Here is a 57671-nt window from a genome sequence, read left to right on the forward strand (position 1 = left end):
GGCAACGCCGGCCCTACGCGCGACTCCTGGAAGTTTGTATCGCACTACAACATGCGGCCCGTGGACGGCTACAATGGCCCGGCCACGACGGCCGAGTTCTACGACCTGTTTGAGGCGAACGACAAGCGCCGTGGTGTGGCCTACGACGTAGCGGGCGGCCCGGCCAACCCCGGCCGGCGCATCAACGTGGGCTTTCTGGTGGGCCAGCAGTACAACCTAACCACCGATGCCCCGCTTACCACGCGGGGTGGGGCGCCGCTGGTGTTCACCAGGGAAATCAACCTGTCTGAAACCGGCCCCGACCTCGAGGCCAAAGGCATCCGTCCGGTGAAATACCCGGTCGACTACGTGAGCGAGGGCAAGGGCGGCAACGGCTGCGAAAATGACCACGTGACGTTCCGGCTGGCCGATGTGCTGCTGATGAAAGCCGAAGCCATCATGCGGGGTGGTACGCCCACCAGCGCCGGCACCTACGGCAACACGGCTCTGGCCATCGTCAACACGCTGCGCACCCATCCTTCGCGGGGCGCTAGTGCCCTGGGCTCCCTCACGCTCGACGTGCTGCTGGCCGAGCGGGGCCGGGAGCTCTACGGTGAGTCGTGGCGGCGGCAGGATATGATCCGGTTTGGTAAGTTTCTGCAGGCCCGTAAAGACAAGCCCCAGAGCGACCCGAAGTATCTGCTTTATCCGATACCGAAAAACCAGGTGGATATCAACCGCAACATCACCCAGAACCCCGGGTACTAGCGGCCTTGCGCCTGATGGCCCTGAATGAGTACTGGAAAACGGTGGTATCTGCTCCTGCCGTTCGCCTGCCACCCGTTCAGTTTTGGCTGCCCGTCTTCCGTTGGTTCGGTAAGGCATAGCAGGCCGTTGGTGGCTGCCACTCGGCAGCCGCCAGCGGCCTGTTTGCGTGCGAGGCACACCCGCTGGTGCTTGGCCCGCCCCCGGGCGCCCAGATGATGCTAGGCTAACTTGCCTTCAGGGGCACGGCGCGCGTCTGCGTTGCGTGTTTTGCGGGCCGCCGTGAAGCTACCGTGGTGCCCGGCCGGCGTTTACTTATTCCTCTTTCCTCATCCTTTCCCACCCGTTATGCCCCGAAATCCGCTCCTAACACTTCCGGTAGCGCTGCTGATGCTTCTGCTGATAAAGCCGCAGCAAACCGCCGCCCAAACCCCCGCGGCACCCGCAGCCGACCCCTGGCGCGTTACGGCCACCGCCATTGACCCGCGCAGCTACTACGGCGCTACGGTGGCCAACGGCATGCTGGGCATTGTGTCGTCGGCGGAGCCGTTTCAGGTGAAGAGCGTGGTGCTGGCCGGGGCCTACGACCAGTACGGCCGGGGCCGGGTGAGCAACTTTCTCAACAGCTTCAACCTGCTGAACATGTACCTGGAGGTGGACGGCCGCCGCCTTTCGGGCCGCGACGCCACCAACTTCCGGCAGGAGTTGGACATGCGCCACGCCTCCCTCACCACCACCTTCGACTACGCCGACAAAGCCACCATCAAGTACACGTACTACGCCCTGCGCCAGCTGCCCTACACCGTGCTGCTCGATGTGTCGGTGACGGCCAAAAAAGACGTGAGCATGGCGGCAGCCAGCGTGATGGACGCGCCCGACGCCCTGCGCGACGTGCAGAACTACTACAATGAAATCGACCGGCCGCACGCTACGCTGAGCTTGCTCACGTCGTCGGCCAAGAGCAGCACGGGCAAGCTGCAGCTGTGCGCGTCCACCAGCTTTCTGTTTGGCGAGCCGCACGGGCAGGAGCCGCGCGTCATCCACGAAATGTGGGACAGCAACCAGCACCTGATGAAGTTCAGCAAGCAGCTGAAAGCCGGCCAGACCTATGCCTACGCCGTGGCGGGCTCCAGCATCACCTCGGCCCACCACCAGGACCCGCTCAACGAGGCCGAGCGCCTCACCATCTTCGCCCGCTTGGAAGGCCGCGAGCGGCTGCTGGCCTTCCACAACAAAGCCTGGGACGAGCTCTGGCAGAGCGACATTCAGATTACCGGCGACGCCCAGGCTCAGCAGGACGTACACAGTATGCTCTACCACCTCTACAGCTTCTCGCGCGCCGGTACCGACTACTCGCCCTCGCCGATGGGACTTTCGGGGCTGGGTTACAATGGCCACGTGTTCTGGGACAGTGACCTGTGGATGTTCCCAGCCCTACTGGTGCTGCACCCCGACATTGCCAAATCGTTGGTGGAATACCGGTTCCGGCGCCTCGAGGCGGCCCGGCGCAATGCCTTTGCCCACGGCTACCAGGGCGCCATGTACCCCTGGGAAAGCGCCGATACGGGCGTAGAGGAAACGCCGGTGTGGGCCCTCAGCGGCCCATTCGAGCACCACATCACCGCCGACGTGGCGTTGGCCGCCTGGCAGTACTACTGCGTGACCCAGGACAAGGCGTGGCTGCGCGAGAAAGGCTGGCCCATGTTGCAGGCCACCGCCGACTTCTGGGCAAGCCGCGTGGAGCGCAACGGCCCCGGCCACTACGATATCAAAAACGTGGTGGCAGCCGACGAATGGGCTGAAAACGTGGACAATAACGCCTTCACCAACGCCGCCGCCCGCGTAAACCTGCAAAACGCCGCCGCCGCCGCCAAGCTGCTCAACCTGCCTGCCAACCCCGACTGGCAGCTGGTGGCCCGCAACATTCCGATTCTGCAGTTTCCCGACGGCGTCACGCGGGAGCACGCCACCTACAACGGCGAGGGCATTAAGCAGGGCGACGTCAACCTGCTGGCTTACCCGCTGGGCGTCATCACGGCCCCGGCCCAGATGCGCAAAGACCTGGAATACTACGAAACCCGTGTCCCGAACGAAGGCACGCCCGCCATGACGCAGGCCATCTTCGCGCTGCTGCACGCCCGCCTCGGCAACGCCGACAAGGCCCGGCTGTTCTTCCAGGATTCCTACGTGCCCAACCTGCTGCCGCCATTCCGCGTCATCGCCGAAACCAAAGGCGGCACCAATCCTTACTTTGCCACTGGCGCCGGCGGTGTGCTGCAGGCCGTGCTCATGGGCTTCGGGGGCCTGAATATCACGCCCACCGGCATCATGCAAAGCAAAACCACGCTGCCCACCGGCTGGCAATCGGTGAAGATTACCGGCGTGGGCGGGCAAAACAAAACCTACACGACAAACCGCTGAGTCTTACGCTGGCCTCAAAAGCCGGCCCGTATCAACCGCTGAAAAGGTGCGCGTCAACTAAACTGACGTTGGCTGAAAAAGCAGAAAACCCGGAATGTCACGGCTGATATCAGCTAAGTGAATTCCGGGTTTTCTCTGTGTGTGAGCCTGTTATTGGACTCAGTACACCACCGCGAAACGCTCGGTAAAATTCTGTTTGTCAGGCCGCTATCAGTAGATAAGCGGCTGTTCATTTTTATAGGGGGGCGTCAGAGGGGGAGTCTTCTTCCAGATGGCGTAGAACCTCCACTTTATCGAAGCCCAGCTTGTCGATGACTTCCCACAGCCGCTCCACCGTCACGTCGGGCGTGCTGGGCAGATACGTGCTGATATAGCCGCGCACCCGCCACAATTCCATGATGTCCGCCGAGTCTACCGGATAGGGCCGGCAGTGCGGGTTGTCAGAATGCAACAGGACTTCCTCGGTGCGGCTGGCTATCCGCTTCCGGATACGCTTCAGCATCACAGCCTCCGACGTCACCACCACATAGATTTCGTTTGGTATCAGCAGACGCCAGTTATCCACGTAGCTGCATACTACGATGTCGTTGTGGTTGAGCGTTGGCTCCATGGAATCCCCGGACACCTCAAACGCCCGGTACTTGCCCCGCTCAAACCGGGGCAGCCGGTAGCGGGGCAGGTCGCTGACGAATACCGCCTCGGTGTGCTGCACCGTGTAGCCGGCCTGGGCGTTGACGGGCACCAGCTCCGTGTTTTCCTCTCCGTCCTTGTCCACCGTCACCACCAGCACGCCCCCGCTGTTTACCACCAGTTGCCCATCGTGGGCCACCAGCGGGGCCACCAATGGGGCTGCCAGCGTGGGGACTGGCTGCACGCTCCCCATCAACATAGGCCCTGACCCCAGCATCAGCCACGCCGGCGACACCTCCGGAAACGCCTGCAGTATCTCTACCAGAGTTGGGTAGCTGGGCGCTGAGCCCTGTAGAATTTTATACAGCCTGCTGGTGTTACTGTAGCCCAGTTTTCGGCTGGCACTATTCGCATTCAGGTTGTAATGGTCGAAGATTCCCTTGATGCGGGTTACTACATCAGTAGATTGTGCTACTGTTTCTGAAGTTCGTTCCATATTTATTTGCGTTCAGTGTAACACTTGCACTGGCAGATGTGTAGATTTGTGTATTAGCGGAAAGGTCCGCGTTGTACCAATATACACACAAAATTACAGATAACATGGAGGAAACTACAAAAGAGCCCACCAATTTGCAGTTAATTCTTCGCAAGCTGGGCCACAAGAACGGGGTGGTGGAAGAAACCATCAAGCGCCTGAAGGAGCGCGGAATCAGCATCAGCACCAGCGGTATGTACCAGGTGCTCAACGGCCGCAGTACCCGCCCCGAGCTGGTGGAAACCTTCCTGGAGGTGGCGGAAGAAGTGAAGGCCCGGCAGCAGCAGATCCAGGAGCGCGCCCGTCAACTCATTGCCGAATCCTAGCCATGCAGCTCGTTTCCCTGATTTCCGAAGCCGAGTGGAACCGGGTGCTGGGCCGTCTGGAAACACTCGAAGCCGCCGAGGCCGCCCGCGCCTCAGCCGCCACCACCAAGCCCGACCAGGTGCTGACCACCGCCCAGGCCGCCGCCTACATTGGCCTGTCCGTGTGCGCCCTGCTGCGCGCCCGACGCGCCGGTCGTATCCAGGGCGTGCGCCTCAACGAGAAGGACTGGGGTTTCCGCCAATCCGTGCTCGATGCCTACCCGCGCCGCTACCATCGTCCCACCATGTCGGTAGCCACCGCATGAGCCCGGCCGTCATTTCCCTGTTTGACCACTCCGGCCGCTTCGTGGCGCCCTGGGTGGCCGCCGGCTACGTCTGCTACTGCGTCGACGTGCAGCACCCGCCCGGCGAAACGTGGCAGGGCAACGTCTGCCTGGTCGGCGGCGACGTGCGCCGCTTCGTGCCCCCGCCCGGCCCGGTGGCCTTCGTGGCCGCCTTTCCGCCCTGCACCGACCTGAGCAACGCCGGCGCCCACCTGTTCCGGGTCAAGGGCATCCGGGCCCTGGCCGCTGCCCTCGACCTGGTAGGCGCCGCCGCCGACCTCTGCCACCGCCTGGGCGCGCCCTACTTCCTGGAAAACCCCCGGGGCCAGCTGCGCCACTACTGGCGCGAGCCCGACTACCAGTTCGACCCCTGCGAGTACGCCGGCTGGCTCGAAGACCCCCACGCCGAAGCCTACACCAAGCGCACCTGCCTCTGGACCGGCCACGGCTTCCAAATGCCCGAAAAGCGCCCCGTCTTTCCGGTGCAGGGCTCCCTGGTCGACAAGGTTTCCGGCTCGAAGAACCGCGCCAACCTGCGCAGCCTCACCCCCCGCGGCTTTTCGGCCGCCGTCTTTCACGCCCACCATCCCGCTTCCCAACCGGTATGAACCAGCAACTCGCCCCCATCGTCGGCCCCGAGGCCGCTACGTCCCTCATCCGCATCCAGAAAGCCCGCATCAAGGACTACCAGCTGCAGGCCGAATTCACCGAGCAGCGCGACGCGGAGGCCCCGGCCCGCGCCTTCACGCTCACCAGCCCGGAGCTGATTCACCCCGACCTGCACCACCGCTTCGCCCGCCTCGTCCCGCACCTGTGCCTGCTCTGCGAGCAGCTCACCGAAACCCCCGACTTCTGGCCCGACGACGAGGCCGAGGAACTGCCCGCGCACTTCGACAGCTTCAGCGTTACAGGCCTGAGCCTGGGCCGCAGCGGGGGAGGGGTCACGCTCATCGGCCAGCGCCGCCTGTCCGGCAACCGGGTGCTCAACCTCACCAGCCCCTACGTGACCTACGACGACGAAACCGGCTCCGAATACGCCTATGCCGGCCTGCTGGAAACCGCCGTGCAGGACGCCCTGACGGAAGTGGAAGCCGCCCTGCGCGGCAAGCACAGCGACGCCGGCAAGCAGCTCGAGCTGTTCGCGACGGCCAGCGGCTTCACGGCTATTGACGAGCCGTTTATTCCCCTCAGCGCGGCCCATGCATGAACTACGTACAGCACACCCGCGCCGCCCACGAGCGCCTGAGCACCCGGCCCGAGGCCCGGCCCCACCACGTCAGCCTCTACTGGGCCCTGTTCTACCAGTGGAACGCCGCCCGCTTCCCCTACGAGTTGCCCCTCAACCGGGCTGAGGTGATGACCGCCGCCCACATCGGCAACCGGGGAACCTACCTCAGCACCCTGCAGGACCTCCACGCCTGGGGCATGATTGTCTACCTCCCGAGCCACAGCGGCGGCAGCGCGGTACGGCTTCGGGTAACGGGAGAGGTTGTACCAGAAGTGGGACAACCAAAGCCCGCCGGTTGTACCAGAAATGGTACGACTGAACCTGCTGAGGTTGTACCAGAAGTGGGACAACGGTTGTACCAGAAGTGGGCCGACCAATCGGGGGAGGTTGTACCAGAAGTGGGCCAACCCTCCTTATATGGTAAAACAGGTTGTAGTGTAAACGGTGTAAACGGTGCCGCCGCCCCGCACCAAAAAAAAATTGCGGTGCTGGAAGGCGAAGGGTTTTCAGGGGCGGAACTGCTCGACGACACCGCCCCGCCCACCGGTGCAGACCCGGCCCCAACGTCAGCCCCCAAAAAGAAAGTTGCGCCAAAGAAAAAGGGGGTAAAGCAGGCCGCCATTCGCGCAGCTGCCACCTCCGACCCTGACCGCCCGGCCCGGCGGGGCCGGCAGCAGCTTCCCGAGCTACCCTTTGCCGAATCCGAGCTGGCCGACGTGGAGAAGTTCATTCAGGCCTTCGACGGTACCGACTACCAGCTGGCTGATTTACGCTTCTACCACGCCAGGATTCAGGCCTGGCGCGACCGGAAGACCGGCGAGCCGCCCCGGCGCCGCGACTGGAAAGCCTGCGCCACGCAATTCTTCCTCAACGATGCCCATGAAAACCGCCTCAAACTCGCTCCCAACGTCCAGCGCCGCCCCGATGGCACCCTCCACCAGCAACCGGCCGGAAGTGGCCTTGCTGGCACTGGCTACGTCTCCAAGTGGGATAGGTGAGCTGGCCAGAACCTCCAACCCTGCCGCCCGCCTGATGCTGGCCGAGGTGTCGGTGGGCCTCACGCCCACCCAGGCCGCGGCCGCCCCCAAGCTGTTCCAGCTGAAGCGGACGTTAGGGGAGGAGGTAGTCGTGAAGCTGCTGGTGGTCATCCTGCGCGCCTTCGTCGACAGCGTGCGCGTAGCCGACAAGCCCGACGCCGCCGACATCCTGGAGCTGGCCGACACGCTGGCCCAGACCTACACCCACGACAGCGTAAAGGACCTCATTCTGGCCCTCAAACAGGCCCGCACCACCGGCACCAGATTCTTCAACGCCCTCGACCCGGCCACCATCTACGGCCTCATCAGCCAGTATTTTGACAAGAAGGCGCAGCACCTAGAAAACGGCCACCTCGACCAAAAAACGCAGGCCATCAGCCAGGAGGCCGTCACCCTCCACCAGCTGCAGCAGGCGGCTCCCGCACTGGTGCAGTCCGTGGCCCTGATGATTCCCGCCAGCCACCCCAACGCCCAACACCTGCGCGACAAGCTCACCCTCATCAAGCAGAAATACCGCCGCGGCCTGCTGAGTATGGAACAAGCTGCTCAACAACGCCAGGAGGTGCAGCAGGCCATCCAACGCCACCCCCGGCCCGACTGGCAGCCCTCCGAAGCCGCCCGGCAGCAGATAACCCGGCGCCACCAGCAGGCCACCCGCCGCTTCGCTGAGAAGCTGGGCATCGAGAACCCGAAGTACCTCGGCGCATGAATACCATCACCTTCCGCTGCCAAAGGCATTTGCGGCCGAATGAAGGCGGAGGGCTCGTGTGCTTCGAAGTGTCTGTTCCAGATACTGCCCGGCAAAGCAGGTTGTATACTCCCGTACGTTATCAGTCTGTCAGTGGCACTATCATAGTCTGTTGGGATTTAGGTAAAATTACCAAGGGTAACCTGAATATGATTTTATACGGGTAATAATCGTACATTTGGTATTGGTAATTCTACCGAACAAGCAAAATGACCACTCGTTCTAATAAGTACAACGATATCGACAGGCTCCTCGACAGAGTACTCAGCAAGCATATGGATCTTCGAGAGCTGTTCAATGCCCGGTTAGAGTCCGAAGATCTGTCCTTCAGCGCCGCGCTGGCCTCTATCAAGGTTGAGCACCGGGCCCTGAATGGCGTACTGGATGCCACCCAGAAACGACATGATCTGCTCATGCTTTCCAGGCTGGCAGAGTTTCTGCGCATACCTCTTTCGGAGCTGGTTACGACGTTGGTCGAAAACCTTGAGGTCAGCTTCAATACCGAAGTAGAGGCAACCAAAAAGGAGGAGTTCATCCGCCGTCACTTCAACCTCCCTTACTTAAAGCAGATAGGTCTGATCGATGATCCGAAAAACCTCGAGCACGTTGAGCAGCAGCTGCTAGAGCATTTCGGCTATAACTCCATCTTCGAGTACGAGAAGGAGTCAATCGGCGTGGCCTTCAGCAGCGGCAAGCCCAAAGCCAAAACAACATTCGAAAAGCAGTTCTGGGCTGCTCGCTCCGCCAAAGTTCTCAGTGCGGTAAATAACTTCTTTCCCTACGACCGCCAGAAGCTCAAAGAATACATCCCCCAGATCCGCTGGTACTCCACCAACGTCAGAAAAGGCCTCTTTCAGGTTATCAGGGATTTGTTCAAGCTGGGCATCACCGTTATCCTGCGCCCCTATGACCCCAGGCTGTACGCTCGCGGGGCGACCTTCGATATCAACGGCAAGCCGGGTATCGTGCTGACCGACTACAGCAGATACTATCCGACCCTCTGGTTTGCGCTGCTGCATGAGCTGCATCACGTACTGTTCGACTGGCCGGAAATCCAGGACCGTTCTTACCACATTACCGGTGAGCTGGACTTGTTTTCAATGGAGGAGGCGCAGGCAGATGATTTTGCAGCTAATATGCTGCTGCAGGAAGCCAAGTTTCAGCAGGTTATTCCGCATATTGACAACCGGGTATTCGTCGATGAATTCGCCAGAGTGAATCAGATTCACCCCAGCATTATCTATATCCGCTATTGTTGGGAGCAGCAGGATCTTGACAAGGATGTATGGTCAAAATACCAGCACTTTATCCCCGGCCTGCAGGAAACCATGCCCGCTCTGCCCGGCAACCCCTGGCAGAAGCGCGCCCCGCTTAAACAGATAGCACAACAGACTGAGGAAACATATTTTAAAGGAATCTAACATGGCCAAACCGAAAGCCCCGAAGACTATCACGAAACAGCCGATAACCAAACGGCAGGACTATAACAGGGAAGAGGAGTTAGCGGAGATGTACGCCGCTTCTCAGGCACAGATAGATAGTGCCGGCCTTGATGAAACGCTCGATAAGGAAAACGAGAAGCGCTTTCTGGCGGAGTTCCGGCTGGCTAATCCAACCTTGGCCCGCTACGTTGGGGAGCTACAGCCCTATGCAGTGAAATTTCCGCTGGAGTTTTACCAGGAAATCTACCGTCTCCACGGTTGGCCCACCGACCCCGAGAATCTTCGCAGACGCCCCGGGATTGTGGGCGCCTGGACCATTGAGCTGATCTACGACCGCTTCCCCAAAGGTATGGTGAGCGAGATTCGCACCCGAAACCCGCGCACCATGAGCGGCGAACGGCTGCACAAGTATTTTCAGTTTCTCACGGAAGACGGAGCCGTTATGCTGGACCAGTTCATTCAGGAGGCTGTAACCCTGATGAGAGGTTGCTCGAGTTGGTCCCAGTTCAAAAACGTCTTCGCTCGTGAAAGCGGCAGATCCTGGCAAACCTTTCTGTTTGAGTAGCTATGAATGGCGGCCCTGCTCATAAATAGCCTGGAGCAATACTGTGACATACATGAAACGAGGTAGCCTACGCAACTCCTGATACCGTAAGCAGTCAGCCCCGACCTCACAGGCCGGGGCTGTTTCATTTTCCCTCGAAACGCAAGTTTTATAATGTCTCTCCAGACGATACGCCCAACTCCGGTCACTCCTGCGCCCCCGGATTTATCCTTATAGAGTTTTACAGCATCGTCAAGGCCTTATTCCTGCATGTGCACGTCCTGTCCTAGCTTCTGCGAAGAGTTTGCCGCCTATAGCCAAGACATGCGTTAAAAGCTGCTAGTGCAAGATTTGCCCGGTTAGCGCTGCCATAACCCTTGGTGTTGCAAAAATGGCATGCTTACTCACCTAGAAAGGTTGCTCCAGTAGTTTCAGTTAGTACCTGACCGCCTTGGACGATCTGTAAGGCGTCCTGAGTAACTACCTTATCCACGCTGTCGAGAACCTGCGCGTCTGAAACGACTAGGCCCACATTCTCATCATCTTTCTCAAAAAAGCAGATACGACTGACAACGCCTAACGCCACCTGCCACCGGCTCTGTCACGCTCATGACGCTCACACCAGCAATATGTTGTAGCTGCGGGCTGAAAACTATAGTTGTGAACAATTAGCAAGTTTGTATATTTGACCGCTATTTATAGCCAGCTTTATTGCTGGCACTGCTCCACTACTCCCCCTCTGACACCTACTGCAGCACATTGCCTCTCGTAGCCCCGGCTTCGAGTGATTTTCTATTGTCTTCAAATTGCGCCGTCATACAAGTGCCTAAGCATAATTCCATTTACATCTACCACCGAAATTATGCGGATAAGAAGCTTATTAAATTAACACAATCTCAAAATATTCATTATCTCTCTGTTACAAACTGTGGCCGAGTGCAGACATTTTACCTCTGCATATCAAACATGATAGCAGCATAATAAATCTTGAAAAGAACAACTCCTGCATTTAAACACATAATAGCTCTCCTAACTGTATGGAATACAAGATGCATTTAACAATAAAAAAACAATTATTTGATACCTTATTACTCATTGGCATAGGCATTTTGCTACCAGTCGCCGCTCTTGCTCAGGAAAGGGTTTACAGGCCTACATGGGATAATATGATGCCAGTGGCTCCATCAGCGTTTCAGTTTGCGAAGTACGCGGATGTCCCTGTAAACGAGTACACTGGCATTCCTGATATATCTGTTCCAATTCATGATTTGGTAGTGGACGATATCACTATTCCCATCAGATTACAGTATCACAGTGGTGGAATAAAAGTTAGCGAGGAAGCCAGCTGGGTCGGCCTTGGATGGGATATGCAATTTGGCAGTGTCGTGCAGATGGTCAATGACTGTGACGATTACGGGACAAGGCTTGGGAATCCCATAGAGAAGCTATTACCTGCCTATATCGGCAATCCTGTTCCTTATAGAGTTCCTCTGCGTTATCAGTATCCGTTTAGTATAGCCGGTCAGGCGTGGTCAAATCCATATCCGGTAATACAGCCCCAACCTGTTCACGCTTTTTGCCGGGTAGTTGACAATTTTGCGCCATTCCAGTCAGGTGAATTCAATACACAAGTAGACTGGGCACAAGGTGAAAGTCTGGATACCGAGCCGGATGTTTTTAAAGCTAATTTCTTTGGGCATTCGCTCAATTTTATACGTGATTTTGCCACAGGTAATATAGTAGTCCTTAATAAAAAGGGCTACTTAGTTAGGCGGAATAGTAACAATGCCTCGAATAGTGATTCTTGGGAGATAATTACTCCCAATGGAGATTTGTTTATTTTTTCTGAAAGAATAGTTAGTGAAACAAAATCATTCAGTGATGGATTTGAAGGTCCACTGTCTTGGAACTATAAAGTGTCTTCTAAAACATGGATGATATCGGAAGTGAAGACTAAAAATAAAAAATCAGTACGCTTTAGTTATAATAGAAGTCCAGTGCACGAATTGCAGCCATCTTTCTCGCAGAGATGGGTGAAGGTTGCGACGGATCCTTGTCGTGGATATTCGCCCAACTCTACTGGATATTCTATGAATTTATCTGCAACACCCAATGCTGGACTGCAAATTCCAACTGTACCTACAACGTATACTACTAAACTAGTGACCAGGCAGGATTATCTTCTAGTGTCACGAATTGATTTTCCTCAAGGTTTTGTAAATTTTGAGCTTTCCAGTCGAGATGATTTAGAGTATGGAAAAAAGCTGGATAAGATTGTCGTGAGTTCAGATTTTAATAGAAAAGAGTTTGCTTTTAACTACAGTTATTTTAACTCATCGCAGGTAGGAGGGAATGGATTCTCTGTAAATGACGTAAATGGAAATTACGAAAACCTTCGTCTCAAGCTTCTTTCATTTAAAGAAATAGGTGCTCCGGAATATGTATTTCATTATAATCAAACCTCACTTCCTAGAAAAAGATCTTTTGCGCAAGATATATGGGGTAATTATAATGGTGCTCTTTCAAATCAATCACTTATTCTGAATCCAAGTTATTTCAAAAGACCAGAAATAGGTGTGATTAATAATAATGTTTCTGCTAATCCACAAACGGCTCAGGCGTGTGTTTTGCAATCAATGCAATATCCGACAGGTGGGCATGCTTCTTTTTTTTATGAATTAAACCAGTTTGATAACTACTGGGTTCCAGATTTTGCTAATAATATTAACTCTATCACTACTGGAAATGGTCTCAGGATAAGAAAGATAGAGAGGAAAACTGCGAATATTATAGAAGCTACTGAGTATGAATATTATGGTGGTATTAGTGTTTTGCATAAAGAATTGTTTCGTGAATTGTTTATGCCTACAGCATTGGCGTCTGGAAATGGTATATCAGTTTGTGATAATTATATCAGCGAGCTCAATTCTTCCGGGTATAGTGCCGCAAATCAAATGGGGTCTATTACCGGAGTAGGGTACTCTAGAGTAGTCAAAAAGAATATAAAAGACAGTATGCACAATGGATACATAGTTACCTATTTTGCTAATAGCCCTGATATTGCATCTCAGACAGCCTCGCATCTTGCAACTTCAAGTGTGACGCTTCCCTCTATAAAGGAAATTGATTTTGAAAGTAATGGAAGTGTTGATTCTGTCTTTTACTATAATAAGAATGACGTTTTGGTAAGGAAAGTATGTAACAATTATTTTAATAGCAAGTCATCAATATTTTATGGGGCTAAAGTATTGCCTCACTCTAACTATTGGTACTATAGTACCTGGAGTGAAGGTGGATTTTGGGATTATAAATCAGAAATATTGATTGCTTTCACACCAATATTTGATATCGAAACACTGCTCTCTGGTTCAAGTGAAACAAACTATAGCGGTGGTAGTGCTTTTAATATTAAGAGGTATTTTGCGTATAACTCACTCAATTTGCAGGAAAAGATTACAACTGTAGTTTCAGGAAATGAAAGTAAAAAAGAGGAGGTGCTAATAAAGTATGCAGGTAGCTCTGATCTACCGGCGAATGCTGGGGTGATAGCTTTATTATCTGCTAATAGGGTTAATCAGATTGTTTCAATGAAAAGAAAATTTATTAATACAGTAAATTCAAGTGTTATTGAAAGAGAAGTATATAGTTACGACCGTACTTTTCAAGTTATGAATGACAAAATAGTGGAATCAACTGCTTCTGAAAAGCCAGGGGGGGTATCTACAGTAAATCCTAGAGTATATGTATATGAAAAATATGACCCTACAAACGCTAATCTGTTGCAGTATAGAATGCTCAATGATGTGCCTTCTTCGATGATTTGGAGTCGCAATGACTACATCATGTGCGCAGTGAAAAATGCAGGATATTCACAGATTGCTTATTCAAGTTTTGAGCCAAATAGCACGGGGCGATTTAAATATGACTCGCTATATTCCCATATTGTTGCAGGGGGTAGGACGGGGCGCTATTGCTATCGGCTAGATTCCTTCTGGGGAGTTAGTCGTAGTAATCTTCCCGCTGATACCTACGAGTTAACTTTTTGGGCTACTCAACGCCCTGTTATCTATGTTGGACAGGCGTACGCTAGTCCTGTAAGCGAGCAAATCGTGGCTTCGGGTGTTGGAAGCTGGAAGCAATATGTGCTCCGGCTTAATTTGCCAGCTAACAGTACGATCAATATTGATGCTGCTTCCCCCAACACACCTATTCTCTTGGACGAAGTGCGCCTATATCCTGCGCGAGCTCAGATGAGCACATTCGTTACAGAACAACTTCGGGGCATGACTTCGCAGTCCGATAAATCAGGCCGCAACATGCAATACGAATATGACGGTCTAAGCCGTCTGCTACGCGTGCGCGATGAGCAAAACCGTGTACTTACTGAGCAAGAGTATCACTACGCCCGCCCCTAAGTCGGCAGGTTGGCCTCAAATCCCTGGGCCTTTTTGTTTCCTCTCCTTGCCATCTTACGTTACGCTCGCCAGTTATGCATCTCTTTAATCACTTTGGTACACGTTTGCGGATTCTCTTTTGTGTTTTGTTGATTTGTGGCATAAACACACCGGTTTGGAGCCAAATGCCCGGTTCCGAAGGCTTAGTCCCAGACTCCACGGAACTACGCGTGTTACGGGAGTTCTATTACGCCACAGGCGGTCCGACATGGAATAATAATTACCACTGGCTGCTCGGCACCACCATGGCCGATGTTCGGTATCAGCAGTGGGAGGGTGTTACCATCACGAATGGAGATGTGACGGCATTGCGCAGCTTCAATAATTTCTTGCAAGGTACATTGCCTGCTAGCTTGGGTCTGCTCTCCCAACTCACTCTGCTCCAGATTACTAATGCTAACGGGTTACATGGTCCCTTACCTCGCGAATTAGGAAATTTACGCAAACTCCAATACTTACATATTAATACAAGTGCACTTACTGGTTCCATCCCAGCTGAATTGGGGCAACTAAGCCAACTTATCGAATTGAAGCTAACGAATAGTCGATTTTCAGGGCCTATTCCCCCTGAGCTTGGGCAACTGCAGCTACTGACACGTCTTGATTTAATGGGATGGCCTTCCAATTATAATGTACCCCGCTTAACAGGAGGTCTGCCGCCATCGCTTGGGCAGTTAACCAATCTCACGTATTTGAATGTAGCCAATCATCAAATTGCCGGACTGATTCCCAGTTCATTAATTCAGCTTACTCGGCTGCAGTACCTGCAGCTTGACCATAATCAACTTACTGGAGCCATACCCCCGGGATTAGCGCAGCTGCCACAACTCTATACTATCTTACTTTCTGACAATAACCTAACAGATGTCCCTTCATGGGTAGCGTTTTACCCGCGGCAGTTACCTAGTATTGACGTGCAGCGCAACTATTTGGACTTTGCCGTTGTAGAGCGACAGTTCTTTTCTGCTAATACGCCCTTGGCTCAATACAAGTACTCCCCACAGAAGACGCTGCCGGGAGTGGATACCGTGGAGTTTGTGGTGGGAGATACACTCAAGCTGAGTGGAACAATTGGTGGGGAGCATAATCAATACCAGTGGGAGCGACGTATCGATACTACCTGGACAGCTGTGGTTGGTGCCACCTCGGCTGTAAGGCATATAGCTGCTGCATCAGCTGCTGAGGAGGGCCTGTACCGCACCCGCGTAACCAGTGGCTGGATTGATTATCGGGCAAACCCCAATATTCCAGTGATGTGGCTATACTCCAAAACAGTGTATGCCAAAGCCAAAGTACCCTGTGCACCGCTCACGCTCACAGCTTCGCCCAACGTAAGTATCCCCACCGGCGACGCGGTAGTGCTGCGTGCCTACCCAGGCCAGGATGGCGCCATACTTCAATGGAGCCCAGCCACCGGACTGAGCACCACCACGGGTGCGGTCGTGACCGCAGCCCCCACCGTAACAACCACCTATACCGTAACGGCCACCACCACCGGCGCCTGCCCGGCCACCACCCAGGCTACCGTGCGGGTAACCGTGACGCCGCCGCTGGCGCTGAGCAATCCGCCGGTGGACGGCTGCGTGCCGACTCTCATTAATACACCGCCTACCCCCCGGCCCCCCGGCGCGGCAGATGCCGTAAACTACGTGCGCACCTACACGGCCCGGGCCGCCTACACCAACCCGGCCCGCCTGCGGGCGGCTGTCGTGGACTCGGTGCAGGTGAAAACGGAGTACCTCGATGGGCTGGGACGCCCGGTGCAAACCGTGCTGCGGCAGGAGTCGCCCGACCGGCACGACCTCGTGCAGCCCATAGTCTACGACGAGCTGGGCCGCCAGCACCGGCAGTACCTGCCGTATGTAGCCAGTGCTGCGCCCGACCCTGTCGGGTACTACCCCCGGGCGCTGACCGAGCAATACGCCTTCTACCGGGAAACGCCGATTGGCCCAGGCTTTGCCACCGACCGTATCGCCCGCACAGGCGTGCCGTTCAGCGAGACGGTGTTCGAGGCTTCCCCCCTCAACCGGGTTATAGAGCAGGCGGCCCCCGGCGAAACCTGGCGCCTTGGCGCGGACCACACGGTCACGCAGGAGCAACGGCCCAACACGGCCGCCGACGGTATTCCACGTTACGAGCCCGGGTATGATATTCCCACGGCGCTAACCTACCAAGGAGCATACCCAGCCGGCGAATTATGGGTAACAGAAAGCCGCGACGAGCGGGGCTTCCGCACCCAGGAATTCAAAGACAAGCAAGGCCAAGTAGTAGCCAAACGGGTGGAGTGTCCGCCCCCCACGCAGAACACGCCCGGGCAAGCCACGCCTACGTGGCTGACGACACTCTATGTCTATGATGACTTTGGGCGTCTGCGCACGGTGGTGCCACCCAAGGCCTTCGTGCGCTTGCCGGCCGCCAACTGGGAAGTGACTGGTACGGTGGAGAACCTGCTGTTTCGCTACCGCTACGACGAGCGCGGCCGGGTAGTCGGCAAGAACGTACCGGGCCAGACCGGCGAAACCCAACTGGTGTATGACCAACTGGACCGGCCGGTAATGAGCCAGGACCCGGAGCAGCGTCGCCGCCGCGAGTGGGCCTGGACCAAGTACGATGCGTTGGGCCGGGTGGTAATGACGGGTCTAACGATCCGCAATGTGAGTCAGGTCACAGCCCAGACCGAGGCCAACAACTGGTTAACGCCTGGTACGGCGCAGTACACGGCGCAGAATCGGCTGTATGAGCAGCGCACGGCAAACGCCACATACTCCATGCGCATTACTTCGCAGCAGGCGTATCCGCCCATGAGCACCCGCGGCTACTCGGCCGGCCCCATCCTGACGGCCACCTACTATGACGACTACGACTACGACCAGAACGGCCAGCCCGACGTGGCCTTCGACACCCAATACAACGCGCAGTTTGCCAGCGGCCAGGCGCCCGTAGCCGACCTGCGCACTACCGGTATGCCTACCCGCACCAAGACGCGGGTACTGGGCGTGCCCGCCACCGACCCGAATGCGTGGCTGACGGTAACCACTTTTTACGACGAAAAAGCCCGTCCCGTGCAGGTTCGCAGCACCAACGCCCGCGGCGGCGAAGATGTGGTGACCACCCAACTGGACTTTGCCGGCAAAGTCATCAAGAGCTATGCCACGCATACAGTCCCCAGCCTGTCAGTGGCGCTGGCGGTGGCCGAGAACTTCACCTACGACCATGCGGGCCGCTTGAAGAAAGCGCAGCAACAGCTGCCGGGCGAAGCCCAGCCCGCCCTCATTGCTGAGCCCCGCTACAACGAGTTGGGCCAGTTGGTGACCAAAACGCTGGCCCCCGGCACGCCCCTGGAGCAGCGCGTGGACTTCGCCTACAACATCCGCGGCTGGCTCACCCACATCAACGACCCGGCCCTGTCCGACCCCTCGGACTTATGGGGCATGCAGCTTAGCTACGACTGCGGCTTCCAGGTGCCCCAGTACACGGGCAACATCGCCGGCCAGAAGTGGCGCAGCAAAAGCGACGGCATAGAGCGGGCCTACGGCTACCTCTACGATGGCGCCAGCCGCCTGCTCAGCGGCGACTTCGTGGCCCGCAACGCCGCCACCCAGGCCTGGACCGCCGAGCGCCAGCGCTATGGTCTCTCCGGTATGCGCTATGACGAGAACGGCAACATCCTGGGCCTGCAGCGCCGCGGCCTGCTGGCCCAAGCCACCCGCACTGCCCCTGCGCAGTTCGGCGCTACGGACAACCTGAGCTACACTTACACCGGCAACCGCCTGACCCGCGTCGACGATGCCGTCACCACTAACGCGCTGCCCCGCCCGGCCGGTTACAACGGCGCGCCTACCTCACTGGCCGGCGACTTCCAGGAAGAAGGCGTACGCCAGGCCGGCGAGTACCGCTACGACGACAATGGCAACCTGACGTCCGATGCCAACAAGCGCATCACGGCCATCGTCTACAACCACCTGAACCTGCCCCGCCGCATCGTCTTCGGCACCGGCGCCGACAGCATCGTGTTCCGCTATACGGCCGCCGGCCAGAAGGTGCTCAAGCGCGTCTACCAGACGGGCAAGCCGCTGGTGCAGACCGACTACCTGGGGGCCTACCAGTACGAAGCCGACAGCCTGCGCTTCTTCCCCCACGCTGAAGGCCGCGTGCTGCGCCGCGTACAGTTCGACGCGGCGGGCCAACCCATCGTCAGCTACCGCAGAGAGTACAGCCTCAAAGACCACCTGGGCAACCTGCGCGTGGCCTACAAGCTCGGCGACCCGGCCCGGTTCCGGGCCACAATGGAGCTGGCCGACTCGGCCCGCGAAGAACGTCAGTTTGAGTACGTGCGCCAGACACGTCACGCCACGGCCGTGGCCCGCTCAGGCCAGCACGTAGCCCGTCTCAACGCCGCTACCGGCCAGCCGCTGGGCCCACTCAAAATCGTGTCCGTGCAGAAAGGCGATACAGTAACCTTCACCGCGCCGGGCCTGTATCAACAGACCGTACGCAATATCAGTTTCGGCTTCTCGTTGCCCGGTTTCGTGGCCAGCTTGCTGCTACAGCCTGCTCCGGCACCAGTCGTGGGGCCGGATGGGCGGCCCAAACCGCGGGCCTTGCCTTTCTTGGGCGTCGGCTTGGGGCTGGTGCCGGCCCTGAACCAGAGCGGGCGCATCCCGAAAGGTTATGCGCGGCTGCTGGTCTACAACCAAGACTCGGTGCTGGTTGACTCGTATACCCAGCAGCTTAGCGCGGCGGCACTCAATAACTATGAGCAACTGCGTCTGCGGGTCATTGCGCCCAGCGCGGGCTACGTGACGGCCTACGTGGGCAACGAAAGTGACGTGGACGTGTTCTTTGATGAGGTGCAGCTCGACTATGGGCCGGCGCTGCTGGTGCAAGAGAATCAGTATGACCCGTTCGGGTTAAACCTAGCCGGAATCGAAAAGCAAGGACAACCCAATCATCAATTCCAGTACAATGGCAAAGAGAAGCAGGAGGAATTAGGGCTAAACTGGACGGATTACGGAGCTAGGATGTATGATGCGCAACTGGGAAGGTGGCATGCGGTGGACCCAATGGCGGAAAAATATCCAGACATATCACCCTATGCTTATGTAGCGAATAATCCAGTTAACTTCGTCGATCCAGATGGTAAACAAATTGATCCTGGTAGTCAAAAAGACTGGGATAAGCAGAAGCAAGCCACTATCGATCGGAGAGATAAGTTGCAGAATAAGATAGATAAGTTAACAGAAAAAGCTGAAGAGAAAGGATGGAGTGCTGATAAGCTAGCAGGTAAAATGGGCAATTTAGGTGACAGGGTATCAAGTTTGAATGGAAGTATTGCCAATTTGGGTGTTTTAGAAAAGAGTACTCAAGTGTATAGTCTTCGAACTGGTGCAGCAGAATTGGGTGGTAATTCTTATGATTCTAAGACTGGAAACATTGTGATAAGTTTTAAAACAACTGCAAACTTCATTCACGAAATCACCCATGCTGGTCAGTATGAAGCAAGCAATATTGCTTTTAGCTCTAGCGGAGCCACACTTGGTCAAGATGTATCCGATGAAGTAGCAGCATACAAAGCACAATTTGCGTACGACCCATCTTCCGTATCCGGACTATCTTCTACGGTAGTAGCAAATTCTTTTGCAGCAATTACATCCTCTTGGGTGCAGGGCATACGATTATCAAATGGAAGTCTTCCTTACGCTCCAGGAGGTTCATCTAATACAGGATTAGTTCCTGTAAATATTAATTCAACGCGAGATATCTTAATCCAAGCATATCCACATGCTGCAGAATCATTTAAGGGATTACCAGCAAATTATACCCTAAAATCAATTCCCGGAATCCGTTACAAAAAATAATACTGGAAGTATGAGAAGGCCACTGTGTATTTTAACAATGATTTTGATCTCCTGTAATGGCTTTAGAAGTTTGCCAGCAGAGTATATCAAAAATGGGAAAGACTATGAGTGTAGTTTAACAGTCAAGAAGGATAGCACTTTTGCTTTGGTTATTGAATCAATCGATTCCCGTTCAGGATGCGAAGGAAAATGGAAATTAAATGGTGATACTTTACTACTGCATTGTGATGACGCCCCCTTTCCTGCTCAAATTGCAAGCGGTTATATGTCTGAAAGAGAAATGAAACTTATTATATTAAATGAATCCAAACTGAAGTTTGGGCAAATAATTTTAAAGAGAATTAAAGAATAAATAAAAAGCCCCGGAATACGGGGCTTTTTATTTATTCTTTAATTCCTCATCCACCAAGCCCAGTTTTTGGAGTATTTAACCATTGGCCTCACTAGCCAACCGATTAGGCCATGCACGATCTGAAATCATCCCTCAATTGATCAATGACGTCCTCCCACAAAACCGGACCGCTGTAAAGTAGAGAAATCAGGCACTTGTTGTATCTTAAAGTCAAGAGACACGTGCCATGAAAAAGACGAAATTCACCGAGGCCCAGATCGTGTTTGCCTTGCGTAAGGCCGACACCGGCGTGGCCGTTGCAAAGGGGGGGGCGGAAGATGGGCATCAGCGAGGCGACCTACTACAATTGGAAGAAGAAATACGGCGGGATAGGGGTACCTGAGTTGCGCCGATTGAAGCAGTTGGGAGAAGAGAATTTGCACCTCAAGCAACTGGTGGCCGACCTGAGCCTGGACAAGCAGATGCTGCAGGACGTACTGAAAAAAAAGTTCTGAAGCCCGTGCAGCGTCGACACACGGCTCACCACCTGATCAACGCCTACCGCATCTCGACTCGTCGGGCCTGCCAGGTCGTATCGCTGCAGCGTACACTCGAGCTGGTACTACCGACCGCACGGGCGGGACGACACAGTGCTGCGCCGGCGGTTGCGGGAGCTAGCCCAGATACGGGTGCGCTACGGCTGCCAGTGCCTGTTCACATTGCTGCGACGGGAAGACTGGCCGGACAATCATAAGCGCGTGCATCGGCTCTACTGCCTGGAAGGGCTGCATTTACGCAGCAAACGTCCCAAGCGCAGCCGGGCCGCGGCGCACCGGCTGGAACGGGTCAAATTGCAGCGGCCGCACCAGAGCTGGAGCATGGATTTTGTGGCTGATCAGCTCTTCGATGGGCGCAAGATTCGCGCCTTAACGATAGTCAATAACTTTAGTCGCCAGTGCCTGGCCATTCACGTGGGGCAGTCGCTGAAAGGCGAGGATGTAGTGTCCGTGATGAGCCGCCTGCAGCAAATGGTAGGTGTCGTACCCGAGCGCATCCAGGTCGATAACGGCAGCGAGTTTATCAGTAAAGCGCTGGATAAATAGGCCTATGAGCAGCGGGTCACGCTGGACTTCTCGCGACCCGGCAAACCGACGGACAACCCGTATATTGAGTCGTTCAACGGTAGTTTTCGGGACGAGTGCCTGAACGTACACTGGTTCTTGTCACTAACCGATGCGCAGGAGAAAATCGAGCAGTGGCGGCAGGAGTATAACAGCTTCCGACCACACAGCTCGTTGCAGAATTTAACGCCCGATGAGGTCATGGCGGCAACCACTACTGTCGAGCTTCAGAACGCCTGATTCTCTACTGCGGGCCGGTCCAGCAATTGGGAGGAGGTCAATTGCTTGAAGTCTACTCACGTACTAATTTGAGTATTTAGAGCACTTCTCAGGTTAGAGAGTGTTTGGGAATTAGGTGAGGCGATTTAAGCACATGGTGATGTTGGCCAGTAGGAGCCAGCAGGTATGACTGGCGGGGGTATATTCATAGTCCACGGCCAGTCTGCGGAAGCAGGCCAGCCAGGCAAAGGTGCGTTCCACGACCCAGCGTTTGGCGACGGGCACAAAGCCGCGCTGGGTGGGTGGGCGGCTGGCCACCTGATGCTGTAGCCCGAGGCCGTGCAGGTGGTGGGCAAAGCGGCCCCGGTAGGCCGCGTCGGTCAGTACCGATTGTACCCGGGCCGCCCACCAAGGCCGATGGGGCAGTAAGCCCAGGGCTCCACGGCTGTCGTGGCCGTTGGCTGCATGTACGTGCGCGGCCCAGATGCGCCCACCCGCATCGGTGAGAATCTGTCGTTTGCGCCCGTTGACATGCTTGCCCCCATCCAGGCCCCGGTGCTCGAAAATGCGGGGTGCCAGTTTCACGCTCTGGCTGTCCACGCAGACCAGCGAGGGCAGGGCTTCCCGTCCATCGTGGAGCCGATCCAGCGCATTGAGCATCGTATTCAGGCGGGCCCAGAGGCCCGTTTGCTGCCAGCGGTAGAAATAGTAATAGACCCCGTCCAGGCCGGAAACTCGGCCGGTAAGGCCCGCCACTGGCCGCCCGTGCGGCAGATATAGAGCAAGGCATTGACCACTTGGCGCAAACACAGCCGGCGGCGCCGTTGCACGGGCAGCAAGCAGGCCATAACTTGCCACTGCGAGTCAGTAAGGGGTTGATAGCCGTCAACCATAAGCAGACCGGAGCCTAGGAACTCCGCCTGCAACTTACTGGCTCGTTTTTATTTATGCACTAACACAATTCCCAAACACGCTCTTAGAGTAAAGCCGCATCCCCGCGCTCCACGATTTCCCGCACCTCTGCCGCAGTACGCCCATCCGCCGGCTCCGGCTCCACGGCCACCGACGCCACCGCCGCTGCCACCGAGCCGGCCAGCACCAAGTAGCCGCCCAGCGCCACCACGGCCGCCGGCAGCGCCACCGGCGCCGTGGCAATGACGCCGCCCACCGCCGCCAGCGCGGCCCCGATGGTGCGTACCTTTCGAAAGAACCGGGGCGTGGGCAGCGTAACCCGGTCCAATACTGTGAGTTTCTTGTCCATGTGAGTAGATGTTAGTTGCTCGTTGTCAGTTATTAGTACCGGTCGGGAAGGCAGCCACTGACAACGGACAACTACCCCCTGACAACTTATTTCTGCTCCAGCCGCGCCAGAATCCGGTCGGCCCATTTGTTCCGCGAGTCCTGCTCCTTGCTGGCTTCGGTGAGCACCTTGGTGCGTTCCTCCACCAGGGCCATGGTCTTGTCGATGTTGGCCAGCCGCTCGGTCAGCTTGAGCACTAGGTCGGTCATCTCCTTGCGCAGCTCGGCCCGCTGCTGCAGGCTCTCCACCCGCACCTGCTCAGCCTGCAGCTTCATTTCCTCGCGCAGCTTGGCTTCCCTCGATACCGCCGACACATGATAGTCGTCCACCTTCAGGGCCAGGGCCGACTGCTGCTGCTCCTGTTTCTGACACGCCACCTTCAGCTCCTCCACCGCCCGCCAGTTCTTCACGAAGTACAGCACCACCGCCGCCACGGCCCCCACTATCGACGTCACCACGCCCCAGTGCTCCAGAATCGGGCTATCCACGTCCATCACCTCCTTTCCCTGCCGGAGCTGCCGGCAGTAGTACCTCGAAGTGCGGCCGGTCCCGCATCTTCCAGTCGCCACCCCACACCACCAGCGCATCGGCATACTTCATCAGCCGGGCGAACTTGGAGAGCAGCAGCCCCGACCACGACACCGACCCATCCGCCAGCAGAAACGCCACATCCAGCGCCGGGGTAGGAGGGCCCAGGTTATGCTTCGACTCGCCTCCGCGCTTGTAAGTCACAATGAGCCCCGGCCGCGTGCGACCCTGCGCGAATAGCTCATTCTGTCGTTCGGGAGTGCGGTAGCATTCCGTAATGATGGGCCGCCCCGCCAGCCGCAGCACCGGGTCGCCCAGCCAACGGGCAAGCGCCTGGGTGTAGGACGCCGCCAGGTGCGGCACGGCTTGGGCCAGTCGTTGGGCCTGCGCGGTGGCTTGGTTCGGACTCAGCGCCGGAGGCAGCCGGGTAGGAGTGGGTATGGCGGCAGACATGTTGTAGTTTGATGTAATTAACGTAAGTAAAGTTGCATAATTTACACTACAATGGAATAGCGGGTTGCGTTGTTCGGAATCTTTTGATTATTGCACTTTGCTGGGCGCTGCCTTCGGCCCGGGCTGTCCAGGGCTCCGCTTCGCTCCGGTGCTGCGCACCCGGCCGGGGCTCTGATACCCGACGACACCAGCAGCGGCAACCGTAGCCGCCGCTACGGCCCCGCCCGGCCCTTCCCATCCCTAGCGCATCCTCCCGTTTCCGGCTGATTCAGCTGCTCCGATTGTCGTTCCACGCTCCGGCCCGCCTCCCGCACTCCTGCGTCACTTGGTCGGCCGGCCTCCGCTACCGAAGCCCCCGCCCGGCCCGCCTCCCGCGTTCCTGCGTCACTTGGTCGGCCGGCCTCCACCCACCCACCAGCTGCTGATTCTATGGCTACTGCAGGCCGTGCCACGCTGCGGCCCAGGGCCCGAAAAAGGCCCCCGGCCTCCGCTACCACCCCCACGGCCCGCCTCCCTCCGGTCGGCCAGCCTACCGCCCCACACACGCCCCGACGCCCGCCCACCGCACCGGCCCAGGCTGCCAATTCGCAACCGAAGGTCAGCGCAGCTAAGGTCGCCGGCTCCCGCTGGTCGCCACCTCCCAAGCGGGCATCCTGGCCGCCTCCCACCCGCCCAGTACCAGGCACTGAAGCCTGCAGCAACTATCTGAGGCCTGATGCAACTCCCCGGACGACAGGCATTGCCTCAGGCTCACAGAAGCCCGCCGCGTTAGGCTTCGCGCTCTGGCTGACACGTCGCACGGCGGCTTTCATGCCCAGCCTCCCGCTGGTCGGCCGGTCATCCACCTCGGCCCCACAGCTACAGCGGCTTGCGGCGGCGCCAGCTGCTGAGTGATTCAGGGCCTCATAAGGTGCCCTTCGGGCGGTGTTTCTCCGGGGGCGGCCCCCCGGACCCCCTGGCATTTAGCGGTAGTGGGGGCGGCCGCCCCCGCCAGGGGCCGCTACAGCGTCAGGCGTGCCCCTGGGCGCACGTTCCGGCAGCAGGCGCGGCGGTTGGGCGGGTTAGCGGCTGGCGTGGCGTGGCGGGGCTGTTTTCGCGCCGCCGGCACAGGCTGCCACCAGCCGGCCCGGTGGGGCAGGCCTCACAGCCCCAGCCCGCCGCCGGGTGCGGGCGCCGCCACCCACTCCAGCACCTTGCCCAGCCGGGCGGCCCGGCGGGCCGCGTCCAGCGTGCCGCGGCTCACCCCGTCCCAGCACACCAGCACCAGGTCGGCCGCGGCCACTATCCGCCCGTTGCGCACCAGTGGCGCGGCCCGGCCGTGGGCGGCATAGTCCGGCCGGTACTCGGTCAGCGGCACCAGGTTGCGCATGGCCCAGCGGGCCGCCAGCTCATCCACCCCGGCCGCCCCGCCGCTCACTACCCCGGCCAGCTCGCCGGCTCCGTGCAGCTCGTCCAGGCGGGCCAGCAGTTCGGGGCATTGCGCCAGGGTACGGCTACCCACCACGGCCACCATTTTTTGTTCTTTTCTCATACTGCAGTATACGTAAATCGTGTGTAGTTTGGTGTGTAGTGTGGATAACTTTTGTTGTAGTATAGTGTATGTAGTGTGTAGAAAAGTTAGTATATTAGGGTAGTAGTTCGGGAGAGGCCCGAGCACCCGCGCACACGGCAGGCAGGGCCCGGCCCGCCAGGAGCGCACCTCACGGCTAACACCTACAGCCATGCTTACCTCCTTACAGTTCGCGCAGCTTGCCGCTGCCGCGTGGGCGGGTCCCGCCCCCATCGTGCAGGCTTCCATCAGCACCTGCCAGCCCTTTACCGGCCACCTCGCCACCTACTACACGGTTACCTACACCGTGGGCGGGGCCATGTTCCACGCGCCGCTGTGCGGGTTGTGTCCCTTTCAGGCCGTGGCCGCCGCTGCCGCTGCCGGGGTGCCGGTCAGCCGCTACCACGCCCAGCACGTCATCAGCCGCACCGCCGCCGCCTTGTGCGGGGTGCAGTTGCTCCGCCCCGGCTTCGCCTGCCGGGCCCGCCGCCACCGCGTAGCCCACCGCCTCCATGCGTAGCCCGGCCACCGCCGTAGCGCCCGCCCCGGTCGGGGCGGGCAGCTACACCCGCCGCCGCTGCTACCCTGAGCGCGAGATGTCGGTGAGTTTGTTCGGCGGCCTGCGCGAGGTGTCGGCGGCCGTGGCCTACTACGTGCAGTGGGTGTCGGATGAGTTCTACAGCTACAAAGGCACGGCGCCCCATGTGCAGCTGCGCGGGGTGTATTGCCTGCGCACCGGGCGCCCGCTATACGTGGGGGCCCGCCAGGAGCAGGCCCTGCGCGAGCAGCTGGAGGACTTACTGGGCCGGGAGGGCCGCCGGCTATGAGCCGCGCCACCCACCCGCAGCAGGCGGGCCGCTGGTATGCGGCCTGCCTCTACGCCGCCGGCCCCGGCTGGGCCGTGGTGCGCGACGTGGCCCGGCCGGGCACGGTGCCCGGCGGCCCCGGCCTCTACCAGATGCAGGCCGGCCCCGGCCGCTACATCACGCAGGAGGCCGCCACGGCCGCCGCCGAGGCGCTGAACCTGCCCCCGGAGCCCAGCCGCTGGGATGATATGCACCCCGCCGACTGGGACGAATACGAGGACGACGACGAGTACCCCCGCACCCCTGGGATCTGAAATAAGTCATCCACCAGCCCGCGCCCGCTCACGGCGGCGCGGGCCCCACTACCTCACCTCATGCCCGCTACCGCTACCACGTACCAGCCTCATCTGCTCGACCCGCACAGCGCCGAGCCCCAACCCATCCACCCCGCCAACGGCCGCAGCTTCAAGCTGGCCGAACTCTACCGGCTGCTTGATTGCCAGACGGTGGACGTGGTGCGCCTCACCGACGAGTTGATTCTCATCATCGACGACGAAGGCAAGTTTCGGAACCCCTGCTACCTGAACCTGCTGGCTACCTACCTCTGGTACCAGTACCAGCCCGAAGCCCGCGGCCAGGACAGCATCGTCGGCCGCGCCATCCTCTGCCACGACAAGCAGTTCCGCTAGACCCGCACCCTTACCAAGTATCCACGGCGAAGGGGCCGGCCGCCGACTGGCCCCACCTTTTACTTCTTCCTACTATGGCAACCGCCACCAAAACCCCAAAATCCGCTGCCGCTGCTCCCGTTACGCCTGCCGCGTCGGCCGCAGCCCTCACGCCCAGCCGGGCCTACCTGACGGCCACCGTGGACGAGGCCACGGGCGAAGTCACCGAAACCAGCCGCTTCCGCTACCTGCCCGGCCACCCCAAGCAGATTCGCGCCGACCTGAAAGCCGGCGTGTTCAACGTGGGCGGCGACAAGGTGCTGGGCAAGTCCATCAGCTTCATTCCCATGGCCCTGCGCATTTTCTCGGATAACATTCTGAACATGGGCCGCAAGGTGTGGGCCGAGCTGTTTTTCGTGGATGACACCGGGGCCGTGTGCGCCGTGCTGTTCCACGGCTACAGCGTCGAAAACCTGCAGAAGCTCAACGCCAGCCTGTTCTACGACGACCTGAAGCTCACCGACGTGCTGCTCACCGTCACCCCGCAGAAGAAGCAGACCGAGAAGGACGGCAAGCCCGCTACCTATTTCATTGCTGAGTTCAGCTACACCGCCGCCGACCCGGCCCAGGTGCAGGCCCTGCAGGAGTTTGCCGAAGATTTTGACCTCTACCGCGAAGAAACCCTGACCGGCACCGAGGAGCGCCGCATCACGCAGGGTTACCGCCTGCCGGCCCGCTACACCGAGCCCCAGCCCGCCCAGCTCGCCGCCGCCCAGCCCGTCGAAGCTGCCTAAGCCCGCCGGCCCCTGCCTAACAGGGCAGGGGCCACCCGGCCGCCCTCACTACTCAATACTAACTACTAACTCTATGCCCACCTCCCTCGAAATCCCGCAGCTGGTGATTCACCAGCCCGCCCGCGACGAAGCCGAAGCCGCCCGGCTCGCCGCCCTGTCCCGCCTCGTCGAGGCCGCTGAGCCCTTGCCCGACCTGCGCGACCTTGCCCCGGCCGTGCGCGAGCTGTTCCCGGCCCCAGCCTACGAAGTGGGCTGCGGCGGCGCCCACGTCTGGCTCCACCGCCAGGGCGAAAGCCAACGTCTGGCCTTCATCAGCTGAAAGCAAAACGCATCAGAACGACAACCAATCCTCCAAGTACCTAAGCCCCCAACCGCCATGTTCCATACTGTTACCGCCCATCCCGGCCTCACGCAGGCCCAGCACCGCGCCCTTCCGTTCGTCAGTAATACCGACCTGAGCAACCTCAAAAACGAGGCTCTGGGTCTCACCCGCACCGGCAACCCGCAGGCCCTCACGTTCGGCGTCGCCTTCCACGAGGCCGTATTGGAGCCGCACCGCTACCACGCCCCGCAGTGCCTGCCCCCGGCCCAGCTGCGCCTGCTCGATAATCTGGCCGCCGCCGTGCGCCGCCAGCGCTACTGCCGCGACCTGTTATATAGAGGCACCGCCGAGCTGACCCACACCGCCACCCACACCGAAACCGGCCTTACCGTCAAGATTCGCCCCGACCTGCTCGTGGTAACGCCCCGCCTCGGCCGCCGGGTGCTGGTCGACTTCAAAACCACCAGCTGCCGCGACTACGCCCAGTTCGTGGCTACCATCGAGCAGTACGACTATGACCGCCAGGCCGCCTTCTACACCGATGTGCTGCAGGCCGACCGCTTCCTGATAGTGGGCGTGCAGAAGAAAGCCCCGCACGACATCTGGCTGGTGGAATTGTCAGCCGACGCCGACACGATGGCGCAGGGCCGCAAGAAGTACCGCCGGCTGTTGCAACTCTACGCCGAGCAGCAGCCGGCAGCGGTTGAGGCCTGCTTTCCATAGCCCGGCCGATGCTCCGGCCCATAAGAAAACCCCGACCGTAACCGGCCGGGGTTTTCTGTGCAGGTGCGCCAGGGCAGGCGCTAGGGCGTTGGGCCCTGCTATCCGTTACGGAAACGTCATGCCCCCTTCAAAGGGGTTGCCGCTGGGCGGTGGCCCGGGCTTAAATCCCGAATCCATGGGGATAGCGGGCCCGCCGATGTCCGACGTCTGGCCGCCGCCCACCGGCATCGACTGCACGCCGCCGAACGTCACCGTTTCCCCGAATACCGCCTCATTCGGCAGCAGGTCGCCGCCGTTGCCGTTGGCCGTGGGGTTCAGCAGCTGCACTTCCTCGCCGGGCGCGCTTTGCCCCAGCAGCGTACCCAGCTGCCCGCTGAAATCCGCCACGCGTACATCGTGCGCCAGCAGCGTTTCCGTGCTGATGTCCACGCCATAGAGCGCATTGATCCGGTTGATGCGGGTGCGGGCGTCCAGCGTGCCGGCCACCGCCGCCATCAGCTGTTGAGCGGCCTTGCGCAGGCGCGCATCAAAGCGGGCCCGCAGCCGCAGCGCGTCCTTCGTGCGCTTGTCGGCTTGTTTCTGATAGGCAGTCTTTGCCATCTTATTTCAGTCTGAGTTGAAAAAATACAAGAATCCGGCCCAGGTGACCGGCGCGGGTTTCCGGTAGGTTTCTCCTAGCTTCCTCCTAGCCTTCTCCCGGTGGCCTCATCCGGCCTAAACACAAAACCGCCCCGACCGGAAGCCGGCCGGGGCAGTCCTGCCGCTACGCTACCTGCGCCTGCGCCGTGGTCGAGGCGTCTGAGCCGTCGGCGCGGTAGGCGAAGGCCAGGGCCATCAGGTCAGCGGGCGCCACGCCCTGCAGCGCTACGTCCTCGATGTCCAGGCTACCGTCGCCGCGAGTGGCGTCCTCGTCCGAGGCGGCCACCACCCGGCCGGTAACTTTGTTCACCACCACGGCCTTCACGCCATCCGTTTCCAGGGCCGTGTTGCCGTTGCTGTTGTCGGCAAAGCTGACCGTCACCTTGCCCGTAGCCGCGTCGAGCACCGCGCCCACGCCGGCCAGCGGCTCCACCGACCCGCCCGACAGCACTAGCTTCGAGTAATCGATGCTGGCCACGTTCTGCGCGTCGGCCTGGGTGTTGACGAAGTTTAGCTGCACGAAGCGGTTATAGGCCGACTTGCCGCCCTGCGCGAGCAGGCCCATCTGGGCCGCGCCCGCGAACTTGCGGAACAGGTCGGCCAGCAGCTTGAAGCGGCTGCGCGTGTTCTGCTGCGCGGGCGTGTTGCTGCTGTTGCTGGCAATCTTCTGCCGGATCTGGTTGTCGCCCGTGCCGCCCGAGAAAGTCAGGTTGCCCAGGCTGCCTTTAATGTTGCCCAACGGGCTGTAAATGCGTGCCATCGTGTAAGGGAAAAAAGGTGAGAGAAAAGAAGTTGGCTGACTATTCGCGCGGCCACCCGGAGCAGCCAACCCAGGCCCGCGCTTTTTCTTGCTTGTTGTAGGCGCGCCACACGCCCGGCCGCACGGCCGTAGCCGTACCACACCGCCACAGGCCCCGGTACTTGTGCTGGGCGGTTTGTTGCAGCACTGCCCAGCGCGGCGTAGTCCGGTCCGGTTCATAGGCCCAGCCCCAGCCCCGCGCCACCAGCAGGCTATCCACCCGCAGCCACCGCCGACGGCCCCCGGCCATCAGCACCGATACCCGCAGCCCGGCCAACGTGCGCCCGTACCGGTCGGCCGGGCCCCGGTCCACTTCCAGCAGCCGGCCCCGCAGCAGCCCCGCCACTGAATCCGCCGCCGCCCGCCCGAAGGGCTGGCCCAGCTCCGGCGCGTCCACTGCGCGCAACCGTACCCGAACCAGCCCGGCCGGCAGCAGTACCTCGTAGGTGTCGCCATCCAGTACCCGGCGCACGCTGCCATACTCCGGGCCCGTGCCCCTTCGTGGGGCCGCCGTTGGCGCAGGCGTCACAAACAACGGTAGCGCCGAAGCCCGCACCACCTGAGCATAACCCCAGTGGCTGTTGATTGTGTATAAAAGTGTAATAAAGTGGCGAATCATCGCCTGAAAGTAATGTATTTTACACAAATGTATATATTATATCAACTTTAGTGTGCAGTGCTGGCATGTCAGCAACGCAGTGTTTTCAGTGATGCCACGTCTTTTGCTGTTTCTGCTGCTGCTGCCCCTCTGCCCGACGACACCGCCCACCCCGACGATAACGGCCGCCGAGGCGGCACAGCGGCCAGGTGAGTGGGGAGTAGGTAACACGTCCCCAGGCCCGCGTGGCCCGCGTATTTCAGGCCCGCAGCGGCTACGTGTTGCTCCCCTCAGCCCGCCCCGCCCTCACTGCCCGCCCGAAGTGGTGGTGGCACCTGATGTAGGGCCCAATCCAGCCCGCCACCTACGCAAACGGCCCGCCGGGTGGGCGGGCCGCGTAGTGCAGGTGAAAGGGACTGTTCAGGTGGAAGGGGCTGTTCAGGCCGCCGAGGGCTCCACGGCGCAAATCTGGCTGTCCAGGGCCCCGGCGTTGTCCGTCGCCCCCTGACCCTCCCAGATGCGCCGCATAGTGTGGTGCTGGAAGTCTTCCACAATCTTGGCGTAGATGAGCGTGGTCTGGATTTTCTTGTGCCCCAGCACCTTTTGCAGCACCTCCACCGGCATGCCGCGCAGCAGGCTTTGCGTAGCGAACGTATGCCGGGCCGTGTGCATGGTCACCAGCTCACACTTGGGCACCGCCGCCCGCACGATGCCCCCGTCCCCCGTACTTACCAGGTCCGCCGCCGCCGTCAGGCCGGCCAGCTTCGCTACCCGTTTCAGGTACTTGTTCATCACCTGGTTCGGGTGTACCGGCAGCAGCCGCAACCGCTCCGGGTCGGCGTACTTGTCCAGAATGGCCGCAGCCGCCGCCGTCAGGTAGATGCTCACGCCGGCCCGCGTCTTGCTCTGCACCAGCCGCAGCACCCGCCCGCCGCTCCACTCCTGCACGTTGCCCGCATGCAGGGCCACCACGTCGGAGTAGCGCAGGCCCGTGTAGCAGCAAAACAGAAACACGTCCCGCGTGGCCACCAGATTGGCCGGCAGCATCGCGGCGCCCAGCGCCTGCAGGTCCGCCGCCGACAGGTACAGCTTCGGCGAGTCGGCCGGCTTCGCCACTAGCTTCCGCAGCTCGATGCCCACCGCCACGCCCCGCTCGTCGCGCAGAAACCGCAGGAAGGACTTCAGGTCTTTGACCGCCGTGTAGAGCGTATTCGGCGCCAGCTTCCGCACTTCCCGCAGGTAGCCCAGCAGCGCGTCGTGCTGCGCCAGGTTGTAGGATGCCGGGTCCAGTAGTTGCCCGCTCCACTGCTCGTAGCCCGTAAACCAGTTGCGGGCCACCACATGCTGCCGCAGCGTTTCCCCCGAGTACCCCCGCGCCCGCATCGACTGCCGGTATTCCTCGTACCACACCGCCACCGGCCGCGTTCGGGCTTCATTGGCCGGCTCGCGCTCCGGCCGGAGCGCCGCTTTCAGCCCCGCCACCGTGGGTGCCTGTCCGGCTGCCCGCACCCCGCGCCACCATTTCAGCACGTTGCCCGCCATCAGCTGCAGCAGGTCATTGGCTTCCTCGGCCAGCGGGTAAGAGCGTCTGAATTCCTGTCGGTCTGCGTTCCAGTCGGCTGGCTTGCATTTCTCACCAGTGGAACATTTCAGGCGGGCCCCGTCGAAGTAACAGAGCAGATGCACCGGGCATCTTCCCGCTTTGTCTTTCTTGTCGGTGCGAAGCGTGAATTGGGTAACCATAAAAAGGGGGCGTAACAGGGGGCGAGCTTCCCGCCCCCAAGTGGAAGATTCGCGCCCAGAGTTACCGATACCCCCAGACGCAAAAAACCCGGAAACCCACTTTCGCAGCGCGAGAAGCAAGTTTCCGGGCGTTCCGGGATAGAATATGTGAGCCTGTTATTGGACTCGAACCAACGACCTGCTCATTACGAATGAGCTGCTCTACCAACTGAGCTAAACAGGCATTTCCGAGGCGGCGTATCCGTCAGGGGCAGCAAAGATAGAAAGCCAGCGGAGACCTACGCAACACTTGGCCGCATTTTTTGTGCGGGCGGCAGGCGACAGCCATCGGCCGCGCCGGCCTAGTAGGGGATGGCGGAGAAGGCCGCGCCGCATTTCCCACCTTTCCGGCATCTTTGTGGTTCCTATGAAAGCACTCCGCAAACTTCTGGTCCGCACGCTTGGCTTCGAGCGCTACATTCGTTTCGTGAGCGGCGTGTACCTGCGGCTGGTGGGCGCGGGCTGGGGCCGGCAGAAATACCCGGAGCTGTTTTTTCTGCAGCAACTCATCAAGCCCGGCTTTGTGTGCCTCGATATCGGCGCGAATCTGGGCTACTACTCGGTGGCGCTGTCGAGGCTGGTGGGGCCCGATGGGCAGGTGCTGGCCGTGGAGCCGATTCCGGATTTTCAGGCCATCTGGCAGGATAACGTGAAGCTCAGCGGCCTCGACAACCTCACGCTGCTGCCCTACGCGCTGGGCAGCGAGAATACCACCGTGCAGATGGGCACGCCCGAGCGCAACGGCCTGCTGCACCACGGCATGACCAAAGTAGCGGCCAGCAATCCTCACGAGCACTACGCCCGCACCTACGAGGTGCCCATGCGCGTGCCCGACGACCTGCTGGCCCACCTGCCGCGCCTCGACTTTGTGAAGTGCGACGTGGAAGGCTTCGAGCACGTGGTGTTTGCCAACATGCAGGCCACGCTGCGCCGCTTCCGGCCCCTCATCCAGACCGAGCTCAACGGCCTCGACAACCGCCGGGCCGTGGTGGCTACCCTGGCCGAGTTGGGCTATAAACCCTTTGTGCTGTCGGCGCGTTCTGAGTTGGTGCCGTGCACCGAAACCCAGCTCAACAGCGCCGTCACGGCCGATTTCTACTTTCAACCCGCCTGATTTCCGGCTTTTTCCATGTTCATCAAGATCCTGCTAATTTTTCTGGTTCTGGCGCTGGTGCTGCGCTTCGTGTTGCCGCTGCTGATGCGGCATCTGCTGGTCGGCTTCCTGCAGAAGCAGGCCCGCCGCCACGGCCAGCAGCTCGGGGGCGCGCCCTTCGGCGGTGCCGCCCCGCCGCCATCGCCCGGCCGCGATGCTCCCGGCCAGGTGCACATCGACTATGTGCCGCCCACGCCCCGCCGTACCAAAGACAAGCCCACTGAGTTCAAAGGCGGTGAGTACGTGGATTTCGAGGAAGTGAAGTAGCTATAGTCGGCGGATCTGCACTGTCGGCGAAGCCGCAGAACATTATGCGCAGCAAGCGGCGTTACTCCTTGCTCTCACCAAACGCCAAAGTCCCTCACAAAGAAGCCCCCCGGCAGCAGGTTGATAACCTGACGTCGGAGGGCTTCTTTGTGAAGGGCCTTGGCGTTTGGCTTAGGAAAGATTGTGTCGCTTCGCTTGCAATGACAATCAGAACCCAACGCCCACCCGCAGGCCGGTGCCCACGCGCTGGCTTGACTGCAGGCCGGTGTAAAAGTCCACGCGGACTACTTTGAAAACGTGTTCCAGGCCCACGCCCAGCTCCACGTAGTGGCCCACCTGCGCGGTGGTCAGGTAGTTGAGCGAAACCACTTCCTGCCACTTCAGCTGGCGCAGCAGCGGGATTTTGTTGAGGAAAAAGCCGTTGAAGTGGTGGTTGAAGTGCGCTTCCAGAAACGATTTCCGGGTGCTGAAGCGGTAGTAGTCGAGCAACTGAAACTGGCTGAAGTCGGCGGCCAGGGCGGTGCGGTTGCCGCTGAAGTGGCGGTAGTCCATGAACGAAAGCTGCGGCTGGCCCACGAAGCCGCCGGCTGCCACCCGGTAGTTGCTCGTGCCCAGCAGGCCCAGCCCGATGGTTTGCCGTATGCCGGCTTCCAGCAGCGTGTAGCGCACATCGGAGCCCAGCACCCCGCCGATACCCTGCCGCCAGATGCCCGTAAACGTCGGCGCCTTTGAACTCAGATTGACCTTGCCATTCGGGCGGGTAATGTAGCGCTGGCCGGGCTGGAACGTGGCGGCCATCACGAAGCGGAGGGCCTGGTTGCGGCCGAAGCTGGTGCCGCCGGGCAGTTCCTCGGCCACCGGATCGTTGGGCGTGAAGGCCACGCCGGGCCGGTCGCGCCACAGGTCGATGGTGGTGTTTTCCAGCTCCCGGCGCTCGTAGTAGCTCAGGGTGCCTTCCAGCGTCAGGCCGTTCAGCACCTCGGTCTGGTAGCTCAGGCGGGCGCCGTCGCGGCGGTAGAGCTTGGCGTAGTTGCGGTTGTTGAGCAGCGTGTAAATGGAGTTGATGAGCGGCGTAAGCTGCGAGTTGGGGTCGAAGTTCTCGATGGTGCGGCCCACCTGCCCGCTGAGCTGGGACACGCGCACAGGATGCAGCTGCCAGACCGCCGACACGCTTGGGCTGAGCAGCTTGCTGCTGAAGCCATAGCGCAGGGCCGGCGTGATAGAGTGAAACCGCCGGTCGTCGGTGCGCTGCCGGAACGTAACCTGCGGGTTCAGCACGGTGCCTTCCACCGTGTTGTAGAGCACAAGGTTATAGGCCGGCGGCACACTCCACGAGGTTTTGCGGAAGCTGTTGTTGTGAAAGTAGCCCGTGAGCAGATTGCCGGGGCTGAACTCGTTGCGCACCCGGTCTAGGGAGTCCTGGTAGGGGCGGGAGTTGCGCACCACTTCGGTGCTGTCCTTCACGGTGTAGTCTTTCTGCTCTTCCTCAGTGAGTGGAATCGGGCGGATGCTGTCCCAGTAGCTGGAATCCCGCTCGTTCGCGTCTTTTTCCACCAGCATCACCTCGCCGCGCTTCAGCTTCCCGATGCTCAGGTTGGTGGTGTCGCGCTCGGCCAGCTTGGCTTGGCGGCGCACCTGGCGGCTCAGGCCACTGAGCTGCGGCTTCTGGCGCCGGATATCGGCGGCGGTTTCGCGCGTAACGGGGGCATCGGCGGGCTCGGGCGTGGCGGGCAGGGCCGTGGCAACCGGGCGGTTGGGGTAGGTGGGCTGCACCCGGTAGTTGCTGAGCACGGCCGTCAGATAGCCGTTGCCTTTAAAGCCGAGGGCCGTGAAACCCACCGTAATCTTCTGCGACTGTATCACCCACACATCCGACGGGCCGGGCGCGGGCGCAAACAGCTGCTCGATGTGAAAATTGTCGACGTAGTCCAGCTGAGCGTTTTTATCGAGGTCCAGCGACACGGAATGGATGCGCCAGGTGCCATCCACGATGTAGATGTGGCCCGAGGAAAACACGGGGTCGGTGCGGCGGCGCGGCGTCACGCGGATTTTGTGCACCAGCACGCCGCCCTGCTGGCTGCTGCCTTCCAGCTCGTACTTATAGAACAGCATAGCCCCATCGGCCACCGGCGACACGAAGCCGCGCTCCGAGAAGCCGCTTTTCAGCACGTTGTCGTAGAAGTTGAGGCCCGCGCCGCGGCCGGCCCGGTTGAAGCTGATGCCTTTGGCGTCGCCGCTCACGCGCGAGGAAATCATGCGTTCCTGCACCACGTTGGGCTGCCGGAAGCTCAGCTCCGACACCGACTCGGACAGGTAGAAAATACCCGGCTTGATATCGGGCCCGATCTTGACGAGGCCCAGAATCTTGCCCGGCACCTCCACAAAGCGCGCCAGGGCTTTGATGTAGGCGCGGGCCTTGAAGGCGGCCACCTCGCGACGGTGGTAGCGGCGCCACTGCTGGGCCTGCTGAATGATGGCGTAGGCAGGGTCGCGGTCGGAGGCGCGCACCACCACTTCGCGCAGCTTGTAGCTTTCGGGCTCCAGGGTCACGTTGAGGGTGAGGGCCGTGTCGCCGCCGGCCACCCGCACGCTTTCGATGCGCGGCTTGTAGCCTACGTACTGAAACACCAGCTCGTACTGGCCGGCCGGCAAACGCAGCTGGTAGCTGCCCTGCTCGTTGGTGGCGGTGCTGGTAGTGGTGGTGCGCACGGCCACGTTGGCGAAGGCCAGGCCGGCGCCGGCAGCATCCGCCACACGGCCCCGGACTACGCCGCCGTGGGCAGCACCGGCAAACAATAACAGGAATAGAAACAGGTAGAAACGCGGCATGGAGCAGGATGGAATGGATGGCTCCAAGATAGAGAGAATAGGCAGGCAATAGGTTGTGCGAACCCGCAAACGGGGGGCGTTTTCGACCAAGCCAGGGGTCTTTTCGACCAAAGTTCCGGACGGCCGCTACTACGCGGCTACTTCTTCTACTACCGGAGCGGGCTGCCGGGCCTGCCGGTAAGAGTAGGCCGCGTTCAGGGCCACGCCCAGCAGCACCAGCGCCATACCCAGGTAAGAGGGCAGCCCGAAGGTTTCGCCGAAAAACGTGTAGCCCAGCCCCAGCGCGTAGAGCACGCCCAAGTAGTCGAGGCTGCTGATGCTGGCCAGTGGCGCGGCCTGGTAGGCCTTGGTTTTGTAGACCTGGGAAAGCTGGGTGAAAATGCCCGTCAGCAGCAGCAGGCCCCAATCTTGCCAGCCCAGCGGCGTGGTCCAGTGTAGCAGGCAGTAGGCAGCGCTGAAGGGCACCACCACCAGCTGCGAGTATAGCACAATCACGAGCGGATGCTCGCGCCCGCCCATGCGCCGGATGGCGTTGTAAGACAAACCCGAAAACACGGCCGACGCCACGCCCAGGGCCAGATACAGCGGCGTGATGCGCGTATCGACACCCTTCACCAGCAGCACGCCCCCAAACGAGAGCAGGAAAAACACCCACTGCCAGGGCCGCACCTTCTCCTTCACCAGAAAGATGCCCAGCACCGAGGTGAAGATGGGTGCCAGGTACTGAATGGTGACGGCCGAGGCCAGCGGCATGGTCTGGAGCGTGTAGAAGTACAGCACCAGCGCCAGCGCCCCCGTAGTGCCCCTCGACACTAGGTGCCAGCGGCTGCGGGGCTGGCCCCAGGGCGCCACCGCGGCCTGCCGCAATGCCACGTAGCTGAATAGCAGGGAAAGCGTGGAGCGGAAAAAAATGATTTCCAGCGGCGGCAGGTGGGCCAGCAGCTTCACGCACACATTGAGCAGCGCAAAGGCCAGCGTGCTGAGCAGCATGTAGCGGGCACCAGACGAAAGCATAGAAGAAACAGTTGGAAACAGAGGCCGCGGCCGGGCGGGCCACCCGATGCAAACTCCGGATCGGCGGCGCGGGTTTGCAGGCGGCGCGGCCGCCCCACCCAAACCCGCGCCGCCCCGAACGATTCGGGCGGCGCGGGTGTCGTAAGTTGCCGGCCCGTTGGGCGGGTTTGTGCCCTTTGCCAGTTGCTATGAACTCCTTCGAGAAGAAAAAGAAATTCTACACCCCCGCCGAAGCCCTGCAGAAGATTGCCGCCTTCTGCGCCTACCAGGAGCGCAACCAGAAAGAGGTGGAAAGCAAGCTGCGCGAATACGGCCTCAACGAAGACGAAGCCGGCGAAATCATCATCCGCCTGAGCCGCGAAAAGCTGCTCGATGAAGAGCGTTTTGCCAAGGCCTACGTGCGCGGCCACTACCGCACCAAGAAATGGGGCCGCCGCCGCATTGTGCAGGAGCTGAAGCAAAAAGGCATTTCCGACTACTGCATCAAGGCCGGCCTCAAGGAAATCGACGGTGATGAGTACTACCAGAACCTGGTGGACGTGCTGGAAAAAAAGGACCGCCAGGAAAAGGAGCGCAACCCGCGCCTGCGCCGCCAGAAAATCCAGCTCTTCCTCACGGCCAAAGGCTTCGAGCAGGACCTGATAAAAATGGCGTTGGATGACTTGGGCAAAGCCCCCGAAGAGGACGACGACGAATAGGAACGGCCAAAAAAGACCGTCATGCAGAGCGGAGCGAAGCATCTCGCCAGTGTAGTAATTCTACCACACTGGCGAGATGCTTCGCTCCGCTCTGCATGACGGTCCTAAGTATCGTTCTGTGCTACCGTTGCGCCGGCCGCAGCGGATTTTGCATCTGGCGGGTGAGCACCACGCGGCGGCCGGTCATGGTTTCGAGCATGGGACGCATGATCTGCTGGGCGTTCTGCTCGGTTTGGGCCAGGATGCCCGATTGCAGGGCGGCGCGGCGCACGTTGGCTTCGGCGTACTTGTAGCCGGCATCCACCAGTTCGGCATCCTGGAAGAAGCCGTTTTCGACGCTGAACACGCGGCTCTGGCTGTGGTCGACCTGCCAGGTGCACAGCTCGGCGGCGGGCAGTGCCACCCGCACCACCGAGTCGCCCTCGAACACCACGTCCTGGGCGCGCACCTTGCGCAGATCCAGGCAGCCGATGGCGTTGCCGGCCACAATGAGGGCCACTTTGGCGTCGGGCAGGAAGCGGTAGGTGCTCTTTTTGTACTCCACCACGTCTTTGAACTGGTAGCGCACCAACTCCAGCCGGCCCAGGCTTTCCACCTTTTGTAGCACCGTGTTGTGCGTCACCGTAACGCGGGGCGTGGGGTTGAGCGGGTTTTCCAGCTCGCTGATGGCGGGGCCGATTTTCGTCCAGAGAAACCAGCCCAGCCCCAGCAGAAACAGTAGCGGCAACAAACGGCGAATCAGGAGGGGCAGCGACATGCAATGCAGAAATTAGAGGAACAGTAGCCGCCGTATACGCGAAACCCGCAAGTTGCGCCGCCCCCTATGTCCCGGCCGGCCACCACGCGCTGCGGGCTCCGAACCGCTGCCGGAAACCGGCCCAGCCCTGCAGGCCGCCGGTATGCACCGCCACTACCGTGCTGCCCGGCCGGAAATAGCCCTGCCGCAGCAAATCGAAGACGCCGAACAGCAGCTTGCCGGTGTAGATGGGGTCCAGGAGCACGCCGTGGCGGGCCTCAAACTCTTGGATAAAGTGCAGCAGTTCCGGCGAGAAGCGGGCGTAGCCGCCTAGGTGGTAGTCGGTGCGCAGGTCGTAGGTGGGGAAGATGCGGCCGGTGGCGGCCAGCGTGAGGGCGTCTATTTCACCGCGCAGAAAGCCGCCGTTTTTCAGGGCCGCGACGCCCACAGCCTGCTGGTGCGGGGCTAGGCCTGTGAGCAGCCCGGCCAGCGTGCTGCCCGTGCCGCAGGCCACGGCCAGGTAGTCGAAGTCAGTTTGTGCCTGCAACTCCGTCACCAATTCGGCGCAGCCGGGCAGGGCCAGCGCGTTGGAGCCGCCCTCTGGCACCACGTAGGCCGGGCCGGTTTCCCGGAGTACTTCGTCCAGAAATTCCGGCTCGGCTTTGCGGCGGTAAGCTTCGCGGCTGAGGTAGCGCAGGGCCATGCCATCGGCGGCGGCGCGGGCCAGGGTGGGGTTGAGGGGCGCGGTTTCCTCGCCCCGAATCAGGCCGATGGTGCGCAGGCCGGTGAGGCGGCCGGCGGCGGCCACGGCGGCAATGTGGTTGGAAAAGGCCCCGCCGAAAGTCAGGAGCGTGTGGTGGCCCTGTCGCTGGGCTTCCTGCAGGTTGTATTTCAGCTTGCGCCACTTGTTGCCGGGTAGCTCCGGGTGCGCGAGGTCGTCGCGCAGGAGCAGCAGCCGGATGTTCTGGCGGGCGGCGGTGGGTTCGGCAAGCAGTTCAAGCAGCATCAGAGGCAAAAAAGCAGCCCACGAAAAAGCCCCACCGACTGCGGCAGGGCTTTTCAGGTCAGGTAGGAAAATCGTTACACAAAAGCCGCTTCGTTCTGGTCGGCTGGCTGACGCACGGTGTACACCACCAAACCCAGCAGCACCACAATCAGCAGCACCGACGACACCAGCGACACGGTGTTACCGATGGCGTATTCGGTAGGCTCAAACTTGAACTCGATGGTGTGGGTGCCGGCCGGCACGGGCATGGCGCGCAGCACGTAGTTGGCCCGCACGTGAGGCACCAGCTTGCCGTCGAGGTAGGCGTTCCAGCCGTCGGCGTAGTAGATTTCCGAGAACACCGCAAAGGCATCGGCGGTGGCCGTGGCGCGGTATTTCAGGGCGTCGGGCGAGTAGTCGGTGAGGGTGATGGTGGAGCCGGGCGCGCTGAAGCTGGTTTTGGCGAGCGGGAACTTGGCTACGTCCACCACGGCGGCGGTAGCCACGCTCAGGTTGCTGAGGGCCGCAATTTCCTGGTCGGGCGTCTGCACCTTCTGGATTTCGTTGATAAACCACGCGTTGCCCAGCGCGCCGGGGTTGCGCTGCACCTGCTCAGGCTGGCCGGGCTGGCCCTGCTGGCCGGGCTGGGCCGGCAGAATCACGTAGCGCGTGTTCAGCATGCTCAGCACCTGGGTGTTGTTCTGCGAAATCTGCCGGTCAATCAAATCCTGGTAGCGGCGCAGCTTGGCGCCGTGGTAGCCCCCGATGCTCTTGTGGAAGTACGAGGTGTTGGCTTCGTTGAAGGGATTGGCCGTGTTCAGCACCCGGTAGCTCTTGTCCTTATCCTGCAGAATCTGCTGGTCGGCGGCCGTGGGTACGAACTGCTGGGCGATGGTTTCGCGCTGGAAGTTGTTGTCGTTGAGGTAGCGCTTATCCACGCCCCACAGGTCTACCAGCGTCAGCAAGCCCACCAGCGCCGCCGCCATCCCGGCCGACACCTTGCGCTGCAGGTAAAACCACAGCGCCCCAAAAGCCAGGGCAATGAAGATGATGGAGCGGAACACGTCGGAGCGCAGCAGTGAGGCGCGGTCCTGGCGCAGCGCGTCCAGCGGGAAGCCCTGCTGCTGCAGCTGCGCATCAATCGGCGACGAGAAATCGGCTCCCATTCCAATCAGCAACGCCAACACGCAAATGCCTGCCGTAATACCGCCGGCTAGCAGCAGCTTGCGCTTGAGGTCGGCAGTTTCGGGCGCGTCAGTGGTGGTTTTGCCAGCTAGTGCAGCTAGGCTGGGGTGGGTGCTAGCCCCAGCCACCGGCAGGCCGGCAGCACGGCTCCGCAGTACGCGGGCCAGCGCCAGTACGGCCAGTAGCGGCATGGCCAGCTGCGCAATCACCAGGGCCATGCTCACCGAGCGGAACTTGTTGTAGCCCGGGAAGTAGTCGAACATCAGGTAGTTGAACGTCTCGAAGTTCTTGCCCCAGGCCAGCACGATGGACAGAATGGTACCCACGAGCAGCCACAGGCGCGTGCGGCGGTCGGCCACAAACAAGCCCAGCACAAACAGGAAGCACACGATGGCGCCCACGTACACCGGCCCGCTGGTCACGGGCTGGTCGCCCCAGTAGGTGGGCATGGCCTTGAGGTACTCCGACAGCTGCCCGGTGGGCACGCCTAGCCCGGTCAGGGCCTGGCCGGTGGCCGAATCATCAGAAAGCTTGGTTTGGGAGGCGCCGCCGTAGAAGTTGGGCACCAGCAGCGTGATGGTTTCGCCCACGCCGTAGCTCCATCCGAAGGCGTAGTCCCGGTCGAGGCCGGAGCCGCCGGCACCGTCGTCGCCGGCTGGCGCGGCAGCGGGCTGGCCGGGCGCGGTGGGCGGGGGCGTCGTCAGTTCTGACTTGCCACGGATGCTGAATTTGCCATATTCGATAGTGGTGTAGAGGCGGCCGAAGCTCACGCCCACGGCCAGCAGCGCGGCCACGCCCAGCAGGGCCGTACGGCTCAGGAAGTCGGGCAGGCGCTTTTCGCGGGCGGCGTACACCAGCTCCACCACCCCAAACACCAGCACCAGCAGCAGCAGGTAGTAGGTGATTTGCAAGTGGTTGGCGCGGATGTTCATAGCCAGACCCACCGCAAACAGGCCGGTGCCCAGCCACTTATTGCGCCGGAACGCCACCAGCAGCCCCGCCAGCACCACCGGCGCGTAGGCCAAAGCCAGGCTCTTGGTGTTGTGGCCGGCGGCCAGAATCACGAGGTTGTAGCTGGTGAAGCCCAGAGCAATGGCGCCCACGCCGCTCACCACCGGCGAGAGGCCCAGTGCCACAAACAGCACGTAGCCGCACACCAGCGCCAGAAACAGGTTGGCCACCACCGCCGGCAGCCCCAGCGTGAAAATCTTCTGCAGGTAGATGCTCAAATCGCCGGGGAAGCGCGTGCTGATCAGGTAAGTCGGCATCCCCGAGAACATGGAGTTGGTCCAGAGGGCCTCCTTGCCGGTGGCTTCGCGGTAGAGCTGCGCCTCGTGGGCGCCGCCGTTGAACTGCACGATGTCGTGCTGGCTGAGCGTCTTGCCATCGAACACGATGGGGGAGAAGTAGAGCACGGCCAACGCCAGAAACACCAGCACCGCCGCCAGGTGGGGCAGCACCCGCCGCCACAGCGGCACCGCAACAGGCGCCACGGCCGGCGCAGAGAAAACAGTCGTCATTCAGGAAGAAAGTAGGGGCGAAAACTGCCCGAAGGTAACAAGGAAACCCGACGGGAACCTCACCCCCTAGCCCCCTCTCCAAAAGAGAGGGGGGACTAGCTTTTAGCACTAGAGCTAGTTCCCCTCCTTGGAAAGGAGGTGTTAGGGGTGGTTGATGATACAGGAACGATGCTACTACTAGTTCTCCTCTCCTTTTTCAGAGACGGGCTAGGGGTGAGGCGACTACAGCTAGTTCCCCCTTTCTTCCCGAGAAGGAGCAAGGGAGGGCTCCCGCTTCGCGGGCCAGTTGTACAGTACCACCGATGCTAGAATCACGCCGTAGGCCACGCCCTGCACCGCCGTGGCGGCCTCGCCGAAATACCAGAACGCCAGCGCGAAGCTCACAATCGGGTTCAGGTACATCAGGATGCCCACCGTGCCCGAGGGCAGCACGTTGAGGGCGTACAGGTTCAGAAACAGCGGCAGCACCGTGAACACCACGCTCAGCAGGGCCGCCACCAGCAGCAGGTGCGTGTCGTGCAGGCCGGCCAGCGGCTGGGCGCCCAGCAGCGGGGCCAGCGGCAAGATCAGGGCGGCCGCTAAGGCCAGTTGCACCGTCAGCAGTACCAGACGGTCATAGCCCTGCAGGCGGCGCTGCGTGATGAGGTAGAAAGCGTATGTGAAGGCCACGATCAGGCTCATGCCCACCGTGCGCAGGTCGCCGGCGCCCAGCAGCGCGCAGCTCAGGGCGCTCAGCGCAATGGCGGCCCACTGGTTCGGCCGCAGCTTTTCGCGCAGCAGCACAAAGCCCAGCAGCGCCGTCAGGATGGGGCAGATGAGGTAGGCAAACGAGCCGGCCTGCACGCTCACCTGGTTCACCACGTAGATAAACAGCAGCCAGTTGGAGGTCAGCAGCACGCCGCCCAGCCCAGTGCTGACAGCCACCGCGCGGCGCTCCGCCACCGGGGCCGCCTGCCACTGCTGCCACACCGTTTGCACCGCCGCCCGCCGCCCCAATCCATGAATGAGCAGCAGCACCAGTAAGGAAATCAGGATGCGGAAAAACAGAATCTGCCCGCTGGCGTAGCCGTGCAGCCACCGCAGCGGAATCGGGAAGAAGCCCCAGATGAGAAAGGCGGCCAGCGCGGCCAGGTGATGACGGGAAAGTTTCAAAGCGAACCGGAAAAGCAAAACAAGCCGCAAAGGTACGGCCACTACCGTTCGGCGCCGCGCCTGTTAGTCAGATAGGTGCCAAATCAACTACCAGCTCTCTGCGCCGCTTCATCACCTCATCACCCCCCACCGTACCTTTGCCCCATCATGCTCGATTTCTCTGCCGACCTGCCCGCCCTCACCAGTGGCACCCTACTGCTGACCCCGCCCGCCCCTGCGCCCGTCCAGACCCTGCTGCTGGATAGCCGCCGCGTGGGGCAGGCCGGTGGCAGCGTGTTTTTTGCGCTGCGCGGGCCCCAGCACAACGGCCACCGCTACCTTCCCGAGCTCTACCAGCAGGGCGTGCGCCTATTTGTGGTCGACAGCGAAGCCGACATTCCCGGCGGGCTGCTGGCCTACCCCGGCAGCGGCTTTCTGCTGGTGCCGCAGGTGCTGGACGCGCTGCAGGTAGTGGCTGCTGCCCACCGCCGCCAGTTCCGGCTGCCCGTGCTGGGTATCACCGGCTCCAACGGCAAAACCATCGTGAAGGAGTGGCTGGCGCAGCTGCTGGCCCCCGAGGAGCGCATCTGCAAAAGCCCGCGCTCTTACAACTCGCAGGTGGGCGTGCCGCTGAGCGTGTGGGAGCTGAACGCCCGCCACACGCTGGGCATCTTCGAGGCCGGCATTTCCGAGCCCGGCGAAATGGCGCGGCTGGCAGCCGTTATTCAGCCCACGCTGGGTTTGTTCACCAACTTGGGCACCGCCCACGACGCCGGCTTTGCCTCTCATCAGGAGAAAGTGGAAGAGAAGATGCAGCTGTTCCGGGACGTGGATACGCTGTTCTACTGCCTCGACCACCAACTGATTCACGAAGCCGCCCAGCGCCACCTGCCCGCGCACCGCACCTTCACCTGGAGCCGCCAGCACCCGCACCTGGCCCACGTGGCCGTGACGGTGGCCGAGGCCAGCGCCGACCGCACCGTGGTGCGCGTAACGCTGGCCCGCCCCGTGCCACAGGAGCACACCTTCACACTGCCCTTCGCCGACGAGCCCAGCGTGGAAAACGCCCTGCACGCGCTGTCGGTGCTGCTGTGGCAGCAGGTGCCCGCCGCCGAAATCCAGCACCGCCTCGATAGGCTGCAGCCCGTGGCCATGCGCCTGGAGATGAAGCAGGCCCTGAACGACTGCTACGTCCTCGACGACACCTACAACAACGACCTAGCCGGCCTCGCCCTGGCCCTCGACGCCCTCACGCGCCAGCTCCAGCGCGGCCGCCGCACGCTCATCCTCTCCGACGTACTCGAATCCGGCCTCGCCGGCCCCGACCTCTACGCCCGCGTGGCCGCTTTGCTGCGCACTCACGGCGTGGCGCGCCTTGTCGGCATCGGCCCCGAAATCCGCCTGCACCAAGGCGCTTTCGATGGGGTAGAGGCTGTGTTCTACGATACCACCGAGGACTTTCTGCGCCACTTCCAGCCCGACACCTTCCGCCGCGAAACCATCCTGGTGAAGGGCGCGCGCCGCTTTGGCTTCGAGCGGATTGTGGCGGCGTTTCAGCAGAAAATCCACGGCACGGTGCTGGAAGTCAACCTCGATGCGCTGGCCCACAACCTCAACTTCTACCGCCGCCGCCTGCAGCCCGGCACCCGCCTCATGGTGATGGTGAAGGCCTTTGCCTATGGCAGCGGCTCCTCCGAAGTCGCCAACCTGCTGCAGTTTCACCGCGCCGACTACCTGGCCGTGGCCTACACCGACGAGGGCGTGGACTTGCGCCAGCACGGCATCAGCCTGCCCATCATGGTGATGAATCCCTCGCCGGATGCCTTCCAGAAGCTGCGCCAATACCAGCTGGAGCCCGAAATCTACTCCTTCGAGCGCCTGCACGACTACCTGCGTGCCGCCCAAGAGCAGCTGCTGCCGCCCATCCACCTCAAGCTCGATACCGGCATGCGCCGCCTCGGCTTCGCCGAAACCGACTTGCCCGAGCTGACCCGGCTGCTGCGCGAAAACGCTGCCCATCTGCGCGTGGCCAGCGCCCTCACCCACTTGGCCGGTGCCGATGAAGAGCAGCATAACGACTTCTCGCGGCAGCAGCTGGCCGCCTTCCACCGCATGACGCCGGTGCTGGAAGCCGTGCTCGGCTACCCCATCCTGAAGCACGCGCTCAACTCGGCCGGCATCCTGCGCTTCCCGGCCGCCCACGCCGATATGGTGCGCCTCGGTATCGGGCTGTACGGGGTGGAAGCCAGCGGCCAGGAGCCCGATGCCCTGCAGCCCGTGAGCACGCTGCGTACCACCGTGTCGCAGGTGAAAACGCTGCCGCCCGGCGAAACCGTGGGCTACGGCCGCCGCGGCCAGGCCGCCGACTTTGAGCGGCGCATTGCCACGCTGGCTATCGGCTACGCCGACGGCTACGACCGGCGCTTCGGCAACGGCGCGGGCGAGGTGGTTATCCGGGGCCAGCGCGCGCCCATCATCGGCAACGTGTGCATGGATATGTGCATGGTCGACGTCACGCACATCAGCGGCGCCCAGGCCGGCGACGCGGCCGAAATCTTCGGCCCCAGCCTGCCGCTGCCCGAGCTGGCGGCCCGCATTGGTACTATTCCCTACGAGCTGCTGACCAACGTGAGCGAGCGGGTGAAGCGCGTGTTTGTGGCCGAATAAGCGGCTGCGGCCCGGTGTAACCTTATCCGGGAAAAATTTGGATAATGATAATATAATCAATTGCGCGGCCTGTGTATCTTGCAACCTAGCCAGGCAGGCAGTGTCCTGTATAGTAGTGAATTGATTTTCACTAAAACCTGATTCCGTGTTCTTATTTTGCTGTTGCCTTCTATGATGATTTCTACTTTTGCGCGTCTGACCCGCTACTGGCTCTGCTTGGTGTTGCTTTGGAGTATGGCCGGATCTGCGGCTGCCTCCGCGCCGCTCGCACTCGATGGCCTCTGGAAAGGCCCCATCAAAATGCCCGGCGGCGAGTTGGAGGTGGTGTTTCGGCTGGTGAGCCTCACTGGCGGCGAATACTTTGCCACCCTCGATGTGCCGCAGCAGCGCGTGAGCCGCATGGCCGTGCAGGTACAGGTGCACGGCGACACCGTAATTCTGGCCGCCGAAGAAGCCGGCAGCCGGTTTATCGGCCGGCTGGCGGCGGGCGGCAAGCAGGTAACCGGTACCTGGTACCAGCCCGGCCACGAATCGGCCCTGACGCTGAACTTCTCCCCGGCCACCATCAACACCGCTCCCAAGGCGCGCCTCACGCCGCCCTACCGCGAGGAGGAAGTAGCTTATACCAATGAGCAGATGAACCTGCGGCTGGGCGGCATGCTCACCGTACCGGCCGGCGAAGGCCCGTTTCCGGCCGTAGTGCTGGTATCGGACGCCGGCGCCCACGACCGGGACGGCACCACCGGCGACTATCGCCCCATGGGCGTGCTGGCCGACTATCTCACGCGCCGCGGCATTGCCGTGCTGCGCTTCGACGACCGGGGTGTGGGAGCCTCTGCGGGTGACTTTTCCACTACCATTGCCAGCGAGCTGGTCGGCGACGTACAGGCCGGCCTGAAGCTCCTGCGGCACACGGCCAAAATCGACACCACGCACATCGGCGTCATCGGGCACGGGGAGGGCGGCAACGTTGCCCTGCTGTCGGCCAGCCAGCCCGCGCCGCCGGCGTTCGTTGTGACGTTGGCCGCGTACGGGCTGCCCGGCAACCAGCTGGTGCTGGAGCAGCAGCGGACGGTGCTGAAAGCCATTGGCGTGCAGGAGTTCGACGTTATGGCGTTCAGCAAGCAGCAGCAGGCGCTGCAGGACGTGGTGCTGCGCACGCCCGACGTAAAACAGGCCCAGGCCACGCTGGTGAAAATGATGCGGGCCTATGACTCGACGCTGGATACACTCACCGCGAAAAACCGCGCCATCGACCTCACGTCTTTCCGCTACAGCAACCTGCTCCGGTTCAACCCCGGCATCCTGCTCAACAAGGTGAAGTGCCCGGTGTTGCTGCTCAACGGCACTGCCGACCTAGAAGTACAGGCTGACACTAACCTGGACGCGCTGAGCCTGGCCATGGAAAAAAACACGCACGTAACCCGCAAAAAGCTGCCCGGAGTCAACCACCAGTTTCAGGCCGACCCGGCCAACTGGGCTCTGGTGAACGGCCAGCGCCAGGAAACTTTCTCACCCGTAGCCCTCGAAGCCGTGCGCAGCTGGATAGTCAGCCACGCCAAATAACCCAACTCCTGCTGCCGGGAGCAGCGCAGGCTGGTTCAGCCCCATTGCCGGAGGGCCTTACTCTCTACCTTTCATAGCCCGCCCTGGCGGATGCAGCTTCCTGCATCCACCAGGGCGGGCTATTGCTTGAAGCACGCGTGAGCACGGGCAAGGGCACGGCCGGTAGCGCAACGCACATACTCTATCAGCACACCAGAATCAGAAGTGCAGAAATCGGCTGTTATGGAGTATGATTATATATAATTCGTATATAAGTATTTATGCCATAAGTGAAATATTATACTCATTTAATCAATATATCAGGCAGAATTGATATATTTGTTTTCTCAATTCGGGAATTGTTTTCTGTCGCTCAATATGCCCGTTTGTGTCTATTGCGCTAAGCTGGCGCACTTGGTTCTCGTTGGTGCCGAAAAGCTACACTAGGTGCCTGTAACCCGCCAAATACAGGATATGGCACTTCGCTACTTCTTATCTGTCGGAACACCCGGTTCGTCGCTTTCTGAAGGCCATTGGGCTTGATTATTAACATGCGGCCCAATGAACTTCTACTTTTGACACAACGGCGGTAGTCAACTGCGTTTTCAATAACCGATTTCTTATCTTTCTCTTTTCTGTTGCCCATGCTAGTAGGTGCAACCTCCACGCACGTCATCTTTTGCCTGGGTAGCATGGGCTGCCAACCCGCAGCTGATTCACTCAGGTAAAAATTTGGTTTTTCAGTAGTTATCTATTTTGATTCTCGCCCAGCGCTCCATGAAAACTTCTGTTTGCCTACGATTCCTGCGTGGGTGCCTGGCCCTGCTGCTCTGCGTAGCAGCCAGCTCGGCAGTAGCCGCTCCCAGCCTCGACGGCTTCTGGAAAGGGCCCCTGAAAATGCCGGGCGGTGAGCTGGAAGTCATCTTTCGGCTGGTCAGCCTCACCGATGGCTCGTACTTTGCCACCCTGGACGTGCCGCTGCAGAAAGTAAGCCGCATGGCTGTGAAAGTGGATGTGCGCGGCGATACAGTGATTTTCGCGGCTGAGGAAGCTGGCAGCCGGTTCGTCGGGCGAGTGGCCTCGGGGGGCAAGCAGGTGGAAGGCACGTGGCAGCAGCCCGGCTTTCAGGTACCCCTGACGCTATCCTACGCCGCGCCGGCCATCAGCACCGCCCCTAAAGCCCGCCTGACGCCGCCCTACCGCGAAGAGGAAGTTGCCTATTCCAATGTGGCCGTTAATCTGCGGCTGGGCGGTATGCTGACCGTGCCTGCCGGGCCGGGCCCGTTTCCGGCCGTGGTGTTGGTGTCGGATGCCGGCCCGCACAACCGCGACGCCACGGTAGGGGAGTATCACCTGCTGGGCGCCCTGGCCGACTACCTCACCCGCCGTGGCATTGTTGTGCTGCGCTTCGACGACCGGGGTGTGGGTAGTTCCACCGGCGACTTCGCTCAGGCTACCACTGCGGCCCTGGTGAGCGACGTGCAGGCAGGCCTGAACTATCTGCGCACCCGCCCCGAAGTCAACCTGTCGCAGATTGGGGTGATTGGGCACGGCGAAGGCGCCAACGTGGCGCTGCTGGCCGCTACGCAGCCGCTGCCCCCGGCCTTTGTGGTGTCGTTGGCGGGCTACGGGGTGCCCGGTACCACACTGGCCCTGCAGCAGCAGGCGGCGCTGCTCCGCTCCCTGGGCACGGAAACCGCTCAGATTGAGGCCGCCACCAAGCGCCAGCAGTCCATGCTGGAAATCATCAGCCAGACGCCCGACGAGTCGCAGGCGCGGGCCATTGTGGCCAACATGCTCCGCCAGAACAATGCGGCAATTGACGCCGAAGCCGCCCAGGCCAGTGCGGCAGAGCTTACCTCGTTTCGGTACCGGTATTTTCTGGGCTTCAATCCCCTGGAGCGCCTGGCTGAGGTGAAATGCCCGGTGCTGCTGCTCAATGGTACCGCCGACCTCTACGTGGCGGCCGATGCCAATATGGGGGCGCTGGCCAAAGCCCTGAAAGCCAACCGCGACGTGACCAGCAAAAAGCTGCCGGGCGTAAACCACCTGTTTCAGCCCGACCCGGCCGAGTGGCCCATCGTCAACGGCCAGCCGCGCGAAACCTTCTCGCCCGTGGCCCAAGAAACCATCCGCGCCTGGATTGTAGCGCACACGGCGGCCAAGTAGCGCCGGCGGAAACGGGAAGTTTGGTACCTTCCGCCCCGGAACTCACTAACTACCCCTACGCTCCCTTTTCTGATGAAAAAGACCTTACTGTCTGCTCTGGCAGCTACCGCCCTGCTGGCCTCTTCCTGCAGCGACCTGAAAAAGCCGGAAGAGAAAGACCAGCTTTCGGAAGCTACGGCCGATACTGCCGTAGTAGCCAGCAATGGCACCACCGTAGCCGATGCCGCCGCTGGCGCCGCCAATGCCGTGGACTCTGCCTGGGACATGACTAAGGCCCAGCTGGCCAACGAAACCTACGAAGAAATCGACCTGCCCGAGGTAACCGTACGCGGCAACGAGAAATACAGCGTGTACGGCCTTGAAGAGAAAGTGCTGTTCGACACCGACAAGGCCGACATCAAGCCCAGCGCCACGCGGGCCCTGTCGGAAATTGCCGCTTCCATCGGCCGCCGCTATGGCAAGAGCCAGGTGCGCGTGCTGGGCTTTGCCGACTCGCGCGGCGACAAAAGCTACAACAAGGAGCTGAGCGCCAAGCGCGCTGAAGCCGTGAAGAAGTGGCTGGCCATGAACGGCGGCATGGGCGACGCCCGTGTCAGCATCGAGCCCATGGGCGAAGCCGCTCCGGTAGCTTCCAACGCCACCGCCGAAGGCCGCCAGGAGAACCGCCGCGTAGAAATTGCCGTCATCAAGTAAATCGCTGATTTGCGCTGATTTGCGCTGATTGAGGTGATGTCGCTGATTTCTTGACGCTTCACTCTCGACGTTCAGCCACAAAAAGAAAGGCCGCTTCATCCGAAGCGGCCTTTCTTTTTATTGATTTTCTGCTGACAGCAGTGCGTCAAGAAATCAGCGACATCACCTCAATCAGCGTAAATCAGCGATTAGTCTTTGATCTGGTCTACTTCGGCCTTGATCATGGCGTTGTAGCGCTGACCGTTGCTGGAGAGCGTGAGCAGGCTCCAGCCTTTGCCCATGGTGTAGCTCCAGGTGCGGCTCTCCTTAAACTCGAAGGTAGGACGCATGATCTGGCCGTAGGGCGTGTAGGTGTCCATGAAGTTGGTGGTGTAGAACTTGTCGCCGCTCACAATCCACTCCATCGCCACGAAGAAGCCCTCTTTCGGCGCCTCGATGTTGTACTGGTTCAGGTCAACGGTGTACCAGGCGCCGCCTTTCGGGGCCGATACTACTACGTTTTCGGTGAGCAGGTCGGTGTTGGGCGAGTTGTAGTTGCCGTCGGCCTTGTAGAGGCGCACGCGGAACGGCTCGCGGGGGAAGCCGTTTTCGCCGATGTAGAACGACACCGAGCGGACGTTGCCGAGGGTCTTGCCCTTGTCGTTTTTCACGAAGAAAGCATACTGGCTGCCGGGCATACCCTGGATCATGCCTTCACCGGGCGTGCTCGACTTCGAGCCCAGCGCCAGATCTTTCACCTTGCCGCCCTTTACCGTTACGTTGCTCAGCTCGATAACGCGCTTAGGCACCTCAATAATCAGGTCGGTTTGGGACACGCCGCGCTTCACGGCCACGGCCATGCGCTTGTAGCCAAGCGCCAGCACGATGATGGAGTCCTGGGCATTTTTCTCAGGCGTTGCCATCTGAAAAAAGCCATACTCGTTGGTCAGGGCGCCGGTTTGCTCTTCCTTCAGGCCGATGGAGGCAAACGGGATGGGCTCCTTGGTTTTGGAGTCGACGATCCGGCCCGACAAACGGTTCTCCTGGGCCATGCCCAGCGCCGGGAACAACAGCAAAAGGGTAAAAAATGCGAGTAAGCGTTGCAGCATGGTTAGGCAGAATAGTGTTGTATGCCAAAATTAAAATGATAATACCAATTCCCATCATGCCGTCTTTAAATATTCCTAAAGATGCAATTGCGAGAAGGAATAGTGCTAGCCAGATGCAAGCCGCTTTATTTCAGGGCCATAGTGCCGGCCCAGACGGAAGCCCCAAACAGGGGGGATATAAGCTGTTGTTGGCCGAAACATAAATGGGTAGTACCTTTGTTTAAAGCAAGTCTAAATAACTCCGCTCCTATGTCTGCTTCCCACGCGCCTGTTTCTCCTGTTTCCGCCCCGCCTCGCCGGAGCGTGAAAGACTTGCGGCTGGGTGAAAGCGGCACCATCTGCTGCCTCCAGGACCCCGAAATGGCGCTCAAGCTGCTGGAAATGGGCTGCATCCCGGGCACGCAGGTGCGTCTCAACAGCCGGGCCCCGCTGGGCTGCCCAATCACGCTGGTAGTAGGTGAGGCGGCAGATTATACTTTGTCGCTGCGCGTGAGTGAGGCGGCGACCATTCTGCTCAAAGAATAGCCCAGCGTATGCGTAGTGCCGGAATCCGAACCGCCCCCAACGGGCAGGCTGCCTCGGCGGCTGCGCTGGAAACGGCTGCCGCGCACCTGCCCGGCCAAACCCGCCTGACCCGAATTGCCCTCATTGGCAACCCCAACTCCGGCAAAACGTCGCTGTTCAACCAGCTGACCGGGCTCAACCAGAAAGTAGGCAACTTCCCCGGCGTGACCGTGGACCGCAAGACCGGCATCAGCCAGCTGACGCCGCAGCACCGCGCCGAAATCATCGACCTGCCCGGCACCTACTCGCTCTATCCCAAGAGCCTCGACGAAAAGGTGATTACCGATCTGCTCTACGATCAGACGTCGGGGCAGTACCCGGATTTCGTGATTGTGACGGCCGACGCAAGCAACCTGCGCCGCAACCTGCTGCTGTTCACGCAACTCGCTGACCTGGGCCTACCGGCCGTGCTGGCTTTGAACATGATGGACGTGGCCGAGCAGCACGGCATCAGTATTGATCTGACGGAGCTGCAGCGGGAGCTGGGCGTGCCGGTTATTCCGATGAACGCCCGCAAGGGCATTGGAGTAGCGGCCCTCAAGATTGTGATGGCGCAGCAGCTAGATGCCCCGGCCGTGTCGTTCTACGAGCCCGAGCCGGAGCTGCTGCCTATGATCCGGCAGATCCGTTACTACTTCAACCTGCACAACGACTACCTGGCGCTACACTACGCCCACCAGGGGCGCCACATCAGCTTCCTCACGCCCGACCAGCGCGCCTACGTGGCCGAGCTGGTGGCGAAATACGAGTTTGAGCCCACGGCGCGGCAGGCGCAGGAAACCATTGCCCGCTACGCCCGCATCAACGAGCTGCTGCTGAATGCCGTGTCGGTGACGCGCACGGAGCGGGCCGAGCCGTACAGCAACCGGATTGATCGGGTGCTCACGCACCGCGTGTGGGGCTACCTGATTTTCATGCTGGTGCTGTTTCTGCTGTTTCAGGCGGTGTTTGCCTGGGCCAGCTACCCCATGGAGCTGATTGACGAGGGCGTGGCCTGGATCAACGGTCTTATCCAATCCAACTTCGACGGCCCGCTTATCAGCTTGCTTACGGAGGGCGTGCTGGCCGGGCTGGGCGGCGTGCTGATCTTCATTCCGCAGATTGCGCTGCTGTTTGCCTTCATTGCGGTGCTGGAAGAAACCGGCTACATGGCCCGCGTTACGTTCATGATGGACCGCATCATGCGCAAGTTTGGGCTCAACGGCAAAAGCGTGGTGCCCTTGATTTCGGGCATGGCCTGCGCGGTGCCGGCCATCATGAGCGCGCGCACCATCGAAAACCGCAAAGACCGGCTGATCACCATCTTCGTGACGCCACTCATGAGCTGCTCGGCCCGCATTCCGGTGTACACGGTGCTGATTGGGCTGGTGGTGCCCGACCAGCCGGTGCTAGGCATCTTCAACCTGCGCGGCGTGGCCCTGATGAGTCTGTACCTGCTGGGCTTCGTGTCGGCGGTGGGCTCGGCGTGGCTGATGAAACTGTTTATGCGCACCACCGAACGCAGCTACTTCATCATGGAGTTTCCGGTGTACCGCTGGCCGCGCTGGAAAAACGTGGGCCTGACCATCGTGGAGAAGGTGAAAGCCTTTGTGTTTCAGGCCGGCAAGGTGATTATGGCCATTTCGGTGATTCTGTGGGTGCTGGCCTCCTACGGGCCGGGCAAGTCCATGGAGCAGGCCGAAGCGCAGGCGCGTGCGGCTGCGCAAACGCAGAACTTAGCGCCCGCCGAAACCGAAAGCAGGGTGGCGTCGCAGAAGCTGGAAAGCTCCTACGCCGGTCACTTTGGCCACTTCATCGAGCCCGCCATCCGGCCGCTGGGTTTCGACTGGAAAATCGGTATTTCGCTGCTTACGTCCTTTGCCGCCCGGGAGGTGTTTGTGGGCACCATGAGCACCATCTACAGCGTGGGGCAGGATGCCAACGAGCTGACCGTGCAGCAGAAGCTGGCCGCCGAAAAAGACCTGAACGGGCAACCGTTTTTCACGCCAGCCCGCTCGGCCTCACTGCTGGTGTTCTACGTGTTTGCCATGCAGTGCATGAGCACGCTGGCCGCCACCTACCGCGAAACCAAAGGCTGGATGTGGCCGCTGCTGCAGCTGTTCTACATGACCGGCCTGGCCTACGCCGCGTCGCTGCTGGTGTATCAGGTACTGAAGTAGCAGCACAACGCTCCCGCTCAGTGCGGCTAGGATGTAACGCGAAGTTCCACTTCGCGACGCGTGGAGGCAGCCGGGTTTTTCCAGCTGTGTAGTCCGGGCGCGTCGCGAAGTGGAACTTCGCGTTACATCTCAGGGGCGTTACGTCCCAATCAGGAACACGGCGGGCTGCTTGTGGATTTCGGGCAGGCCGGCTTTGCGCCAGCCAGCTATGGTGTCGGTGCGGACGTATTCGTTGGGGGCGGTGAGGCTGGCGGCAATGCACAGGCGGGTACTGCCGCTGAGCTGGCTAAGCAGGTCGTCGAGCAGCTGCATGTTGCGGTAGGGCGTTTCGATGAACAGCTGGGTTTGGTGCTGGGCCTGCGCCAGGCGCTCCAGCTGCTTGATGGCCGCCGCCCGCCGGGCCCGCTCGATGGGCAGGTAGCCGTGAAACGTGAAGCTCTGCCCGTTCATCCCTGAGGCCATAAGCGCCAGTAACAGGCTGCTGGGCCCCACCAGCGGCACCACCCGAATCCCGAGCTGATGCGCCGCGCGGGCCAGTTCGGCACCGGGGTCAGCAATGCCGGGGCAGCCGGCTTCCGAAATCACGCCCGCATCCTGGCCGGCGCGCACGGGCTGCAGCGCCGCCTGAATCTGGGCCTCGGTGCTGTCTTTGTCGATGACGCTTACCTGCAGCTCCTCGATGATGTGCTGCGGGGCCACGCTCTTAATAAAGCGCCGCGCCGTCCGGGCGTTTTCCACCAGAAAGCAGCGCAGCGCCGCCACCTGCGTGGCCACCTGCGGCGGTAGCACCTGCGCGGCCGTGTCGTCGGCCAGAATGGTGGGAATAAGGTACAGCGTGCCGGTTTTCAAGGGCGTGTGGTAGTTAAATGGTTAAATTGTTGGGTGGTTGAATGGCTAAATGGTTGAATTGCCGAATGGGTATGAACAACCATTCAGCAATTCAACCATTTAGGCACCAATGAAAGCGGCTACCAGCCCGAATACTTCTTCCGGCTTTTCGGCGTGCACCCAGTGGCCGGCGTCCAGCACGGTTTCCACCTGCGAGTTCGGAAACAGGGCCGGGATGCCGTGCAGCTTGTCGTCGGGGGAAATGTAGTCGGACTTGCCGCCGCGGATGAACAGCGCGGGTTTCAGGAAGGGCTGCGGCGCGCTGATTTCGGCCCCAATGGCGGCCATGTGCTGCGTGAGGGCCGGCAGGTTTTGCCGCCAGGCAAAGGCGTTGTCTTCCTGACGGTAGAGGTTTTTGAGCAGAAACTGGCGCACGTCGGGCCAGCGAATGTGCTGAGCCAGGGCCTCATCGGCCTGCTGGCGGTTTTCTAGGCTAGCCAGCGGCACGGCATTCAGGCCCGCCACGATGTCGTCCTGGTGGGCCATGTCGGAGAGGCGCGGGGCAATGTCGACCACGATAAGCCGGGCCAGGCGGTCGGGGTGGTCGAGGGCGAAGCGCATGGCCACTTTACCACCCATGCTGTGGCCCATCAGGGTAGTATCAGGGCCGAGGCCGAGGTGGTCGAACAGCGCCGACACGTCCTGGCTCATCAGGTCGTAGCTGTGCTCGGGGCTATGAAACGAGCGGCCGTGGTTGCGCAGGTCCACGCTGATGACGCGGTGGCCGGCGTCGGCCCAGCGGCGGGCCAGCGTCTGCCAGTTGTCGAGGGTGCCAAACAGGCCGTGGAGAATAACCAGCGGCGTACCCTGGCCTTGTTCGCGGAAATGAAGCAGCATAGCGGAAACGGTAGGAGTCCGCAAAGGTCGGGAGTGGGCGCCACATGTGCGCGGCGGCGGCTAGGCGGCCGGGCGGGCCGGCAGCCGGATCTGCACCAGCGTGCCCTGGCCCAAGGTACTTTCGACGGTGAGCGTGCCATGCAGGCGCTCCACAAACGCCCGGCACAGCGGCAGCCCAAGGCCCGTGCCCGAGCGGGAGTTGTTGGAGGCCGATACCATCATGGGCGAGCTGGCACTGTCGCGCAGCAGGGCGTCGAGCTGCTCGGCGGGCATCCCGCGGCCGGAGTCGGCCACGCTGAGCAGCACATTGTGGTCGGGGGTGGCGGCTGCATCCAGCTGAATGTGGCCGCCGCTGGGCGTGAACTTCAGGGCGTTGCCCACCAGATTGCGCAGGATGGTGCGCGTCATGTTCAGATCCGACCACACCTGCAGGCCAGGTACCTCCGAGGCCGTTAGGCGGATCTGCTTGGCCTCGGCTGTGGTGCGGTACAGCTCCTCGATTTCGGCAAACAACTCATCCACCGAAAGCCATTCGGGCTGGCTGACCAGCTCGCCGGTCTGGCTGACGGCCCAGCTCAGCAGGTTGTCGAGCAGGCTGTTGAGGCTGTTGGCCGACTGCCG

At 60.7% G+C, this 57671-nt stretch carries 50 protein-coding genes, 1 tRNA gene and 2 pseudogenes (2 of these 53 only partly in view); 31 read left to right on the top strand and 22 right to left on the bottom strand.

The features are described 5' to 3' along the window. Together O9Z63_RS19160 and O9Z63_RS19165 are read left to right on the top strand one after the other, a co-directional pair. Nucleotides 1-747, top strand: the 3' end of a protein-coding gene (locus O9Z63_RS19160; protein ID WP_270127007.1) for a RagB/SusD family nutrient uptake outer membrane protein. The gene continues 819 nt to the left of window position 1, outside the view; 747 of the gene's 1566 nt are visible here — the last part of the coding sequence; the start codon falls outside the window, past its left edge; it ends in the stop codon at nt 745-747. Between the two features lie 387 nt (nt 748-1134). After that, complete coding sequence (locus O9Z63_RS19165; RefSeq protein WP_270127008.1) at nt 1135-3165, top strand: glycoside hydrolase family 65 protein; 2031 nt, start codon at nt 1135-1137, stop codon at nt 3163-3165. Between the two features lie 235 nt (nt 3166-3400). Here O9Z63_RS19165 and O9Z63_RS19170 read toward each other — a convergent pair whose 3' ends face one another. Then, a complete protein-coding gene (locus O9Z63_RS19170; RefSeq protein WP_270127009.1) occupies nt 3401-4039 on the bottom strand; it encodes a S24 family peptidase in 639 nt (212 codons plus the stop codon). Nucleotides 4040-4425: 386 nt separating this feature from the next. Between O9Z63_RS19170 and O9Z63_RS19175 the strand changes: the two genes are divergently transcribed. The 13 genes and pseudogenes from O9Z63_RS19175 (at nt 4426) to O9Z63_RS19230 (ending at nt 21982) form a co-directional block, all read left to right on the top strand. After that, nucleotides 4426-4656, top strand: coding sequence for a hypothetical protein (locus O9Z63_RS19175; protein WP_270127011.1), 231 nt, complete (start codon nt 4426-4428; stop codon nt 4654-4656). A 2-nt stretch (nt 4657-4658) separates the two neighbouring features. After that, entirely contained in the window at nt 4659-4961 is a 303-nt protein-coding gene (locus O9Z63_RS19180) for a MerR family transcriptional regulator (RefSeq protein ID WP_270127013.1), read from the top strand. Then, nucleotides 4958-5587 (top strand): hypothetical protein, encoded by a 630-nt coding sequence (locus tag O9Z63_RS19185; RefSeq protein WP_270127015.1) that lies wholly within the window; start codon nt 4958-4960, stop codon nt 5585-5587. Before O9Z63_RS19180 ends, O9Z63_RS19185 begins: the two co-directional genes overlap by 4 nt. Then, nucleotides 5584-6186, top strand: coding sequence for a hypothetical protein (locus O9Z63_RS19190; RefSeq protein WP_270127017.1), 603 nt, complete (start codon nt 5584-5586; stop codon nt 6184-6186). Before O9Z63_RS19185 ends, O9Z63_RS19190 begins: the two co-directional genes overlap by 4 nt. Continuing rightward, nucleotides 6183-7205 (top strand): hypothetical protein, encoded by a 1023-nt coding sequence (locus O9Z63_RS19195; RefSeq protein WP_270127018.1) that lies wholly within the window; start codon nt 6183-6185, stop codon nt 7203-7205. Before O9Z63_RS19190 ends, O9Z63_RS19195 begins: the two co-directional genes overlap by 4 nt. Then, nucleotides 7132-7953, top strand: coding sequence for a hypothetical protein (locus tag O9Z63_RS19200; RefSeq protein WP_270127019.1), 822 nt, complete (start codon nt 7132-7134; stop codon nt 7951-7953). The genes O9Z63_RS19195 and O9Z63_RS19200 overlap by 74 nt, the downstream gene beginning before the upstream one ends. A 248-nt stretch (nt 7954-8201) precedes the next feature. Continuing rightward, nucleotides 8202-9413, top strand: a complete 1212-nt coding sequence (locus O9Z63_RS19205) for an ImmA/IrrE family metallo-endopeptidase (protein WP_270127021.1) — start codon at nt 8202-8204, stop codon at nt 9411-9413. Between the two features lies 1 nt (nt 9414). Then, the gene (locus tag O9Z63_RS19210) at nt 9415-9999 is read left to right on the top strand and encodes a P63C domain-containing protein (RefSeq protein WP_270127023.1); all 585 of its coding nucleotides are present in this window, start codon (nt 9415-9417) and stop codon (nt 9997-9999) included. A 1016-nt stretch (nt 10000-11015) separates the two neighbouring features. Next, nucleotides 11016-14393 carry a hypothetical protein gene (locus tag O9Z63_RS19215; RefSeq protein WP_270127024.1) on the top strand — a complete coding sequence of 1126 codons (3378 nt, stop codon included), beginning with the start codon at nt 11016-11018 and terminating at the stop codon, nt 14391-14393. Between the two features lie 284 nt (nt 14394-14677). Next, nucleotides 14678-15301 (top strand): annotated as a pseudogene (locus O9Z63_RS21245) (hypothetical protein); the annotation flags it as partial. Between the two features lie 384 nt (nt 15302-15685). After that, nucleotides 15686-20290 (top strand): DUF6443 domain-containing protein, encoded by a 4605-nt coding sequence (locus tag O9Z63_RS19220; protein ID WP_270127025.1) that lies wholly within the window; start codon nt 15686-15688, stop codon nt 20288-20290. A gap of 37 nt (nt 20291-20327) precedes the next feature. Next, nucleotides 20328-20642, top strand: a complete 315-nt coding sequence (locus O9Z63_RS19225; RefSeq protein WP_270127026.1) for a hypothetical protein — start codon at nt 20328-20330, stop codon at nt 20640-20642. A gap of 226 nt (nt 20643-20868) precedes the next feature. Next, nucleotides 20869-21982: pseudogene (locus tag O9Z63_RS19230) on the top strand (IS3 family transposase). Nucleotides 21983-22093: 111 nt separating this feature from the next. Here O9Z63_RS19230 and O9Z63_RS19235 read toward each other — a convergent pair. The 6 genes from O9Z63_RS19235 to O9Z63_RS19255 form a co-directional block, all read right to left on the bottom strand. After that, nucleotides 22094-22717, bottom strand: a complete 624-nt coding sequence (locus tag O9Z63_RS19235) for an IS5 family transposase (protein ID WP_270127027.1) — start codon at nt 22715-22717, stop codon at nt 22094-22096. Beyond that, nucleotides 22627-22854: a transposase gene (locus tag O9Z63_RS21210; protein ID WP_408613553.1), complete on the bottom strand. Its 228-nt coding sequence runs from the start codon at nt 22852-22854 to the stop codon at nt 22627-22629. The genes O9Z63_RS19235 and O9Z63_RS21210 overlap by 91 nt, the downstream gene beginning before the upstream one ends. Before the next feature lie 83 nt (nt 22855-22937). Then, nucleotides 22938-23222: a hypothetical protein gene (locus O9Z63_RS19240; RefSeq protein ID WP_270127028.1), complete on the bottom strand. Its 285-nt coding sequence runs from the start codon at nt 23220-23222 to the stop codon at nt 22938-22940. 86 nt (nt 23223-23308) lie between these two features. Beyond that, nucleotides 23309-23755, bottom strand: coding sequence for a hypothetical protein (locus tag O9Z63_RS19245; RefSeq protein WP_270129292.1), 447 nt, complete (start codon nt 23753-23755; stop codon nt 23309-23311). Further along, on the bottom strand, nt 23742-24242 hold the full coding sequence (locus tag O9Z63_RS19250; RefSeq protein ID WP_270127029.1) for a M15 family metallopeptidase: 501 nt from the start codon (nt 24240-24242) through the stop codon (nt 23742-23744). Before O9Z63_RS19250 ends, O9Z63_RS19245 begins: the two co-directional genes overlap by 14 nt. Nucleotides 24243-25383: 1141 nt before the next feature. Continuing rightward, nucleotides 25384-25773 (bottom strand): SLOG family protein, encoded by a 390-nt coding sequence (locus O9Z63_RS19255; protein ID WP_270127030.1) that lies wholly within the window; start codon nt 25771-25773, stop codon nt 25384-25386. 190 nt (nt 25774-25963) lie between these two features. Here O9Z63_RS19255 and O9Z63_RS19260 point away from each other — a divergent pair, with 190 nt between their 5' ends. The 7 genes from O9Z63_RS19260 to O9Z63_RS19290 all read left to right on the top strand — a co-directional run bounded on the left by O9Z63_RS19260 (nt 25964) and on the right by O9Z63_RS19290 (nt 29104). Next, entirely contained in the window at nt 25964-26311 is a 348-nt protein-coding gene (locus O9Z63_RS19260; protein WP_270127031.1) for a hypothetical protein, read from the top strand. Continuing rightward, entirely contained in the window at nt 26304-26618 is a 315-nt protein-coding gene (locus O9Z63_RS19265) for a hypothetical protein (RefSeq protein ID WP_270127032.1), read from the top strand. The genes O9Z63_RS19260 and O9Z63_RS19265 overlap by 8 nt, the downstream gene beginning before the upstream one ends. Beyond that, nucleotides 26615-26911 (top strand): hypothetical protein, encoded by a 297-nt coding sequence (locus O9Z63_RS19270; protein WP_270127034.1) that lies wholly within the window; start codon nt 26615-26617, stop codon nt 26909-26911. The genes O9Z63_RS19265 and O9Z63_RS19270 overlap by 4 nt, the downstream gene beginning before the upstream one ends. Before the next feature lie 60 nt (nt 26912-26971). After that, nucleotides 26972-27286, top strand: a complete 315-nt coding sequence (locus O9Z63_RS19275) for a DUF3846 domain-containing protein (protein ID WP_044017664.1) — start codon at nt 26972-26974, stop codon at nt 27284-27286. Nucleotides 27287-27360: 74 nt separating this feature from the next. Then, nucleotides 27361-28059 (top strand): hypothetical protein, encoded by a 699-nt coding sequence (locus O9Z63_RS19280; protein WP_270127036.1) that lies wholly within the window; start codon nt 27361-27363, stop codon nt 28057-28059. Between the two features lie 73 nt (nt 28060-28132). Next, the gene (locus tag O9Z63_RS19285; RefSeq protein WP_270127038.1) at nt 28133-28378 is read left to right on the top strand and encodes a hypothetical protein; all 246 of its coding nucleotides are present in this window, start codon (nt 28133-28135) and stop codon (nt 28376-28378) included. Between the two features lie 57 nt (nt 28379-28435). Further along, a complete protein-coding gene (locus O9Z63_RS19290) occupies nt 28436-29104 on the top strand; it encodes a PD-(D/E)XK nuclease-like domain-containing protein (RefSeq protein WP_270127039.1) in 669 nt (222 codons plus the stop codon). Between the two features lie 105 nt (nt 29105-29209). Here the strand turns inward: O9Z63_RS19290 and O9Z63_RS19295 are convergent, their stop codons facing one another. The 5 genes from O9Z63_RS19295 to O9Z63_RS19315 all read right to left on the bottom strand — a co-directional run bounded on the left by O9Z63_RS19295 (nt 29210) and on the right by O9Z63_RS19315 (nt 33106). Continuing rightward, nucleotides 29210-29704, bottom strand: a complete 495-nt coding sequence (locus O9Z63_RS19295; protein ID WP_270127041.1) for a hypothetical protein — start codon at nt 29702-29704, stop codon at nt 29210-29212. Nucleotides 29705-29867: 163 nt separating this feature from the next. After that, nucleotides 29868-30503, bottom strand: a complete 636-nt coding sequence (locus tag O9Z63_RS19300) for a DUF6266 family protein (RefSeq protein WP_270127042.1) — start codon at nt 30501-30503, stop codon at nt 29868-29870. A 40-nt stretch (nt 30504-30543) separates the two neighbouring features. Then, complete coding sequence (locus tag O9Z63_RS19305) at nt 30544-31014, bottom strand: thermonuclease family protein (protein WP_270127043.1); 471 nt, start codon at nt 31012-31014, stop codon at nt 30544-30546. Nucleotides 31015-31578: 564 nt separating this feature from the next. Further along, nucleotides 31579-32883 carry a site-specific integrase gene (locus O9Z63_RS19310; protein WP_270127044.1) on the bottom strand — a complete coding sequence of 435 codons (1305 nt, stop codon included), beginning with the start codon at nt 32881-32883 and terminating at the stop codon, nt 31579-31581. 150 nt (nt 32884-33033) lie between these two features. Continuing rightward, a tRNA-Thr gene (locus O9Z63_RS19315) sits at nt 33034-33106 on the bottom strand. A gap of 183 nt (nt 33107-33289) precedes the next feature. Between O9Z63_RS19315 and O9Z63_RS19320 the strand changes: the two genes are divergently transcribed. Beyond that, nucleotides 33290-34036, top strand: a complete 747-nt coding sequence (locus O9Z63_RS19320) for an FkbM family methyltransferase (protein ID WP_270127045.1) — start codon at nt 33290-33292, stop codon at nt 34034-34036. Nucleotides 34037-34051: 15 nt separating this feature from the next. After that, nucleotides 34052-34342 carry a DUF4834 family protein gene (locus O9Z63_RS19325; RefSeq protein ID WP_270127046.1) on the top strand — a complete coding sequence of 97 codons (291 nt, stop codon included), beginning with the start codon at nt 34052-34054 and terminating at the stop codon, nt 34340-34342. 207 nt (nt 34343-34549) lie between these two features. Here the strand turns inward: O9Z63_RS19325 and O9Z63_RS19330 are convergent, their stop codons facing one another. Both O9Z63_RS19330 and O9Z63_RS19335 read right to left on the bottom strand, forming a co-directional pair. Continuing rightward, a complete protein-coding gene (locus O9Z63_RS19330) occupies nt 34550-37171 on the bottom strand; it encodes a DUF5686 and carboxypeptidase regulatory-like domain-containing protein (protein ID WP_270127047.1) in 2622 nt (873 codons plus the stop codon). A 129-nt stretch (nt 37172-37300) separates the two neighbouring features. Then, on the bottom strand, nt 37301-38185 hold the full coding sequence (locus tag O9Z63_RS19335) for a DMT family transporter (protein ID WP_270127049.1): 885 nt from the start codon (nt 38183-38185) through the stop codon (nt 37301-37303). A gap of 188 nt (nt 38186-38373) precedes the next feature. Here O9Z63_RS19335 and O9Z63_RS19340 point away from each other — a divergent pair, with 188 nt between their 5' ends. Further along, nucleotides 38374-38883, top strand: a complete 510-nt coding sequence (locus O9Z63_RS19340; protein ID WP_270127050.1) for a regulatory protein RecX — start codon at nt 38374-38376, stop codon at nt 38881-38883. A 121-nt stretch (nt 38884-39004) separates the two neighbouring features. Here the strand turns inward: O9Z63_RS19340 and O9Z63_RS19345 are convergent, their stop codons facing one another. The 4 genes from O9Z63_RS19345 to O9Z63_RS19360 form a co-directional block, all read right to left on the bottom strand. After that, nucleotides 39005-39640, bottom strand: a complete 636-nt coding sequence (locus tag O9Z63_RS19345; protein ID WP_270127051.1) for a DUF4230 domain-containing protein — start codon at nt 39638-39640, stop codon at nt 39005-39007. Nucleotides 39641-39704: 64 nt separating this feature from the next. Then, nucleotides 39705-40625, bottom strand: coding sequence for a 1-aminocyclopropane-1-carboxylate deaminase/D-cysteine desulfhydrase (locus O9Z63_RS19350; RefSeq protein ID WP_270127052.1), 921 nt, complete (start codon nt 40623-40625; stop codon nt 39705-39707). Between the two features lie 74 nt (nt 40626-40699). Next, nucleotides 40700-43309: a YfhO family protein gene (locus tag O9Z63_RS19355; RefSeq protein ID WP_270127053.1), complete on the bottom strand. Its 2610-nt coding sequence runs from the start codon at nt 43307-43309 to the stop codon at nt 40700-40702. A 228-nt stretch (nt 43310-43537) separates the two neighbouring features. Further along, nucleotides 43538-44461, bottom strand: coding sequence for an EamA family transporter (locus tag O9Z63_RS19360; protein WP_270127054.1), 924 nt, complete (start codon nt 44459-44461; stop codon nt 43538-43540). Nucleotides 44462-44608: 147 nt separating this feature from the next. Between O9Z63_RS19360 and O9Z63_RS19365 the strand changes: the two genes are divergently transcribed. From O9Z63_RS19365 to O9Z63_RS19380, 4 genes are all read left to right on the top strand, one after another. Further along, nucleotides 44609-47107: a bifunctional UDP-N-acetylmuramoyl-tripeptide:D-alanyl-D-alanine ligase/alanine racemase gene (locus O9Z63_RS19365; RefSeq protein WP_270127056.1), complete on the top strand. Its 2499-nt coding sequence runs from the start codon at nt 44609-44611 to the stop codon at nt 47105-47107. A 171-nt stretch (nt 47108-47278) separates the two neighbouring features. Continuing rightward, on the top strand, nt 47279-48673 hold the full coding sequence (locus tag O9Z63_RS19370) for an alpha/beta hydrolase family protein (protein ID WP_270127057.1): 1395 nt from the start codon (nt 47279-47281) through the stop codon (nt 48671-48673). A 756-nt stretch (nt 48674-49429) separates the two neighbouring features. Continuing rightward, nucleotides 49430-50821, top strand: a complete 1392-nt coding sequence (locus O9Z63_RS19375; RefSeq protein ID WP_270127058.1) for an alpha/beta hydrolase family protein — start codon at nt 49430-49432, stop codon at nt 50819-50821. Nucleotides 50822-50893: 72 nt separating this feature from the next. Then, on the top strand, nt 50894-51514 hold the full coding sequence (locus O9Z63_RS19380; RefSeq protein ID WP_270127059.1) for an OmpA family protein: 621 nt from the start codon (nt 50894-50896) through the stop codon (nt 51512-51514). A gap of 188 nt (nt 51515-51702) precedes the next feature. On the opposite strand, the gene O9Z63_RS19385 is transcribed toward O9Z63_RS19380, so the two are convergent. Further along, nucleotides 51703-52569 carry a carboxypeptidase-like regulatory domain-containing protein gene (locus tag O9Z63_RS19385; RefSeq protein ID WP_270127060.1) on the bottom strand — a complete coding sequence of 289 codons (867 nt, stop codon included), beginning with the start codon at nt 52567-52569 and terminating at the stop codon, nt 51703-51705. Nucleotides 52570-52851: 282 nt separating this feature from the next. Between O9Z63_RS19385 and O9Z63_RS19390 the strand changes: the two genes are divergently transcribed. Both O9Z63_RS19390 and feoB read left to right on the top strand, forming a co-directional pair. Beyond that, nucleotides 52852-53127 (top strand): FeoA family protein, encoded by a 276-nt coding sequence (locus O9Z63_RS19390; RefSeq protein WP_270127062.1) that lies wholly within the window; start codon nt 52852-52854, stop codon nt 53125-53127. Nucleotides 53128-53135: 8 nt separating this feature from the next. Continuing rightward, on the top strand, nt 53136-55325 hold the full coding sequence (feoB, locus tag O9Z63_RS19395; protein WP_270127063.1) for a ferrous iron transport protein B: 2190 nt from the start codon (nt 53136-53138) through the stop codon (nt 55323-55325). Nucleotides 55326-55463: 138 nt separating this feature from the next. Here the strand turns inward: feoB and O9Z63_RS19400 are convergent, their stop codons facing one another. The 3 genes from O9Z63_RS19400 to O9Z63_RS19410 form a co-directional block, all read right to left on the bottom strand. Continuing rightward, nucleotides 55464-56174 (bottom strand): SAM-dependent methyltransferase, encoded by a 711-nt coding sequence (locus tag O9Z63_RS19400; RefSeq protein ID WP_270127064.1) that lies wholly within the window; start codon nt 56172-56174, stop codon nt 55464-55466. A gap of 99 nt (nt 56175-56273) precedes the next feature. Then, nucleotides 56274-57050, bottom strand: a complete 777-nt coding sequence (locus O9Z63_RS19405; protein ID WP_270127065.1) for an alpha/beta fold hydrolase — start codon at nt 57048-57050, stop codon at nt 56274-56276. A gap of 60 nt (nt 57051-57110) precedes the next feature. Then, nucleotides 57111-57671, bottom strand: the 3' portion of a protein-coding gene (locus O9Z63_RS19410; protein ID WP_270127066.1) for an ATP-binding protein. 1269 nt of this gene lie beyond the right edge of the window; 561 of the gene's 1830 nt are visible here — the last part of the coding sequence; its start codon lies beyond the right edge, outside the window; its stop codon occupies nt 57111-57113.

The organism is Hymenobacter yonginensis, assembly GCF_027625995.1.
In the GTDB taxonomy this organism is placed as follows: domain Bacteria; phylum Bacteroidota; class Bacteroidia; order Cytophagales; family Hymenobacteraceae; genus Hymenobacter; species Hymenobacter yonginensis.

Bases quoted from the DNA above. Each gene is read 5' to 3' on its own strand.
- O9Z63_RS19165 (WP_270127008.1), top strand. From the start codon at position 1,135: ATGCTTCTGCTGATAAAGCCGCAGCAAACCGCCGCCCAAACCCCCGCG.
- O9Z63_RS19180 (WP_270127013.1), top strand. From the start codon at position 4,659: ATGCAGCTCGTTTCCCTGATTTCCGAAGCCGAGTGGAACCGGGTGCTG.
- O9Z63_RS19185 (WP_270127015.1), top strand. From the start codon at position 4,958: ATGAGCCCGGCCGTCATTTCCCTGTTTGACCACTCCGGCCGCTTCGTG.
- O9Z63_RS19190 (WP_270127017.1), top strand. From the start codon at position 5,584: ATGAACCAGCAACTCGCCCCCATCGTCGGCCCCGAGGCCGCTACGTCC.
- O9Z63_RS19195 (WP_270127018.1), top strand. From the start codon at position 6,183: ATGAACTACGTACAGCACACCCGCGCCGCCCACGAGCGCCTGAGCACC.
- O9Z63_RS19200 (WP_270127019.1), top strand. From the start codon at position 7,132: ATGGCACCCTCCACCAGCAACCGGCCGGAAGTGGCCTTGCTGGCACTG.
- O9Z63_RS19205 (WP_270127021.1), top strand. From the start codon at position 8,202: ATGACCACTCGTTCTAATAAGTACAACGATATCGACAGGCTCCTCGAC.
- O9Z63_RS19210 (WP_270127023.1), top strand. From the start codon at position 9,415: ATGGCCAAACCGAAAGCCCCGAAGACTATCACGAAACAGCCGATAACC.
- O9Z63_RS19215 (WP_270127024.1), top strand. From the start codon at position 11,016: ATGGAATACAAGATGCATTTAACAATAAAAAAACAATTATTTGATACC.
- O9Z63_RS19220 (WP_270127025.1), top strand. From the start codon at position 15,686: ATGTGGCTATACTCCAAAACAGTGTATGCCAAAGCCAAAGTACCCTGT.
- O9Z63_RS19225 (WP_270127026.1), top strand. From the start codon at position 20,328: ATGATTTTGATCTCCTGTAATGGCTTTAGAAGTTTGCCAGCAGAGTAT.
- O9Z63_RS21210 (WP_408613553.1), bottom strand. From the start codon at position 22,854: ATGGTTGACGGCTATCAACCCCTTACTGACTCGCAGTGGCAAGTTATG.
- O9Z63_RS19240 (WP_270127028.1), bottom strand. From the start codon at position 23,222: ATGGACAAGAAACTCACAGTATTGGACCGGGTTACGCTGCCCACGCCC.
- O9Z63_RS19245 (WP_270129292.1), bottom strand. From the start codon at position 23,755: ATGGACGTGGATAGCCCGATTCTGGAGCACTGGGGCGTGGTGACGTCG.
- O9Z63_RS19250 (WP_270127029.1), bottom strand. From the start codon at position 24,242: ATGTCTGCCGCCATACCCACTCCTACCCGGCTGCCTCCGGCGCTGAGT.
- O9Z63_RS19255 (WP_270127030.1), bottom strand. From the start codon at position 25,773: ATGAGAAAAGAACAAAAAATGGTGGCCGTGGTGGGTAGCCGTACCCTG.
- O9Z63_RS19260 (WP_270127031.1), top strand. From the start codon at position 25,964: ATGCTTACCTCCTTACAGTTCGCGCAGCTTGCCGCTGCCGCGTGGGCG.
- O9Z63_RS19265 (WP_270127032.1), top strand. From the start codon at position 26,304: ATGCGTAGCCCGGCCACCGCCGTAGCGCCCGCCCCGGTCGGGGCGGGC.
- O9Z63_RS19270 (WP_270127034.1), top strand. From the start codon at position 26,615: ATGAGCCGCGCCACCCACCCGCAGCAGGCGGGCCGCTGGTATGCGGCC.
- O9Z63_RS19275 (WP_044017664.1), top strand. From the start codon at position 26,972: ATGCCCGCTACCGCTACCACGTACCAGCCTCATCTGCTCGACCCGCAC.
- O9Z63_RS19280 (WP_270127036.1), top strand. From the start codon at position 27,361: ATGGCAACCGCCACCAAAACCCCAAAATCCGCTGCCGCTGCTCCCGTT.
- O9Z63_RS19285 (WP_270127038.1), top strand. From the start codon at position 28,133: ATGCCCACCTCCCTCGAAATCCCGCAGCTGGTGATTCACCAGCCCGCC.
- O9Z63_RS19290 (WP_270127039.1), top strand. From the start codon at position 28,436: ATGTTCCATACTGTTACCGCCCATCCCGGCCTCACGCAGGCCCAGCAC.
- O9Z63_RS19295 (WP_270127041.1), bottom strand. From the start codon at position 29,704: ATGGCAAAGACTGCCTATCAGAAACAAGCCGACAAGCGCACGAAGGAC.
- O9Z63_RS19300 (WP_270127042.1), bottom strand. From the start codon at position 30,503: ATGGCACGCATTTACAGCCCGTTGGGCAACATTAAAGGCAGCCTGGGC.
- O9Z63_RS19310 (WP_270127044.1), bottom strand. From the start codon at position 32,883: ATGGTTACCCAATTCACGCTTCGCACCGACAAGAAAGACAAAGCGGGA.
- O9Z63_RS19320 (WP_270127045.1), top strand. From the start codon at position 33,290: ATGAAAGCACTCCGCAAACTTCTGGTCCGCACGCTTGGCTTCGAGCGC.
- O9Z63_RS19325 (WP_270127046.1), top strand. From the start codon at position 34,052: ATGTTCATCAAGATCCTGCTAATTTTTCTGGTTCTGGCGCTGGTGCTG.
- O9Z63_RS19330 (WP_270127047.1), bottom strand. From the start codon at position 37,171: ATGCCGCGTTTCTACCTGTTTCTATTCCTGTTATTGTTTGCCGGTGCT.
- O9Z63_RS19335 (WP_270127049.1), bottom strand. From the start codon at position 38,185: ATGCTTTCGTCTGGTGCCCGCTACATGCTGCTCAGCACGCTGGCCTTT.
- O9Z63_RS19340 (WP_270127050.1), top strand. From the start codon at position 38,374: ATGAACTCCTTCGAGAAGAAAAAGAAATTCTACACCCCCGCCGAAGCC.
- O9Z63_RS19345 (WP_270127051.1), bottom strand. From the start codon at position 39,640: ATGTCGCTGCCCCTCCTGATTCGCCGTTTGTTGCCGCTACTGTTTCTG.
- O9Z63_RS19350 (WP_270127052.1), bottom strand. From the start codon at position 40,625: ATGCTGCTTGAACTGCTTGCCGAACCCACCGCCGCCCGCCAGAACATC.
- O9Z63_RS19355 (WP_270127053.1), bottom strand. From the start codon at position 43,309: ATGACGACTGTTTTCTCTGCGCCGGCCGTGGCGCCTGTTGCGGTGCCG.
- O9Z63_RS19365 (WP_270127056.1), top strand. From the start codon at position 44,609: ATGCTCGATTTCTCTGCCGACCTGCCCGCCCTCACCAGTGGCACCCTA.
- O9Z63_RS19370 (WP_270127057.1), top strand. From the start codon at position 47,279: ATGATGATTTCTACTTTTGCGCGTCTGACCCGCTACTGGCTCTGCTTG.
- O9Z63_RS19375 (WP_270127058.1), top strand. From the start codon at position 49,430: ATGAAAACTTCTGTTTGCCTACGATTCCTGCGTGGGTGCCTGGCCCTG.
- O9Z63_RS19380 (WP_270127059.1), top strand. From the start codon at position 50,894: ATGAAAAAGACCTTACTGTCTGCTCTGGCAGCTACCGCCCTGCTGGCC.
- O9Z63_RS19390 (WP_270127062.1), top strand. From the start codon at position 52,852: ATGTCTGCTTCCCACGCGCCTGTTTCTCCTGTTTCCGCCCCGCCTCGC.
- feoB (WP_270127063.1), top strand. From the start codon at position 53,136: ATGCGTAGTGCCGGAATCCGAACCGCCCCCAACGGGCAGGCTGCCTCG.
- O9Z63_RS19405 (WP_270127065.1), bottom strand. From the start codon at position 57,050: ATGCTGCTTCATTTCCGCGAACAAGGCCAGGGTACGCCGCTGGTTATT.